The organism is Halalkalibacter wakoensis JCM 9140, from assembly GCF_000513095.1.
Taxonomy (GTDB): domain Bacteria; phylum Bacillota; class Bacilli; order Bacillales; family Bacillaceae_D; genus Halalkalibacter; species Halalkalibacter wakoensis.
The window spans coordinates 1-47,750 of record NZ_BAUT01000027.1; the positions used below are offsets into that span (position 1 = coordinate 1).

At 38.1% G+C, this 47,750-nt stretch carries 47 protein-coding genes and 4 pseudogenes; 37 read left to right on the forward strand and 14 right to left on the reverse strand.

The features are described from left to right. The 3 genes from JCM9140_RS11610 to JCM9140_RS24225 all read left to right on the forward strand — a co-directional run. The coding region (locus JCM9140_RS11610; protein WP_034746379.1) for a hypothetical protein at positions 1-489 on the forward strand (489 nt) is incomplete at its 5' end. Positions 490-755: 266 nt separating this feature from the next. Next, positions 756-1,958, forward strand: coding sequence for an L-lactate MFS transporter (locus tag JCM9140_RS11615; protein ID WP_034746381.1), 1,203 nt, complete (start codon positions 756-758; stop codon positions 1,956-1,958). An 8-nt stretch (positions 1,959-1,966) separates the two neighbouring features. Next, a complete protein-coding gene (locus JCM9140_RS24225) occupies positions 1,967-2,353 on the forward strand; it encodes a hypothetical protein (protein ID WP_052002226.1) in 387 nt (128 codons plus the stop codon). Between the two features lie 136 nt (positions 2,354-2,489). On the opposite strand, the gene JCM9140_RS23180 is transcribed toward JCM9140_RS24225, so the two are convergent. Then, entirely contained in the window at positions 2,490-2,576 is an 87-nt protein-coding gene (locus tag JCM9140_RS23180) for a YjcZ family sporulation protein (protein WP_081727672.1), read from the reverse strand. Positions 2,577-2,751: 175 nt separating this feature from the next. Between JCM9140_RS23180 and JCM9140_RS11625 the strand changes: the two are divergent. Further along, a pseudogene (locus tag JCM9140_RS11625) lies at positions 2,752-3,881 on the forward strand (NAD(P)/FAD-dependent oxidoreductase). 98 nt (positions 3,882-3,979) lie between these two features. On the opposite strand, the gene JCM9140_RS11630 reads toward JCM9140_RS11625, so the two are convergent. Continuing rightward, the gene (locus JCM9140_RS11630; protein WP_034746384.1) at positions 3,980-4,417 is read right to left on the reverse strand and encodes a universal stress protein; all 438 of its coding nucleotides are present in this window, start codon (positions 4,415-4,417) and stop codon (positions 3,980-3,982) included. A 142-nt stretch (positions 4,418-4,559) separates the two neighbouring features. On the opposite strand from JCM9140_RS11630, the gene JCM9140_RS11635 reads away from it, so the two are divergent. The 4 genes and pseudogenes from JCM9140_RS11635 (at position 4,560) to aroD (ending at position 7,714) form a co-directional block, all read left to right on the forward strand. Further along, complete coding sequence (locus JCM9140_RS11635) at positions 4,560-5,075, forward strand: hypothetical protein (protein ID WP_034746387.1); 516 nt, start codon at positions 4,560-4,562, stop codon at positions 5,073-5,075. A gap of 61 nt (positions 5,076-5,136) precedes the next feature. Next, positions 5,137-6,015 (forward strand): alpha/beta fold hydrolase, encoded by an 879-nt coding sequence (locus JCM9140_RS11640; RefSeq protein WP_034746390.1) that lies wholly within the window; start codon positions 5,137-5,139, stop codon positions 6,013-6,015. Between the two features lie 131 nt (positions 6,016-6,146). Then, complete coding sequence (locus tag JCM9140_RS11645; RefSeq protein WP_034746393.1) at positions 6,147-6,938, forward strand: HAD family hydrolase; 792 nt, start codon at positions 6,147-6,149, stop codon at positions 6,936-6,938. A 15-nt stretch (positions 6,939-6,953) separates the two neighbouring features. After that, positions 6,954-7,714 (forward strand): annotated as a pseudogene (gene aroD / locus JCM9140_RS11650) (type I 3-dehydroquinate dehydratase). Between the two features lie 91 nt (positions 7,715-7,805). Here the strand turns inward: aroD and JCM9140_RS23735 are convergent. Beyond that, a pseudogene (locus JCM9140_RS23735) lies at positions 7,806-8,000 on the reverse strand (hypothetical protein); the annotation flags it as partial. A gap of 184 nt (positions 8,001-8,184) precedes the next feature. Between JCM9140_RS23735 and JCM9140_RS11655 the strand changes: the two are divergent. From JCM9140_RS11655 to JCM9140_RS22580, 3 genes are all read left to right on the forward strand, one after another. Continuing rightward, positions 8,185-8,397, forward strand: coding sequence for a transposase (locus tag JCM9140_RS11655; RefSeq protein ID WP_156314862.1), 213 nt, complete (start codon positions 8,185-8,187; stop codon positions 8,395-8,397). Positions 8,398-8,651: 254 nt separating this feature from the next. Further along, positions 8,652-10,418 carry a methyl-accepting chemotaxis protein gene (locus tag JCM9140_RS11660; RefSeq protein WP_034746396.1) on the forward strand — a complete coding sequence of 589 codons (1,767 nt, stop codon included), beginning with the start codon at positions 8,652-8,654 and terminating at the stop codon, positions 10,416-10,418. Positions 10,419-10,557: 139 nt separating this feature from the next. Continuing rightward, positions 10,558-11,307, forward strand: coding sequence for a DNA polymerase beta superfamily protein (locus JCM9140_RS22580; protein ID WP_052002228.1), 750 nt, complete (start codon positions 10,558-10,560; stop codon positions 11,305-11,307). 89 nt (positions 11,308-11,396) lie between these two features. Here JCM9140_RS22580 and JCM9140_RS11670 read toward each other — a convergent pair. After that, positions 11,397-12,658: pseudogene (locus JCM9140_RS11670) on the reverse strand (L-lactate MFS transporter). Between the two features lie 214 nt (positions 12,659-12,872). Here JCM9140_RS11670 and JCM9140_RS11675 point away from each other — a divergent pair. Beyond that, positions 12,873-14,240 carry an MATE family efflux transporter gene (locus tag JCM9140_RS11675; protein WP_034746399.1) on the forward strand — a complete coding sequence of 456 codons (1,368 nt, stop codon included), beginning with the start codon at positions 12,873-12,875 and terminating at the stop codon, positions 14,238-14,240. 193 nt (positions 14,241-14,433) lie between these two features. Further along, positions 14,434-15,225: a hypothetical protein gene (locus tag JCM9140_RS11680; protein WP_034746402.1), complete on the forward strand. Its 792-nt coding sequence runs from the start codon at positions 14,434-14,436 to the stop codon at positions 15,223-15,225. 63 nt (positions 15,226-15,288) lie between these two features. Here the strand turns inward: JCM9140_RS11680 and hxlB are convergent, their stop codons facing one another. The 3 genes from hxlB to hxlR form a co-directional block, all read right to left on the reverse strand. Then, entirely contained in the window at positions 15,289-15,843 is a 555-nt protein-coding gene (gene hxlB, locus JCM9140_RS11685; RefSeq protein ID WP_034746406.1) for a 6-phospho-3-hexuloisomerase, read from the reverse strand. Positions 15,844-15,852: 9 nt separating this feature from the next. After that, positions 15,853-16,482 carry a 3-hexulose-6-phosphate synthase gene (gene hxlA, locus JCM9140_RS11690; RefSeq protein WP_034746409.1) on the reverse strand — a complete coding sequence of 210 codons (630 nt, stop codon included), beginning with the start codon at positions 16,480-16,482 and terminating at the stop codon, positions 15,853-15,855. Between the two features lie 172 nt (positions 16,483-16,654). Beyond that, positions 16,655-17,029, reverse strand: coding sequence for a transcriptional activator HxlR (gene hxlR, locus JCM9140_RS11695; protein WP_034746412.1), 375 nt, complete (start codon positions 17,027-17,029; stop codon positions 16,655-16,657). 259 nt (positions 17,030-17,288) lie between these two features. Between hxlR and JCM9140_RS11700 the strand changes: the two genes are divergently transcribed. The 3 genes from JCM9140_RS11700 to JCM9140_RS11710 all read left to right on the forward strand — a co-directional run bounded on the left by JCM9140_RS11700 (position 17,289) and on the right by JCM9140_RS11710 (position 20,235). Continuing rightward, complete coding sequence (locus JCM9140_RS11700) at positions 17,289-17,690, forward strand: YusW family protein (protein ID WP_034746416.1); 402 nt, start codon at positions 17,289-17,291, stop codon at positions 17,688-17,690. 740 nt (positions 17,691-18,430) lie between these two features. Continuing rightward, positions 18,431-19,411 carry an ATP-binding cassette domain-containing protein gene (locus tag JCM9140_RS11705; protein WP_034746419.1) on the forward strand — a complete coding sequence of 327 codons (981 nt, stop codon included), beginning with the start codon at positions 18,431-18,433 and terminating at the stop codon, positions 19,409-19,411. A gap of 2 nt (positions 19,412-19,413) precedes the next feature. Next, positions 19,414-20,235, forward strand: coding sequence for an ABC transporter permease (locus JCM9140_RS11710; protein ID WP_034746422.1), 822 nt, complete (start codon positions 19,414-19,416; stop codon positions 20,233-20,235). A gap of 3 nt (positions 20,236-20,238) precedes the next feature. Here the strand turns inward: JCM9140_RS11710 and JCM9140_RS11715 are convergent, their stop codons facing one another. Next, positions 20,239-21,438 (reverse strand): DUF2515 family protein, encoded by a 1,200-nt coding sequence (locus tag JCM9140_RS11715; protein WP_235715330.1) that lies wholly within the window; start codon positions 21,436-21,438, stop codon positions 20,239-20,241. 146 nt (positions 21,439-21,584) lie between these two features. Here JCM9140_RS11715 and JCM9140_RS11720 point away from each other — a divergent pair, with 146 nt between their 5' ends. The 13 genes from JCM9140_RS11720 (at position 21,585) to JCM9140_RS11775 (ending at position 34,501) form a co-directional block, all read left to right on the forward strand. Then, positions 21,585-22,148: a hypothetical protein gene (locus JCM9140_RS11720; RefSeq protein WP_034746425.1), complete on the forward strand. Its 564-nt coding sequence runs from the start codon at positions 21,585-21,587 to the stop codon at positions 22,146-22,148. Positions 22,149-22,327: 179 nt separating this feature from the next. Continuing rightward, positions 22,328-23,758: a DHA2 family efflux MFS transporter permease subunit gene (locus JCM9140_RS11725; RefSeq protein WP_034746428.1), complete on the forward strand. Its 1,431-nt coding sequence runs from the start codon at positions 22,328-22,330 to the stop codon at positions 23,756-23,758. A gap of 159 nt (positions 23,759-23,917) precedes the next feature. Continuing rightward, positions 23,918-24,637 (forward strand): HAD family hydrolase, encoded by a 720-nt coding sequence (locus JCM9140_RS11730; protein WP_034746431.1) that lies wholly within the window; start codon positions 23,918-23,920, stop codon positions 24,635-24,637. 243 nt (positions 24,638-24,880) lie between these two features. Next, entirely contained in the window at positions 24,881-26,098 is a 1,218-nt protein-coding gene (gene fdhA / locus JCM9140_RS11735; RefSeq protein WP_034746435.1) for a formaldehyde dehydrogenase, glutathione-independent, read from the forward strand. A gap of 202 nt (positions 26,099-26,300) precedes the next feature. Further along, a complete protein-coding gene (locus tag JCM9140_RS11740; protein ID WP_034746438.1) occupies positions 26,301-26,549 on the forward strand; it encodes a ferredoxin in 249 nt (82 codons plus the stop codon). A 372-nt stretch (positions 26,550-26,921) separates the two neighbouring features. Then, positions 26,922-28,031 carry a TRAP transporter substrate-binding protein gene (locus tag JCM9140_RS11745; protein ID WP_034746441.1) on the forward strand — a complete coding sequence of 370 codons (1,110 nt, stop codon included), beginning with the start codon at positions 26,922-26,924 and terminating at the stop codon, positions 28,029-28,031. A 29-nt stretch (positions 28,032-28,060) separates the two neighbouring features. Beyond that, positions 28,061-28,627 carry a TRAP transporter small permease gene (locus JCM9140_RS11750; protein ID WP_034746444.1) on the forward strand — a complete coding sequence of 189 codons (567 nt, stop codon included), beginning with the start codon at positions 28,061-28,063 and terminating at the stop codon, positions 28,625-28,627. After that, positions 28,617-29,924, forward strand: coding sequence for a TRAP transporter large permease (locus JCM9140_RS11755; RefSeq protein ID WP_034746447.1), 1,308 nt, complete (start codon positions 28,617-28,619; stop codon positions 29,922-29,924). Before JCM9140_RS11750 ends, JCM9140_RS11755 begins: the two co-directional genes overlap by 11 nt. A 131-nt stretch (positions 29,925-30,055) precedes the next feature. After that, entirely contained in the window at positions 30,056-30,832 is a 777-nt protein-coding gene (locus JCM9140_RS11760; RefSeq protein ID WP_034746450.1) for an IclR family transcriptional regulator, read from the forward strand. 216 nt (positions 30,833-31,048) lie between these two features. Next, the gene (locus tag JCM9140_RS25405) at positions 31,049-31,783 is read left to right on the forward strand and encodes an aromatic ring-hydroxylating oxygenase subunit alpha (RefSeq protein ID WP_439644292.1); all 735 of its coding nucleotides are present in this window, start codon (positions 31,049-31,051) and stop codon (positions 31,781-31,783) included. After that, positions 31,690-32,400: an SRPBCC family protein gene (locus tag JCM9140_RS25410; protein ID WP_439644293.1), complete on the forward strand. Its 711-nt coding sequence runs from the start codon at positions 31,690-31,692 to the stop codon at positions 32,398-32,400. The genes JCM9140_RS25405 and JCM9140_RS25410 overlap by 94 nt, the downstream gene beginning before the upstream one ends. Further along, a complete protein-coding gene (locus tag JCM9140_RS11770) occupies positions 32,397-32,921 on the forward strand; it encodes a 3-phenylpropionate/cinnamic acid dioxygenase subunit beta (protein ID WP_034746453.1) in 525 nt (174 codons plus the stop codon). Before JCM9140_RS25410 ends, JCM9140_RS11770 begins: the two co-directional genes overlap by 4 nt. A 119-nt stretch (positions 32,922-33,040) precedes the next feature. Continuing rightward, on the forward strand, positions 33,041-34,501 hold the full coding sequence (locus JCM9140_RS11775) for an aldehyde dehydrogenase family protein (RefSeq protein WP_034746456.1): 1,461 nt from the start codon (positions 33,041-33,043) through the stop codon (positions 34,499-34,501). Between the two features lie 103 nt (positions 34,502-34,604). Here the strand turns inward: JCM9140_RS11775 and JCM9140_RS11780 are convergent, their stop codons facing one another. The 3 genes from JCM9140_RS11780 to JCM9140_RS11790 all read right to left on the reverse strand — a co-directional run bounded on the left by JCM9140_RS11780 (position 34,605) and on the right by JCM9140_RS11790 (position 37,528). Continuing rightward, positions 34,605-35,813, reverse strand: coding sequence for a CynX/NimT family MFS transporter (locus tag JCM9140_RS11780; protein WP_034746460.1), 1,209 nt, complete (start codon positions 35,811-35,813; stop codon positions 34,605-34,607). A gap of 168 nt (positions 35,814-35,981) precedes the next feature. Further along, a complete protein-coding gene (locus tag JCM9140_RS11785; RefSeq protein ID WP_034746463.1) occupies positions 35,982-36,755 on the reverse strand; it encodes an IclR family transcriptional regulator in 774 nt (257 codons plus the stop codon). 14 nt (positions 36,756-36,769) lie between these two features. After that, positions 36,770-37,528, reverse strand: coding sequence for an IclR family transcriptional regulator (locus JCM9140_RS11790; RefSeq protein ID WP_034746465.1), 759 nt, complete (start codon positions 37,526-37,528; stop codon positions 36,770-36,772). 137 nt (positions 37,529-37,665) lie between these two features. Here JCM9140_RS11790 and pobA point away from each other — a divergent pair, with 137 nt between their 5' ends. Then, a complete protein-coding gene (pobA, locus tag JCM9140_RS11795) occupies positions 37,666-38,859 on the forward strand; it encodes a 4-hydroxybenzoate 3-monooxygenase (RefSeq protein ID WP_034746467.1) in 1,194 nt (397 codons plus the stop codon). Between the two features lie 54 nt (positions 38,860-38,913). Here the strand turns inward: pobA and JCM9140_RS11800 are convergent, their stop codons facing one another. Together JCM9140_RS11800 and JCM9140_RS11805 are read right to left on the reverse strand one after the other, a co-directional pair. Next, positions 38,914-39,852, reverse strand: coding sequence for an amidohydrolase family protein (locus JCM9140_RS11800; protein ID WP_034746470.1), 939 nt, complete (start codon positions 39,850-39,852; stop codon positions 38,914-38,916). A gap of 115 nt (positions 39,853-39,967) precedes the next feature. Beyond that, positions 39,968-40,750 (reverse strand): IclR family transcriptional regulator, encoded by a 783-nt coding sequence (locus JCM9140_RS11805; RefSeq protein WP_034746473.1) that lies wholly within the window; start codon positions 40,748-40,750, stop codon positions 39,968-39,970. A 224-nt stretch (positions 40,751-40,974) separates the two neighbouring features. Between JCM9140_RS11805 and JCM9140_RS11810 the strand changes: the two genes are divergently transcribed. The 7 genes from JCM9140_RS11810 to JCM9140_RS11840 all read left to right on the forward strand — a co-directional run bounded on the left by JCM9140_RS11810 (position 40,975) and on the right by JCM9140_RS11840 (position 47,382). Beyond that, positions 40,975-42,438 (forward strand): aldehyde dehydrogenase, encoded by a 1,464-nt coding sequence (locus JCM9140_RS11810; protein WP_034746476.1) that lies wholly within the window; start codon positions 40,975-40,977, stop codon positions 42,436-42,438. A 79-nt stretch (positions 42,439-42,517) separates the two neighbouring features. After that, entirely contained in the window at positions 42,518-43,297 is a 780-nt protein-coding gene (locus JCM9140_RS11815) for a 2-keto-4-pentenoate hydratase (RefSeq protein ID WP_034746484.1), read from the forward strand. A 22-nt stretch (positions 43,298-43,319) separates the two neighbouring features. Next, positions 43,320-44,207: an acetaldehyde dehydrogenase (acetylating) gene (locus JCM9140_RS11820; protein WP_034746487.1), complete on the forward strand. Its 888-nt coding sequence runs from the start codon at positions 43,320-43,322 to the stop codon at positions 44,205-44,207. Between the two features lie 32 nt (positions 44,208-44,239). Continuing rightward, on the forward strand, positions 44,240-45,265 hold the full coding sequence (dmpG, locus tag JCM9140_RS11825) for a 4-hydroxy-2-oxovalerate aldolase (protein WP_034746490.1): 1,026 nt from the start codon (positions 44,240-44,242) through the stop codon (positions 45,263-45,265). A 12-nt stretch (positions 45,266-45,277) separates the two neighbouring features. Next, on the forward strand, positions 45,278-46,066 hold the full coding sequence (locus JCM9140_RS11830) for a 2-keto-4-pentenoate hydratase (protein ID WP_034746494.1): 789 nt from the start codon (positions 45,278-45,280) through the stop codon (positions 46,064-46,066). Positions 46,067-46,286: 220 nt separating this feature from the next. Then, a complete protein-coding gene (locus tag JCM9140_RS11835) occupies positions 46,287-46,502 on the forward strand; it encodes a 4-oxalocrotonate tautomerase (protein WP_439644294.1) in 216 nt (71 codons plus the stop codon). A gap of 55 nt (positions 46,503-46,557) precedes the next feature. Next, positions 46,558-47,382: a DODA-type extradiol aromatic ring-opening family dioxygenase gene (locus JCM9140_RS11840; protein ID WP_034746500.1), complete on the forward strand. Its 825-nt coding sequence runs from the start codon at positions 46,558-46,560 to the stop codon at positions 47,380-47,382. Positions 47,383-47,502: 120 nt separating this feature from the next. On the opposite strand, the gene JCM9140_RS11845 is transcribed toward JCM9140_RS11840, so the two are convergent. Then, positions 47,503-47,709: a heavy-metal-associated domain-containing protein gene (locus JCM9140_RS11845; protein WP_034746503.1), complete on the reverse strand. Its 207-nt coding sequence runs from the start codon at positions 47,707-47,709 to the stop codon at positions 47,503-47,505. Positions 47,710-47,750 lie beyond the last annotated feature (41 nt).

A 47,750-nucleotide genomic window follows, 5' to 3' on the forward strand; every position in this document is an offset into this window, starting at 1 on the left:
ATAATATGTTCAATTTTTGGCGGATTGATTTCTACTTCACAGGAGAAATATCGTTTTTTTCAGATTGTGATCGTTCTCTTTATTACATATGCATGTACGTTAGGGCGTTCAGATTTTGAAAAGGTAGATCAATATATTAAGAAGAAATTTGATCGAAATAAAAATAATTTTGAGCGACGAAGTCAACCTGTTGACCTCCATTCTTATTTACCTTATCGCTTTGGATCATTTTTGCTCCATACAGTCGCGTTTGTTTTCATCCATTGTCTTTGGTTTATCGTAGATCGAGGAGTTTTTAACAAGTTTTCTGACTATATGATGGCCATCGGAAACAGTTGGTTCAGGGCAGTGGATATTGAATTACTAGCGAGCCCGCTGTATTTTTTAATTTCCTATGTTTGGAGCTTGATTTATGTGTTTGAGCTCATCGTTATTTTGGTATATGGCTTTATCATAATAAGACGAAAGAAAACGAGCTTATTAGATTGACGTACTAGATTGTTTCTCCTATAATGAGGTTCGAAAGTCTTTTTATCAACATAGATAGCTTACGATCAAGGTTCATAGATAACCAGGATTGAGAGAAATCAACTAAGTTGGTAATGAAAAGGTAGAAATAAATAATCTATAATTATATTATGGTTGCTAATGTAAACACAATGTGAGTACAAAAGAGACCAACGATGATGAAGTGATCACCGTTGGTCTCTTTTTATGTATATTCAAACAATTCAAACAAAGATGGGAGCTTGATGATGAATAGATGGTTTGTCGTTTTAGGAGCAGTGCTTATTCAACTTAATTTAGGAGCAGTCTATGCATGGAGTTTATTTAATCAACCGTTAATGAGCAAATTTGGCTGGGAGAGGGAAGATGTTGTTGTGACGTTTTCGATCACAATTGCAACGTTTGCACTTGCAACCATTTTTGCCGGTAGGTTACAGGATAAAATTGGACCACGTTGGGTAGCAAGTATTGGCGGGGTGATGCTCGGGCTTGGGCTCATTTTAGCCTCTTTTGCAACATCTCTTTGGCAGTTGTATTTCTTTTATGGAGTGATTGGTGGAATTGGTATAGGGATGACGTATGTGTGTCCATTATCGGCTTGTGTGAAATGGTTTCCAGATAAACGTGGATTAATAAGCGGAGTCGCCGTTGCTGGATTTGGATTAGGTGGACTTATCTTTAAACCAATAATTGAGTTGCTTATTTCAAGTGTTGGAGTTTCTTCAACGTTTATGTATCTTGGATTTATTTATTTAATTTTAGTTGTAGCAGGAGCCCAGTTGCTGAAAAATCCTCCAGTAGAAGAATTGACTAAAGTTACGTCAAAACCGCTTCCTGAATTAAGCAACAATTTCAGTTCAAAACAAATGCTTGGGACATATCAATTCTATTTACTGTGGGTTATGTTTTTATTTGGAACGATGTCTGGTTTAATGGTCATTAGTTTTGCAGTCGATATTGGTGTTGATATTGTTCAATTAGATATGGAAAAGGCAGCTAATGCTGTTATGGTTATCGCTTTATTTAATGCAGCTGGTCGAATTGTATTAGGTCGAGTTTCGGATACTCTTGGTCGGATGAATACGTTGATGTTGATTTATGGAGCTACTGCACTCATCATGTTTTATATGAGTACAGGTGTGATGAATTATGTTACGTTTTTAGGATCTGTTTCATTAATTGGCTTCTGTTTTGGTGGGTTTCTAGCTTTGTTCCCATCCATTACAGCTGATTTTTATGGGACGAGAAACATGGGGGCAAACTATGGCTTCATGTATCAAGCTTATGGAATATCTGCTTTTGTAGGTCCATTCGTTGTGAAGGTGATTCCGTTAACACAAGCATTTTTCTTCTCTGCATTATTTTGCTTAGTTGCACTTGTTATGGCTAAATTAGTTACCGTTCCCGCAAAAAAGGAATTACCTGAGAATTATCTAAAGCAAGGAGCATAAAAAGAGAGATGTCGCAAAAGGTCAATATTGGACCTTCTGAGACATCTTTTTTGTTTTACCGTATGAAGGGTGAGAGCCTCTGCGGACAGGAAGGGGGGAACAAAGAGTCAAGTTGTCCGAAGAGAGAGGATCTTCGGACAGGAAAGGCGGAACAAAGCGAAAAGTTGTCCGAAGAGAGAGCCCCTTCGGACAGGAAAGGGGGAACAAAGAGAGAAGCTGTCCGAAGAGAGAGGATCTTCGGACAGGAAAGAAGGAACAAAGAGAGAAGCTGTCCGAAGAGAGAGAACCTTCGGACAGGAAAGGCGGAACAAAGCGAAAAGCTGTCCGAAGAGAGAGCCTCTTCTGACAGGAAAGGCAAAACAAAGCAAAAAGCTGTCCGAAGAGAAAGGACATAAGACTACCCATTTGAGAAAGCGGTCAACCGCCAACCACCACTCAAAAAAGATATCAAAAAACACGGAGACAAGCGACGGCAGGTCTCCGTGTTTTAAAGTTTATTAGGTGTTTTTAAAAGCCCATTCTTTACTTATATTAAAATGCGTAAGCAGAACCTACAATAACCAATAAGATGAAAAGCACAACGATTAAAGTGAAACTGTTCCCTGTAACGTGACTCATAAGTGAATTCCTCCTTTTGAGTTGGTACACTCATACCCTATGTATCATTGCCCCAGATGGGTGGGCGAATGTCCTGGGTTAGCTTAGATTAGGCTAATGTCTAGTGGAAGGGGTTTGAGCTTATTTCGTGATTTTAGTAAAATAGAGCTATTGTGAATGAGAAAAGGTGTGTGCAATGAAAACATATATTGTAGTAGGAGCTGGAATTGTCGGTGCGTCAGCTGCTTATCATCTTGCGAAATCCGGTGCGCAGGTAACGATTATTGATCGCGATGACAAAGGAAAAGGAACGGATGCAGCTGCAGGGATTGTTTGTCCATGGTTGTCTCAGCGGCGTAACCAAGCATGGTATCAATTAGCTAAAAGCGGGGCGAAGTATTACCCTTCTCTTATCAAGGAATTAGAAGCTGATGGAGAGACAGAGACTGGCTATGCGAAAGTTGGAGCCATTAGTCTGCATACAGATGAGTTGAAATTAGATGAAATGGAAGAGCGAGTCAAAAAACGTCTTGAAGATGCTCCAGAGATAGGAGAAGTCACGAGCTGACGCCAACTGAAACGAAAGCGCTGTTTCCCCCTTTATCAGAGAAGTATGGTTCCGTTCATGTGAGTGGAGCTGCTCGAGTGAATGGAAAAGCCCTGTGTGAGGCACTAGTTCGTGCAGCTAAAAGACATGGTGCTGTATTTAGAAAAGGAAGTGCGGTGCTGCAATCAGTTGGTCAAAAAATAATCGGTGTTGAAATCGAAGGCGAACCACTACACGCAGATGAAGTGGTTGTGACAACGGGGGCATGGGCCAAAGAACTTTGTAAACCTTTAGGAATTGAATTTCAAATCGAACCGCAAAAAGCTCAGATTGTACATCTTGAGTTGCCAGAGATGAATACAGATGCGTGGCCGGTTGTTATGCCACCAACAAATCAATATTTATTAGCGTTTGAAGGAGGGAAAGTTATAGCGGGTGCAACACATGAAGACAATGTTGGCTACGATACACGTGTGACAGTTTCAGGTTTACAAGAAATCTTAGAGAAAGCATTAGCCGTTGCACCAGGCTTAGCTAGTGGCACGGTTGTAGAAACTAAGGTGGGATTCAGACCGGTTGCTCCTGGATTTCTTCCTGTTATTGGTAAATTCCCAGGCTTTGAAGGAATATTTGTGGCAAACGGATTAGGGTCATCAGGTTTAACGGTTGGTCCTTATTTAGGTGCTGAACTTGCAAAGTTAGTACGTGGAGAAACAATTGAAATTGATTTGGAACGGTACGATGTTGCTGGAGCGATTACGTTTGAGCAATCCAACTAACTGTAAGCTTAGAATTGAAGTGCAAAAGATATAAATATGAAAAAGCCGTGAGAGAACAGTTTTACTCACGGTTTTTCTACGTAACAATAATCTAGTTTTTAGTTGCGAACAATCATAACATCACATGTGGCACGTCTAGCGATGCTCTCGGAAACACTTCCTATGAGGAAACGTTCTACGGCATTTACTCCCGTTGCACCTGCAATAATTAAATCGACCTTATGTTTTTCAGCGACTTCTTTAGGTATTCGTACTTTTGGAGAGCCATAGCCAAGGTCTGTTTTAACATCAGTAACTCCTTGTTCTAGGGCTTCAGATTTATATTGTTCTAGGAGTTCGAACCCGTACCTTTCCGTTTGCTCTGCATAGGTACGATCATAATGTTCAATAGTTCCTGTTGTACGATTGTCTATGACATAGGAAATAACAAGTTTGGCTTGATCTTTTAGAGCTAGATTAATGGCTTTTTCAAACGCTTGTTTAGCTTCTTTGGACCCATCAACAGCAGCAAGAATTGTTTTATAATTAGAACCCATCCTTCACACTCTCCCTATCTTTTGATAAGATGTATCTTTCTTAGTTACAGATTAGTTCATTTTTTAGAAAGTTGAAGTGATGTTAGTCACACTTTACAATGTTTTTGAGGATAGGTTAGTAAAAGAATAGGGGGTTACATACATGTTTGATCCAACCATTTTTGACAATTTAAAAGTTGGAATTGAGAATCATGTTTATGATCTTGATACCATTGAGCAATTGGTACAGGTGACCAATCGAAAAGATCAGATAGAGTTATCGGTTATGTCAAGATTTTTCTCCATAGAGTTCCAGCTTCTTAACGAAACGAAAACAAAAGCACAAATTATTCTTCAATCGACGGTGAAGGATTTAGCTGATGAAATATTAAACGTACAAGGAACTAGCCCCGGTACAATGATTTTAGTTAGGTTTTCACGTGAAATCAAAGAGATGAAAACGTGTGAAGAAATAGAGGAAATTCTTACAACAATTTGGAATCCAGAACAACCACTAAAACAAAATCTTTGTTTTCAGTACGGTGATCCGAATCATACATATATTAACACAATAGACATCTTGTTTAACGATAAAATCAACGAGGAGCATATGAGCGACATCCCAACCTTAGTAGAACATATCTTAAAGTCACTAAGGGAATTAAATGTGCTAATCTAACCTCAATTGTCTGTATGATAACAGCAAACATCGTGTAAGCTAAGGACAGGAGGAACTTAAGATGGAACCTGTTACATTTAGCTACATTAAAACAAATGGAATTACGCTGCATACGGCTGTTGCTGGACCAGAAGAGGGACCTCTTGTCATTTTATTACACGGGTTTCCGGAATTTTGGTTTGGATGGAGAAATCAGATTAACGTGCTAGCAAAAGCTGGATACCGCGTTGTTGTACCTGATCAACGTGGTTATAATGTAAGTGATAAACCTGTAGGGCTTCATCATTACATGATTGATGTCTTAAGTGAAGATGTTATTGGGATTATTAAGCACTTTAAAAGAGAAAAAGCAAGCATCATTGGCCATGACTGGGGTGGCGCAGTGGGTTGGCATTTAGCAGCGACGAACGGGCAATATGTTGAGTCGTTAATTCCGATTAATATGCCCCATCCTACAGCAGCAGAAAAGATTCTAGAGAAATGCCCAAGTCAATTAATTAGAAGTTTATATATCCTTTTCTTTCAAATTCCTTATTTTTCAGAGGAAGCATTGATGGCGTACGATTATAACCTTTTAGAAAAGTCGTTTTTTTCCTCCATTCGACCTGATCTGTTTACTGGAACGGTTTTAGATCGTTATAAAAAGTCTTGGGCACAACCAGGGACCATGACAGCAATGTTAAGTTGGTATAGGGCTATAAGGATCGGAAGTTTAAAGCAAGTACCTAGAACAAAACTTTCTGTACCTATTACAATGATTTGGGGTAGACATGATCGATTTATTTCTGTTACTTTAGCAAAAGAGAGCGTAGATCTGTGTGAAAATGGGAAGTTCATTTTAATTGATGAAGCAACTCACTGGGTTCATCATGAGCAATCCGCGCTGGTCAATCAGCATATCTTACATCATTTAAAAGAAATTAAACCTAAAAGAGGATGAAGATACATATACAATAGTCAGTTCTCAATGAGGGAGCTGACTATTTCTCTGTTAAAGAGCGTTAATGGTATAATGAGTTATATTTTCTGAAATGTGAAAATATGTTTTTTGATGCAAAAGGAGAGACGACAATGACCAATCATAAAATAGTTTTTCTTGATATTGATGGAACCATTTTAAGGTCTGATGACTCAATTGAACCAGCAACGAAAGAAGCAATTAAGAAAGTTCAATATAAGGGTGTAGAAGTATTTCTAGCTACTGGTAGGCCTTTACATGAAATACGAGACATAGGTAAGGATTTACAAATTGAATCGTTTATTGGTTACAATGGTGCTTATGCTATCCATAAAGAGAAAGAGTTGTATGTAGCAAAAATGAAAAAAGACATGGTTAAAACATTGTTGCATACTGCCGAAAAACATGGCCATGAAGCAGTTTTATATACAAAAGAAAAAAATGTTCTAACATCTTTTTCTTCCCCCGTTCTCACCGAATTCACAAAACATTTTCATCTAAAAGAAAATGTTTTGTGTTCCGATGAATATTTAGCCGACGTGTTAGGAATGACCCTAGTGAATGTACAAAATGATCCACCATCTTTATACGAGAAGACTGGTGAGTTTCGTCTTGCTTCTGTCAATGTTGAAGGGTTTCGTAATCATGCTTACGATGTGATTCGAAACCAAGTCAATAAAGGAATTGCTGTTGAAACCGTATTGGAAGCACTACGCATTGACAAAAGGGATGCAGTGGCTTTTGGTGATGGAATGAATGATAGAGAAATGCTGTCTACCGTTGGAGACGGAGTAGCAATGGCCAATGCTCAGCCAGAGCTCTTTCCATATGCCAAACATAAAACGACATCAGTTAATGATTCCGGTGTATATAATGGCTTGAAAAACCTAGGTCTTATTACATAAAAAAGGAGAATGAACATGAATCATATAAAAGTTAAAGGTGTGACGTTAGGAGAGGGATTACCAAAAATATGTATCTCCCTTGTTGGAAGAACGATACCCGATTTAATAACTGAGGCATCAAATCTAAAAACGTTAGATTTTGATGTAGTTGAGTGGAGAGTCGATTTTTTGAGGAAGTAGAAAAGATTGATAAAGTGATTGAAGCATTGCACAGCATTCACAAAGTGTTGCAGGAAAAGCCGCTTATCTTTACGTTTAGAAGTTTGGAAGAAGGCGGGGAAAAACAAGTAAGTGAAACGATTTATCTGCAACTAAACGAAGCTGTTATAAATACCGGATTGGTTGATTTTATTGATGTGGAACTATTTAAGGAAGAGTCTTTAATCGAGTCACTTGTTCAAAGAGCACATAAAAACAATGTCTTTGTTATTATTTCCAATCATGACTTTGAAAAGACACCTGCAAAAGACGACATGATTTCAAGATTAATTAAAGCGCAAGAGCTAGGTGCTGACATTCCTAAAATTGCTGTTATGCCCAATACGGTTGCAGATGTTATTAAACTTCTTGATGCGACAAACACGATGAAGGAGAAATTTGAAGATCGTCCAATCATTACGATGTCAATGGGGGGAAAAGGAGTTATCAGTCGAATAGCTGGAGAAGTTTTTGGGTCTGCTCTCACTTTTGGAGCAGCCGAAAAGGCTTCAGCACCGGGACAAATGGCTGTAACAGAATTACGACAAATGATGAAATTGTTACATAAAAACCTATAGGAAAACAGCAAAAAAGAATCCAAAGAACTTTTCAAGTAGCTTGGATTCTTTTTTTGCTTATTCTTAAACAACTGAATCTGGATACGTTGTTTTATTGACCAGCTTGTGGGCGAACATCTTTTTCTTCTTGTCCAATTGCCTCCATCCCGATCTGCTCTTGTACATTTAATTGTACTTTCTTATTCGTTAATTCCTCATCTTTAAAGTTCAGATCTGGTTGAATGTTATTGTTTCTACTTGCTTGTTTATTCCAATCACTCATTATCCTTCCTCCTTTCGAATCACCTTGAGTTAGTTTGTGATAATTTTACCTATTTATGAAGGTTCAGCTATAGAAGCTTTTAAAAAAGTCTATACTGTATAAAAATGTAAAAAGGAAGGTGCTTTTCATTCAAATTCTAATAATACTTGTTATTCTTTTCATTCCTCTTTTAATGGTTATAATTCAGCGTTTTTGGAGAGTAGCTCGTGTGATTATAAATGGGATTGCGCTTGTTGCAGCGATCCTTATAGGCTATATCATAGCGATAAACGTCTATTTCATCATTATGGCAAATGAAGTATTTATGACAACCATTCACGGAATCTTTTTAAATCCATTGTTCTTACTATGTGGCTCTTACCTAGGGTTATTTATACTGTATCGACTTGTTCTACTTACACTAATTGAATGGAGTAATTAAAAGTCAATGGTGTTAAAAAGAAGATGAAAACGCTTGTCTTCACAACAAAAAGTGGAAATGTTTGCAAAGTCTATATGAATGTTATAAAATCGAACATTTGGTGTTTTTTAAAAAACAAGTCTTGAACATTTTTTTAGTATTGATATAATTTGTCTAGAATAAAGAGTCTTTTGAACTAGGTTGTAAGTCTTCTTTCAGTCAATTTTTACAGCAATAATTCAAAAGCAGTCATCATGAATAGAGGAGAGAAAAGAATGAAAGCGTTTAAATTTAAAGGGTTAACAGGTAAAATCTTGGGACTTAATTTTATTATTTTACTAGTCGTAGCAACACTGTTAGGTTCCATTACCTATACGTTTTCTAAACAACAGTTAGTTGAAGCTGGGATCACAGATTTACGCCATTCGATTAATGGGACTATGGCGATTCTTGAATTATTGAATGGACAAGTAGAACGAGGAGAATTGCAACTAAACGAAGCACAGGAAATAGCGGCTAATTATATAGCTGGTACGTACATAGATGAAACGAGTAAAACACGAGATTTTACAAAGGCAGCCTTTTTATATAAAGAGGAAGGCTATATGTTTGCCTATGATAGTAATCATGTTTCTATTGTTCATCCAATGGGGTTTGAAGGACAGGATTTATCAGGATTAGAAGATGCGAATGGAAATTTCTTAATTCAAGATCTCGTCCGTATCTCTAAAAATCCTGAACCTGAAATGCGGACACATACATATGACTGGACAAACGCCGGTGAAACGACTTCAAGAGAAAAATTAGCGTATATGGGCTATTATGAGCCTTGGGATTGGATGGTTGGAATTGGAGCTTATACGGAAGAGTTTTACGAGAACTTAGGTATTTTACAAGTGGTTTCAGTGTTAGTTGGAGCGGGTACTCTTATTTTTGGTACATTGATTTATTATGTTTTTATTAGAAAGTATTTGAGCGAGATTAAGAAGTTAAATGTAAATGCTCGTGAAATTGCAGCGGGGAATTTAGCTGTGGAACTAACGGAGGCCAAGACGAATGATGAAATTGGAGAATTATCCAATTCTTTTAAAGAAATGGTTACAACAATTCGAGGAATTATTCAGCAGGTAAATGATTCAAGTGAACAAGTTGCGGCATCGTCGGAACAACTTTCCGCAAGCAGTGAACAGACAAAGTTAGCTACGAACGAAGTGACTGTAGCCATGCAGTCTATTGCTTCAGCAAATGAAACGCAAGTAAAGCAAATGGAAGAGGGTTCAAGCTCTCTAGCGGTTATGGCTGATAATATGAATCGTGTATCTAATATGGTTACAAATCTTTCGACGTCTTCTCTTCATACAGCTAAAGAAGCAGAGAAGGGCAATCATGTTATCTCAAAAGTTGTAGAACAAATGAGCTCCTTAACGAACAGCGTTCAAGACTCGACTGAAGTTGTTAAAAAATTAGATGATCGCTCAACGGAAATAGGACAAATCATTCAAGTGATTACTGGAATATCAGAACAAACCAATCTTTTAGCTTTGAATGCAGCAATCGAGGCTGCTCGAGCTGGAGAGCATGGAAAAGGGTTTGCTGTTGTTGCGGATGAAGTTCGAAAATTAGCTGAGGAATCAACAAGATCAGCGAATTTGATATCGGACTTAATCAAAGAGATTCAAATGGATTCGTCTGCGGCGATGGAAGCCATGTTAAAGGGGACAACTGATGCACAAAATGGCATGACGGTTGTGAATGAAGCTGGACTTATATTTGGAAAGATTCTTACTGCTGTCAAAAGCATGAATGACGATATCCAAAATGTTTCGAGTTCATCTGTAGAGATAACAGAGAAAACAAATAAGGTAAAAGAAACGATTGAGATACTAGAAGAGATTGTAAGACAAACAGCAGGTAACTCTCAAAATGTTGCTTCAACGGCCGAGGAGCAATTAGCATCAATGGAAGAAATTTCGGCATCTGCTGAATCACTTAGTGAAATGGCACAAGAACTTAGTCAGACTGTTCAAAAGTTCCGTTTTTAAAAAAGCAAAAACACGTTGAGATGTTAAATCTCAGCGTGTTTTTGGCTATTAGCTCCTTTATTTAGTCATAATGAAAAAGAGGCCAGTTAAACAGAGAAATTAAATGGATGTAAGTGAAAAAGAAAGGAGATAAAACAGCTTGGATAGAAAAATTGCTTTTAAGGCGTTAGTAGGGTCAGAAAACTATCATTTAGCGACAGAGGAATCAGATAAGGATTATAAAGTATTCGTAATCCCAACCTATTCTGATTTATATTTTGGGAAAATGTACACGAAAAGTATTAGTGGCAACAAGGTTGACGAAGAGTTTCATGATATTAGGAAAGTAGTCAATCTTTGGTGGAAATCTAATGTGAATTTTGTAGAGGTGTTATTCTCAACAGAAATAGTAATTCATGAAGACAAGAACATAAAAAGAGCATTGGATACATTACTAGCTATGAAGCAAGACATTGCTGTTATGAATTTACCTTACTTATACAAAGCGTGCAAAGGGATGTTTTTAAGTAAATCAAAAAATATTGAACATGGAAACTCAGCTACAACGTATTTAGTTGATCGATACGGTTATGATAGTAAATCTGCTATGCATGCTTTCCGTATTTTAGACTTTATTGAAAGGTTCGCCCAAAATGAATTTAGTGATTTTGAAGGTGCAATGAAATATGATCAGCAAGAACGAGAGTTTATGTTGGCAATTAAGAGAGGCGCTTATACGAAGGAGGAATTTACTCAACTACTCAAAGACAAACTTAAAAGTTTTAATGAATTAGAGAAGATTTATATAAAACAAAACACGAGTGAACATATAAAGAAGATAATGGAGGGAATTATCTATGAAATGACGGCCACAAGCTTACGCAATGAATTATTATTATTCAATAAATAAAAGGGCTGCATAACAAAAACTGTTATACAGCTCCTTTAAAGCGAAAAGAACCGACCGGTCAGTTTGTGTTAAGGTAAAAAATAATCATTTTAAGACACGGCATGTTCCTGTTGTTTAGCTTCTTTTTCACTCTTTTTAATATCTAGTTTCAGTAAAATCGAAATGACAAAAGCAAAAACAATTAAAGCTAAGAATACATAGAACACAGGCACGTAGCTATCCGCCCTTTCACGTATTTGTGTAACGAGAATCGGACCAAAAACTCCACCGAGCGACCAAGTTGTTAGCAAATAACCATGAATAGCACCTAGTTGCTTTGTTCCAAATAAATCACCTACAAATGCAGGGAGATTCGAGAACCCACCACCATAACAACTAACTACAAATAAAATCAAAATGGTAAACAGAATGGCGTTTGTTGTTAATGGCAATGTGAAAAAGGCGACAATTTGAATCGAAAAGAAAATAATAAATACGGTTGGTCTACCAATATAATCTGAAGCGGCTGCCAACCTAGTCTTCCACCACCGTTAAACAGTCCCATAATCCCTACCATTGTCGCAGCTGCTGCTGCAGTTAAACCGACTACTTCTTGAGCCATTGGTGATGCGACGGAAATGATCATGATACCTGCTGTTGTATTGATAAGCATCATAGACCAAAGCATCCAGAACCGTTTCGTCCTAACCGCTTCTTTAGCTGTTAATTGGGCTAAATCCTTTTTCACCACTTTCTTTCCAGAAGCCATTTCCTTTTTCATCGAATCTGGCATCCAACCTTCTGGAGGAGGTGCGATGTAGGAAGCACCTAATAACATAAGTATAAAATAACAAACACCTAATAAATAAAAGGTAGAACTGATGCCTATTGCTTCTATTAGACTAGCCGCAACAGGTGCAGTGATAAGTGATCCTGTACCAAACCCAAGTACAGCCATTCCAGTTGCTAAACCTCTTCGATCTGGGAACCATTTTACAAGAGTGGAAACAGGTGAGATGTAGCCAATACCTAAGCCAAGTCCACTAAATACTCCATATGTTAATAAGAACAAAGGGAGTGATTCAAGAGCAATTGCAACTCCTGAACCTGCTTGACCGATCCCAAATAACACCGCGGCCACCATAGCAGACTTTCTTGGCCCGTTCTTCTCAACAAATTTTCCAAAGAAAGCAGCCGATGTTCCGGCTAACGCCATCATAATCGTAAAAGCAATCGCAACTTGTGATCCAGCCCAACCTAGCGAGGAGCTTATTGGATTTTGATATACACTGTACGCATATGCTGCACCTATTGAAAGGTGGATGGCAATCGCTGATAAAGCTATGAGCCATCTGTTTTTTGTTGTCTTCATATTTGTTCCTCCTCCTATCTCTTTTGTAAACCCTTACATATATATAGTATAATTCATTCTGGAAAAAATCAAACAAATTGGAAAATTATTAAGATTTTGGCATGATTTTTTCCGTTCAATCATGTTATTCTGTTAGCTATCTCGAGCTAGTAATTTGTGAATAAGTCCGCTATGATTGGTAATGAATTGCAAATTTCATAACGGGGGAAGAACTATGTATCATGCACAGACCTGGCGAGAAAAGGTCACTTTGTTTTTGGCCATCTTATGGCCGATAATGGTAACGCAAGTCAGTTTATTCGCAATGAATCTTGTTGATACAATTATGTCAGGACGAGTTGGGACAAATGACTTAGCTGGGGTTGCGATTGGCTCTAGTTTATGGATGCCGATCTTTACAGGGATTAATGGAATTCTATTAGCCGTAACGCCGATTGTTGCTCAGTTAATGGGAAGCAACAAGAGAGAGAAAATAGCAAGCTCGGTCACACAAGCACTCTATTTATCCGTCTTTCTTGCGGGAATAATTGTATTGGCTGGAACATTTTTGCTAGAGCCAGTCCTAACGATTATGAACTTAAATCCTTCCGTTCATTATATTTCCTTTCATTATTTAATTGGTTTATCAATAGGGGTTGTACCACTTTTTGCATCAAGTGTTTTACGTAACTTTTTTGATGCTCAAGGTTTTACACGAATAACGATGGTAATCACCGTTTTAGCTGTTCCTTTTAATGTTGTTTTGAACTATGGCTTTATTTTTGGGAAATTGGGGTTGCCGGCACTAGGAGGTATCGGAGCTGGGTATGCAACAGCTATTACGTACTGGATTATTTTCCTACTAAGTGTTTGGATGACATTTAAAGTGGAAGTTGTTAGACATTATCAATTATTTGTTAAGTGGTTCACCCCTTCTTGGCGAGCGTGGAAAGAACAGCTTGCAATTGGTGTCCCAATCGGTTTGTCCATTTTCTTTGAATCGAGTATTTTTGCTGTGGTGACCTTACTCATAGGGATGATGTTCTCTACCATTACGGTCGCTGCTCATCAAGTTGCATTTAGCTTTACATCGCTAATTTTTATGATTCCACTAAGTATTTCGATGGCCCTTACAATCGTAGTTGGGTATTCTGTTGGCGGAAAAGATTATAAGTCGGCCAAGCAATATAGTCATCTAGGTGTCTGGAGTGGGATTGGGATACTGGCAGTCGGGGCTGTTTTTCTTTACATTTTCAGAGAATCAATTGCTTATTTGTATACAGATGATCCTGTTGTTGTCCAGCTTGCAGCTCAGTTTTTCATCATTGCCATCGTTTATCAAATTTCAGATGCTGCTCAATCTGGCTTACAGGGAGTATTAAGAGGGTACAAAGATGTGCAAGTCCCTTTTATTACGGCATTTATCTCATATTGGCTAATAGGAATCCCCTCAGGTTATTCTCTTGCAGCATTCACCGAGCTTGGCCCATTTGGATTTTGGATTGGGATCACATTAGGATTGACTTGTGCAGCCATTGGCTTCCTCGTGCGCTTGCGAATCATATTAAAAAGGCTTGAACGGAAGGAAGTCGTAATGGACTAAAAGGGAATACTTTAAGAAAAAACTCGTATCGTAGCCATATCGATACGAGTTTTCTTAAATTCAATCTTACTTGGATCTTCTTTTAGGCTTGAAAGCAAAACACGCTTCTTATTGCTACTTTTCAAAAAAGTAGGCACCTAACTGGTTTAGAGATCATAGACTAACCATAACAGGGAAAAAAGGGGTGTGAAGGTTGAAGAAATCAGATAAAAGAGCGGTGCCGAAAATTTTTTCACAAAATTCAACAAATCAGATAAACCAGCCATTTTTTTATTCAAATAAGGCAATGGAACAACTGAAATGGAATATTAGAAACATCAATCATACATTAGGTTCTCATGATCAAGTTCATGAAGACTTATTCAAGCAATTAGATGTACAGGATGAAACGAATAAGCATTTTGAAACAGTGAATGAATCGATAAAAAAAATGATAGAGGAAAAAAATAAAATACAACAAACGTTATTTGACAAGATCGAAGTGGAAAGAACAGGTTTAGAGCAGAAACTTGAAGAGCTTAGTCAGGCAAAAATGAGCATTGTAGATCAATTACAACAAATGGAACAAGTAAATAGGGAAATGTCTACAAAAGTGACAGAGCATGAGAATCAACTTAATCAGCACGAACAGGACTTTGATTTTATTCGAAAAGAACAAACGGAGCAACTAGAGACCCTAACGGAATCTGTTCAACAAATAGAATTACAAAAATTAGACCATGAAGAGTTAAGACAAAAAGTGAAGGTTAATGAAGAGGAACAAAAGGAGATTCAAGAACGAATCAGAGAGCTCTTTGAACAAACGAAATTACTGTCGACTCAGCATGACGAGCAAGAAAATATGCATTTGGATTTATATACGCAACTTATCCAATTGAAAACTCTTCATACAGAAGCTTCTAATTATATGAAACAATCAATAGCGAAATTGAAAGAAGAAGGCTATAAAAAGGAAGAGGAAGAAAGGTCGATGACTGAAAGGTGAGAAAGGGGATGTCCTAAAACGTACGTTTTGGGACATCCCTGACATTTTTACGACTTGCTTATCTTATTCTAAGTTTGCATGTCGACCATACATGGTCGTTGAATCCAGCCCTTTTTTATCCATAAATCGTAATATGACAGAATCATATAGGAGAAGTAGACTTTGTTCAAACAAAGATCCCATTGGCTGGATGGTTTCAACAGTAGTCTCTCCAGATTTAACTTGGGCAGGAATTTGAATCGTGATATCGGCTAAGTTTCCAATTGTTGAGTCAGGAGAAATCGTAACAGCAGCCACCGTTGCCCCAATCGCCTTCGCTTTCTCCGTCATTGATACAAGGCTTTTTGTTTCACCAGAACCAGAACCAACAATGAAAATATCATCCTTTTCTAACTGAGGAGTTATCGTTTCGCCAATTACATAGGGGTCAAGACCTACATGCATCATTCGCATGGCAAAAGATTTAGCCATTAATCCAGACCGACCAGCCCCAGCGACAAAAACTTTTTTCGCATCAAGAATACCGTCGACTAGCTTTTCTATGTCAGCGTCGTTCATTAAGTCAGCCGTTCTCTGAAGTTCCTTAATGATTTCTTGGGTATAGTTTGTCGTTTGCATTGACGGCCCCTATGCTTTGATGAGATTTTGCATCTCGGCTGCTGCAGCTTTCTTATCATCTTTGCCTGTAATCCCACCACCGACAATAATTAAGTCTGGTTGTGCCTTAATCACCTCAGGTAACGTTTCAAGTTTAATACCACCCGCAATGGCTGTTTTTGCTTGTTTTACAACACTTTTGATCGTAAGTAAATCCTCGAACGAATTTTGTCCAACAGCTTGGAGGTCATAACCTGTGTGTACACAAATATAATCTACACCTAATTCATCTAACTCTATTGCACGTGCTTTTTTATCTTTTACCGCAATCATATCAACAAGGATTTCTTTTCCTTGTTTTTTAGCCTCTTCGACTGCTCCCTTGATTGACTCATCTTCAGCAGCACCAAGAATGGTAATAATATCTGCACCTGCTTCAGAAGCTTTCATCACTTCATACCCAGCCGCATCCATAATTTTCAAATCTGCTAATACAGTTAATTGAGGGAAAGCTTCTTTTACTTCTTTTACGGCTCTTAACCCTTCATTGATGACAACAGGTGTTCCAATTTCTACTACATCTACAAACTCCTGAACTTCGCTAACAAGCTCAATGGCTTCTGGAATATTTACTAAATCTAAGGCTAATTGTAATTTCATTTCAATCGCTCCTCATTCATTTTTTGTACAGGGTAATTCTAATTGCTTTCCAACAAAAAAAGAAGTACGCACTTTAAACGCATATAGTTACAAAAAGGATACTGTGAGGAACCAGAATTACCTATTACGAACTAAAAATAGCTAAGTACGAGAGACCTCTCGTACTTAGCTTCTATTCAGATGAACCAATTTGCTCATCAAGATCATCAACTTGTTTTTGTAAGAACTGTTTGTAGTCTTTGCCCCATGCATACATGGTTTCAAGGATAGGCATTAACGTCTTTCCTTGTTCTGTAAGGGAGTACTCAACTTTGGGAGGTACGACTGCATAGACTTCACGATGGATAATAAAATCGGATTCTAATTCTCTTAACTGATTCACAAGTATTCGTTGTGTAATACCAGGTATTAGAGCTCTTAATTCATTAAATCGTTTTGTTCCCTCTTTGCCAAGATGCCATAAGATGAGCATTTTCCATTTCCCGCCTATGACGGCTAAGGTAAGTTCTTTTTCACAATTAAATTCCCTGTTACAAACATGCCCCATTTTTTGCCTCCTATGTAAAGGTAATATACTTTTAAGCGCTTATTAACTGATATTATAGTCACCATAGAATAAGGAATACAAATGATTTAACTTATGTTTATCAAGCTCTAATTTTAAGAAATAACGTGAAATTGGAAAGTTCTTAGCTTTTCGAATCGCTAAAAGGTCGCATAAGTAAAATGGATAAATAGTGATTCGATTGTATGAAATGCAAGGAAAGGGAGAAAGTAACAGTGAATAAAATGGATGGAGGAAGAATATGAAACAAACCATACTAAGTGGATTATTTTTATTAATGTTTATGTTGGTAGGCCTATTAAATTTTGGGACAGTAGAGGCTTCTCCTACGATTGTTGACTTTGAAATTGAAATTGAACTGAAAGATGGCACAGAGTATGAAATTGAATACGCAATGAAAAGCAGCAAGATTCAAGCGAAATATGTTGTCCCGAGAGAGGTAGCTCTTTTTGGAGAAGAGGCTCTTCCAAAAGTGGAAGCATTTTTTCAGAAAGTGAATGTCATTCCTGATGCAAACAAAGAAAAGCTCATTGCTGAAGCATTACGTGCATTTGGGATCGATGTTAAAGATGTCGATGAATTTGAACTTGACGTTATATTTGATGGAGACAAGAAACTTACCATTCAAAAGAAATTCTCATAATTGATTATCATAACCCACGTTCTTGAAAGAGTGTGGGTTTACTTCAGAGGTTCAAACAAGACATTCACAAGAGAAAACACATGTGTTTTTTTGTTGTTATATCAATGTTCATTACTGTGTAGAGGTGAAATCACACAGTAGTTCGCAGACCTATGTGAACTCTAATGTAAAAATTGATTTTGTAGTATACGAAGTTTTCTCCAAAGATACTCACAATAAGGGGAATTTTTCCCTTTAAATACAAAATATAGCTTAATTAGGGATAAATAAGGGGAAATTCTCCCTTTAAGCATACACCGAAATCAAATTATCATGTTTATAAAGGAATTAGCGGGAATTTTTCCGCCTAATTCAACTATTTTCGAAGCCATTTCTTAATTAAGGGAAGTTTCTCCCTTTATTATATCAACCCATGTTGCAGATTCCCTCATTGGTCCACTCTTATATGGAGGGATGGGGCTTTATTCATGAATAAGGAGTGGTTCATTGAACAAACGCATGCGTTTGATAAGAAAATATGAAAACAAAGGCAAGAAGAATCAGTCTTCGTGCCTTTTTAATATGCAAATTATATTGTGAATTAGGTTGTGAAATTTGTTTTGCTGTTTTTCGCTTCACAAGTAAACCCGTTATCTTGTAAGAGTGTGGGTTTTTTAGATTCATTCTTGAGACTGATGATTCAAAATTAATTATCATATACCCTTAAATCATGCATATAACAAAACGGTATGGAAAGGGTGATGGAATTGAAAGAACAAGCGCTAGCTATTGAGGCTACTGGACTAGTAAAGTGTTATGGTGATAAACGAGCAGTAGACGGTGTAGACCTAGCTATTCCAGCTGGGACAGTATATGGATTTTTAGGGCCAAATGGGGCTGGAAAGACGACAACCATTCGAATGTTAGCTACCTTATTTACTCCTGATGAGGGGACAGCAACAATCCTAGGTCATGATCTTGTAACGGAGGCAGATGCAGTACGATCTCGTGTTAGCCTAACTGGACAATTTGCTTCACTTGATGAGGATTTATCAGGTTTCGAAAATTTAGTATTTATAGCCAGATTACTAGGTTTCTCAAGAAAGCGGGCAAAAGAACGAGCAGAAGAGCTTCTCGAAGCGTTCGGGCTTTCGGAAGCTGGAAAACGCCAAGTTAAAAAGTATTCAGGAGGAATGAGAAGAAGAATTGATATTGCGGCAAGCATTGTTGTCACGCCTGATTTATTATTCCTAGATGAGCCAACAACTGGTTTAGATCCGAGAAGTCGGAATCAGGTGTGGGAAATTGTTCGGGGACTTGTGAATGCAGGTACAACCGTTCTTCTTACAACACAGTATCTGGAAGAGGCTGATCAGTTGGCTGATCGAATTGCGGTTATAGATCAAGGAAAAATCATTGCTGAAGGAACAAGTGGAGAGTTAAAAGCATCAGTTGGAACAGGAGCCTTGCATATTCGTCTCCTTAAAGAGGATCAAAGGGAAAAAGCGGTACAGATTCTTTCTGATATTCTTGAGACAACCGTTCAATTAAATTCAGATCCACTCGTTTTAACTGCTTCAGTAAAGGAGACGAACCGTGTGATTCACGCTTTAAAAGAATTAGAGCAGGAACAAATTTCTGTAACTGATTTTTCGTTAGGGCAACCAAGTTTAGATGAGGTTTTTCTTACACTGACTGGGAAACCAACAGAAGAAAACGGCGATTCGAGTAAGGTGGTGTAAGCATGAGTCAGATAGAACCAAATGAAAAGTTAATCCAGGCTCTTTCTACTCGAGAAAGACCGAAAAAACCTAGTCGATTAACGAATACAGGTACATTTTTTTGGAGGGCTCTATTGAAATTGAAGTATGTGCCAGAGCAACTTCTAGATGTTACCGTATTCCCAATCATGTTCTTATTAATGTTTACGTACTTATTCGGGGGAGCGATTGCTGGTTCAACCGGCGATTATTTGCAATTTCTTTTACCTGGTATCTTAGCGATGACTGTTGTAACCATTACAATGTATACAGGAATGGAACTAAATAATGACATCTCAAAAGGAATTTTTGATCGGTTTCGTTCATTACCTATTTGGCGTCCATCTGTATTAGTTGGAGCATTACTTATGGATGCAGTTCGTTATACGATTGCATCGACCATTATGATCATTCTTGGATTGATTATGGGCTTTCGTCCAGAAGGTGGCTTTATTGGTGTTGTGTTAGCTGTGTCCTTGCTTGTCTTATTTTCCTTTAGCCTTTCATGGATCTGGACTACACTTGGATTAATTGTAAGGACTGAAAAATCGTTAATGGGAATTAGCATGATGGTTCTGTTCCCATTAACATTTGTCAGTAACGTATTTGTCGATCCGAGAACACTGCCTAGTTGGCTTGAATCGTTTGTAGAAATAAACCCAATATCCTTGTTAGTAACCGCTGTAAGAGGATTGATGCATGGGTCGGTTACAGCGGCCCAAATTGGATGGGTTTTGTTGGCGTCTTTCTTACTGATTGTCATTTTTGCGCCATTAACGATGTACCTTTATCGAAACAAGAGATAAATCTTAAAAGAATTTTTTGACTTTTTTATACGCATGGGCTCCAACAGTGAGTTTTTGCAAATGCCTGCAATAGTCATTTGTAAGGTCAAAAGCAGTTGGAACATCAATGGCAGAGAAATGACTAAAAACATTAGAGTCCTGATACCAATCACTTTGATCTGAAAAAGTGTGCGAGACATCATTCCAAGCATTCGCTAATTTTGGACTATAAATAATCTCATTACTTGCACAAGGAGACGCTTTTTGCGTCTTCTTTTTTTCTTTTGAAGTGAAAACAGTTGGCCAATAATCAGACCGTGAACCTGTATGTGGAACGTTTGTTGCAAAAGTAGTGATATCTTGATGAAGAGGATTGAGCCCAAAGACCATTGCATAAAGTCGTTTTCCCACGTTAATCCGTTCCGTAACACTTTCGAAATTGGTCACATTAACACCCGCCACTTTTCTCTTCTTTTTCGTTTGTTCATAAGGAAAAAGTACTTTCGTAAATTGAAATAAGTCTTGTGCTTGAAAGAGAGGTGTTTGGATGACATGTTTTTTGAAATATGAATGTTGAATAACGCGATTTTCAATATAATGTTGTTCATTAATGATTAATGCAATGGTTAACAACTTGCTATTTTTGTTTAAGAAAAAATGATTCCATATCGGAGACATAAATTGTGATACATGAAAAAAGGGCAGCAAGTAAAACAGATTTTTATTCTGTTGTTTACTTTCTTCATATAAGAGTAGTTGTGGGTACGCATCATGAAAGATAAGTGCATTAGCCCTCTCTAAAAAATGAAAAAAATCCTTTTTCCTCTTCGCACTTAACGCTTTCGTTAAATCTCCTTTTAAATCTGTCATATTCCATCCGCCATTCCTAGAGACAAGGTGAGCTAGAAATGCCCAATGAATCTCAGGGTGTTTAAGATAGAAATTTAAATAAGCTTTCGTACGAGTAACATTGTTTTGATTGTGAGTCCTAATCTTTTGTTTCAGCTCGGCAATAAGAATTTTATCTGAAGTTGATAAGGGATTTTTGGACGTTTCTTCTTTTGAAGATATGAGTAATTTCTGTTGAAGCTTTTGTAATTCAGAAGACTCAAGAGAGAGTCTTTCCCATTCACGTTTATTGTTCGATTCATACCTATATTTGTCAAACGCGTTCATTGCATATTGTTTTATAGCACTTGGAATTTGAGTCGCTTTCTTTAACATATTCAATTGGCCGACCTCCTCATTTCTACGGTATGTATGAAGAGATGTAGACGTTAAAGAACAGAATGAACAATTGTCACTTTCAAGGCTGACGCTGCGTTATATCATTGGGTCGTAATCATATTTTTGATGAGGAGTTTTTAAAAATGAAAAAATGGAGAAATAACGGGTTTGTTTTGCTGTTTATCATGGCTGCTACCACCACTATCACAAATGCTTGTGGATATTTTGAAGTTCAATCAAAGACCGTAGAACCAATTGAGAGTTCTAGTACAGCGGAAGAGTTTATGACTACAGTGATATTGGACCGATCTATTTTAGAAGTAGACGACGAATTGCTTACACGGTTTAACGACTTTATGAGAACGTATAATAAGTCTTTTTTTGAAGAAGTTACGCCTTTTGAAGTGTTTCAATTGTATATGTATACATTAGCAGGAGAAGATTACGGTACTTTGTATCATTTTCACCCAGAGGAATCCGTACTTCAGTCAAAAGATGCCTTTATAAAAGACGGACGTAATGATGTAAATCTGGTACAAAACCGTGAGTTAATGAAGAGGGTTAATGAAGTGAGAGAAGTCATGGTTCATGTTGAAGAAGGTCAAGCTCGAATTCAGTTTAGGTTAGAAGAGCCTCAAGAGACGTTAACGTTTCAACTAGTTCTGGAGGGGAAAAGGTGGTTCGTTATGCCAATGCCCATGCAATAAGTAAAAAGGTTGTTGTCTAGGTCAGTATCGTATTCGGGGTAACCCAATTAAAGATACAGGAAAAAAAGACAGGAAATAGTGAATTTGAACATGGATGACAGGAGAGGAATCGTGTAATCTGTATAAGTGGTTGTTGCGACAACTTTTGAATCGAAAAAGATGTGGAGATGAGAAACATCATGGGAAAAGCAAATGAAAAACGATCAACGATTGTTGCCCTTTTGCTAGCAGGGTCTTTTATTGCAATTTTAAATCAAACACTAATGATTACAGCGATTCCTCCAATTATGCAGGAAATGAACATTACCGCAAATAGTGCTCAATGGCTAACAACTGTATTTATGTTGGTGAATGGTATTATGATTCCAGTAAGTGCCTTTTTGTTAGAACGTTTTACAACAAGGCAACTTTTTATTACCGCAATGAGTGTGTTTGCGTTTGGAACATTAATAGGCGGAATTGCTCCTAATTTTGAAGTCTTACTAGTTGGCAGGGTGATACAGTCGGCAGGTGCTGGAGTCATGTTACCATTAATGACAACTGTATTTTTAATGATTTTTCCTATCAACAAACGAGGAGCAGCGATGGGATTAATTGGCTTAGTCATTTCTTTTGCTCCAGCTATTGGTCCGGCTTTATCCGGATGGGTTACAGCTAATTATTCTTGGAGACTATTGTTCTTTATTATTTTGCCGATTGCGTTGATTGACATTGTTATTGCCGTCTTTGTAATGAAGAATGTCACGGAAGTAACAAAACCTAAAATTGATGTCATTTCAATCATTTTATCATCTTTTGGTTTTGGTGGGCTTCTCTATGGTTTTACCGCTGCTGGTAACTATGGATGGTTTGAGGCGATTACCTTTGTGTCACTAGGAGTCGGAGGGATTTCTCTTATTCTCTTTACTGCTAGACAGCTGAAATTAAAGCATCCAATGCTTGAATTTCGTGTATTTACGTATTCGATTTTTCCGTATGCGGTCATTATTGGGATGGTTGCGTTTATGGGGTTAATCGGAGTGGAAACATTAATTCCATTGTACATGCAAAACATGCGAGAATTTACGGCATTTGAAGCAGGTCTTGCTCTATTACCAGGAGCATTAGTTAGTGGAATTATGGCGCCGATTATCGGTCGGGTATTTGATAAAGTAGGGGCACGTTGGTTGGTTATAATTGGGCTAATCATTATGACTTTATCGACATTGGCTTATATTAATTTAGGGCCTGAAACATCTTTTACCTATTTGACCGTTATGTATGCGATCAGAATGTTTGGTTTAGTTATGGTTATGATGCCAATTCAAACCGCTGCGTTAAATCAACTACCAAAACGACTTATCCCGCACGGAGCAGCTATGGATAATACGATGAGAATGATTGCTGCCTCGGTAGGCACAGCTATACTGGTCTCAATTATGACGACATCAGCTATTAGCGCTGAAAATCGACCAGATATTGTGTATCCTGATATATATGGGGCGAATGTTTCCTTCATTGTTCTTACGGCATGTACTTTTATCGCATTAGTCGCTTCATTCTTTGTGAAGTATACGAAGCCGGAGGTTGATTACGAAGAAAAAGAGTTTGAGAAAGCTAGCAATCATTAGAGGCTTATCTTAAAGGGGACTAAAAAGGAATCATTCCTTTTTAGTCCCCTTCTTATTCATCTAGAAGGTATGATTTGGGGTCGGAAAATGAAGTGCATAAAACAATTATGGTATAATTTGGTTGTTATCTTTTATTTTAAATAAGGTGGTATGTTACATATGGCTAAAGTAATTTTATTTGATTTAGATGGTACTTTGTTGCCAATGGATACACAGCGATTTGTAGAGAGTTATCTGAAAGAACTAGCGCCTAGAGTTGCACATATTCTCGATCCAAATGATTTTGTTAAAGCCCTTTTAGCTAGTACAACGGAGATGATTCAAAACAAAGATCCTAATAAAACAAACGAGCAAGTATTTGAGGAATCTTTTTTAGCATTAACCAATCTTAAAAGGGATGAGATTTGGCCGACTTTGGATGAATTTTATGATACGATTTTTCCTACTTTATCTCATCTGACTAGTCCTACACCAGTGGCTAAGGAAGTTATAGAGTCAGCAGTAAAACAAGGATTTCGAGTTGCGATTGCGACAAATCCTGTTTTTCCAAAGGTAGCAATTACGCATCGCATGCGTTGGGCAAGAATTGAGAATCTGCCATTTGAGTTAGTGACTGTTTATGAAGATCAATCGTTTACTAAGCCAAATAAAGAATATTATCTAGATATTTGTGATCGTCTCAATATAAAGCCAGAAGAGTGTATTATGGTCGGGAATGATGTTCAAGAAGATATGGTCACAAGTACACTTGGGATGAAAACTTTTTTAGTTGAAGGATATGTAATTGACAGAGGAGAGCCAATCTATCAGATTGACGACAGAGGCACCATTGATCGGTTATTAACGAAAATAAAAAACAGAGAAGGCATTTTTCATTAAGGAAAAAGAGACAAGCAGATGTAATTCAAATCTGTTTGTCTCTTTTTTGTAATTGTTGCAGTATATGGAATTTTAACGTAGTGATGGTTTGAGAGATGCACTAGAATGAATGTAATGATTTGTTTAAGTTCTTTATAATGGAGGATTTAGAAAGCGGTTACAAAAATCTTCCTGTTAAACAACCAACTTAGAATAATATGCTTCCAGTTGAAAGATAACTATTCAGAAAAGAAGGTGTTTAGGATGGCAGGGAATAGAGGCGTTGTGTATGTGGAACCAGGAAAAGTTGATGTTGTAGACATTGGTTATCCGGATTTAGTGTTACGGGACGGTCCAGGTGTAAATCCGTTAAATGTCGGTAGAAAGTGTAACCACGGGGTTATTGTCAAAGTAGTGACAACGAATATCTGTGGAAGTGACCAGCATATGGTGAGAGGTCGTACGACTGCACCAAGTGGGTTAGTCTTGGGTCATGAAATTACGGGTGAAGTGATTGAAGTTGGAAGTGATGTTGAATTTATAAAAAAAGGAGACCTCGTTTCCGTTCCATTTAACATAGCTTGCGGAAGATGCCGCAGTTGTAAGGAACAAGATACTCATATTTGTGAAAACGTAAATCCTGATCGTCCGGGTTCAGCGTATGGTTATGTCGATATGGGAGGCTGGGTTGGCGGCCAATCGGAATATGTTATGGTTCCTTATGCAGATTTTCAATTGTTGAAATTTCCTAATAAAGACCAAGCGATGGAAAAGATACTCGATTTAACGATGCTATCTGACATATTTCCAACTGGTTATCACGGAGCCGTAAGTGCAGGGGTGAAACCAGGTTCAACTGTATATGTTGCTGGCGCTGGTCCTGTTGGTTTGGCTGCTGCTCATTCTGCCCAACTCTTGGGAGCTTCTGTTGTCATTGTTGGTGATTTGATCGATGAACGATTGGCTCAAGCTCGAAGCTTTGGTTGTGAAACGGTAAATTTAAAAACACATCCTAACTTAGCAGAGCAAATTGAACAGGTGTTAGGGGTTCCCGAAGTAGATTGCGCAATTGACTGTGTTGGTTTTGAAGCACATGGTCACGGTGCAGCAGCTGGTGAAGCTCCTGCTACTGTATTAAACTCTGTTATGGAAGTGACTCGTGCAGGAGGGCGTCTTGGGATTCCAGGTCTTTACGTTACGGGCGACCCAGGTGCGGTGGATGAAGATGCCAAGCATGGTACATTAAAGGTGAGGTTAGGCTTAGGTTGGGCGAAAGCTCATACATTTGTTACAGGCCAAACGCCTGTTATGAAATACCATCGAGATTTAATGATGGCTATTTTAAGTGGTAGAGCGCAAATTGCCAAAGCTGTAAATGCGACTCTCATTACGCTTGATCAAGCCCCTGCTGCATATGCCGAGTTTGATCAAGGAGCTTCTAAAAAATTTGTGATTGATCCTCATAAGACGATGAAAAGTTAATAAAACAGGCAGATAGGTATTCTATCTGCCCTGTTTTATTATCTGGTGATAATAACCGTTTTTCAAATTTTGGAATTATAAAATCATCTATTTGAAGTTTGTTTTATATATAGGAACGATGGTCTTGTATAGTGATTCGGTATGTTTTACGATCATTTTAAATCATCAGGTAACAGTATAATGCTAAAGGGGAGATGATGAAATGGCTAAGTATACAATTGTAGACAAAGAAACATGCATTGCATGTGGAGCATGCGGTGCAGCAGCTCCTGATATTTATGACTATGATGATGAGGGAATAGCTTTTGTTCTATTAGATAATAACCAGGGAATAAAAGAAGTTCCAGAAGATTTAGTTGAGGAGATGGAAGATGCCAATGAAGGGTGTCCAACTGAATCTATTAAAATTGGAGATGAACCTTTTGATGGAGATCCTTTGAAGTTTGAATAGGATATGTGTTTGACGAACCTGTGTAATAGCTTGGAAGAAAAAGGAGGAGCTCTCTGGATAAAAAGAGCTCCTCTTTTTAATAGACAAAATTCGCATTATTAAAGGAGTATAAGAAGAAAACATCGAATCAATTTTAGAGATGAAAAAGCTTTTTTTTGAAATAGTTCCATTATTTCAAAAAAAATAAACATTTGTTGCATATAAAAGAATAGCATTGTTGTTTTGCTATGAAGGGAATATTACAATTTAAACAACACAAGTACTTATAACATAAGTCAACTTTAAAAAAGGGGGGGAATATATTTTTTTGTAAGCGGTTAAATTTTGGGGTACTAATAGAATTTTGAAAAAGAATATTGGGGGTAGATTTTTATGAAAAGGTTTACAAAGAAATTCTCATTCATTAGTTTCCTAGTCCTTTCCTTGTTTTTGATTACAGCTTGTGGTAGTGAAGAAAGTGCCACTGAACCTGAGGAAAACACGGGCAATGGTGCAGAAGAACCTGCAGAAGCCGAAGCTCCAGCTCCAGCGGCTGATGGAATTACTTTTAGTATGGGACATATGAACTCTACCGAACACGTCCAAGACTCAATGGCAATGAGACCATTTGCAGAAGAAGTTGCCGAAGCTACTGAAGGACGAATCAATTTTCAACTTTATCCTGGTGGAGCATTAGGTTCTCCTGCAGAAACATATGATAATATTGTAACCGGTATCATGGATTCGGGTTGGGGACTTCAAGGTTATAATGCAGGTGTTTTTGAAGTTCATTCAGTAATGCTTTTGCCATTTTTAGCTGATGGCAACGGAGAAAAGTTAAGTGTGATTACCCAAAAATTATATGATACATTTCCTGAAATTCAAGCTGAATACGACAATGTAAAATTACTTTGGGCACATGCAGCAGATCCATATGCAATCATTACGGCTGGAAAGCAAGTAACTAGTTTAGAAGATTTACGTGGATTACGATTAAGAACTCCTTCAGTTGAAGGTGGAAAGATGATTGAATCATGGGGAGCAACTCCTGTTTCCATGCCGGCTCCAGAAATTTATGACTCTATGCAACGTGGCGTAATCGATGGAGGAATTCTTCCGGTAGCAGCTTTAGCTGATTTCAATTTATTTGATGTTGTTGATTATGTAACCGTTGGAAATTTTAGTACGGGTTTATTCTATACAATGATGAATAAAAATAGCTGGGACCGTATCTCTGCTGACGACCAAGCAATTATTGAAGAGATGATTGGGGAACCAATGGCTCGTACTGCTGGAGCTGCATTTGATTATCAAGAAGAGCAAGCAAGAAATAAAGCAGAGGAAGAAGGAATAGAGTTTTTCGAGTTGGATGAGGCAGAACTTGCAAGATTCCAAGAAGCTGCTGAAGTTGTTACCGAAGAATGGCTTGCAAACATGGAGTCAAAAGGAATTGACGGTCAAGCTATTCTTGATGAGGCATTACGTTTAATGGAAGAAAATTAAAGAGTAAGTTATTCTGCAGAGGTGATTTTATGAGCTCGAACGCAAACGAAGTTCAAAAGGAAAGGTTGGGATCTGAGGATCCCAACCAATCCTCTATAGAACAGATTAGTAAGTTTGAGAAATTTGTTGATTCTCTTAATAACGCTACACATCGGGTTTCGATGCTCGTCCTCTTTTTAATGATGTTTTTAACTACGGGCGACGTTATTGGAAGATACTTTTTTTACAAACCAATAACAGGCACGTATGAATTAACAGGGTTAGCAATGGTCATTGTTATTTTCTTAAGCTTGGGGAGAACGCAATTAAAGAAAGAACATATTTCGATTGATTTTGTTACAAGCAAATTACCAACGAAAATTCGTGAATCCATTAATGTATTGACATCATGTATTATGCTTGCTCTACTAGGCACGACCTCCTGGCAACTTTTTGCCTATGCCCAGCGATTCGGAGCACAAACAAGTGGTGATTTAGGAATTCCAATGAAATATTTCGCCATATTAGCGGCTATTGGAGTTTTGTTTTATGCATTAACAATTCTGCTAAGTATCATTCAATCTATTAGTAAGGTGGTGAAAAAGAATGAGTCCTGAAATGATTGGTATGTTAGGGATAGCTTTATTATTGGTTCTTATTCTTTTGAACGTATCCGTAGGGCTTTCACTATTTTTAGTAGGGTTCCTAGGGGTTTCATTGCTAACAGATTGGAGTGTTGGGTTAGCACAGTTAGGAACAGCTGCATTTGGTACAGCAAATGCTTATAGTTTATCAGTGATTCCATTGTTTATTTTAATGGGAATGTTTATGTCTAATACAGGGTTAGGCCAAGACTTGTTTAAGGCTGTAGATAAATGGCTTGGCCACACTAGAGGCGGTCTTGCCATCGCAACCATTGGAGCGAGTTCGATCTTTGCTGCCATTTCTGGATCGACGAATGCAACTACTGCGACGATGGCGAGAATTGCTATTCCTGAAATGAATAAATATAAATATCAATCATCGATGTCAACAGCGGCTGTTGCGGCTGGGGGAACACTCGGTATCTTAATTCCACCTAGTGTCATTTTGATCCTTTATGGAGCTCTTACACAAGTTCCAATTGGCCCGCTGTTAATTGCTGGTATTGTTCCTGGTCTTTTATTAGCTTTAATCTATATGATTACCATTAACATTCAAGTTAGACTGAAACCTGAACTTGCACCTAGGTCCTTAGAGACCTCAACTTTTAAAGAAAAAATGAGATCGTTAACGACGGTTTGGCCATTCTTAATCATCTTTCTAGTCAGTATAGGTGGAATCTATTTTGGTGTGTTTACGCCTACAGAAGCTGGTGGAATTGGTGCAATAGGAGCTTTCTTGGTGACATTATTTACGAAGAAGTTAACATGGGAAAAGTTAAAGTCTTCTTTAGATGATACGATCCGACTTTCTGTTATGATATTCTTAATATTAATTGGTGCAAGTATTTTTGGAAGGTTTTTAGCTTTAAGTCAAATTCCAATGAAGCTTACGCAATTGGTAGGTTCGGCGGATGTTTCTCCATACGTCATATTGTTGTTAATTCTTTTAGTCTATTTAGTATTAGGGATGTTTATGGAAGGGATTGCCATCATGGTATTGACATTACCAATTGTGTACCCGATGATTACTCAACTAGGCTTTGATGGGTTATGGTTTGGTATTATTATGGTAATGGTTTTAAATATTGGTGTATTAACACCTCCACTTGGATTAAGTGTATATATTATTAGTGGTGTTGTAAAAGATGTACCAATCACAAAGATATTTAGAGGGGTAACCCCGATGGTCCTTGTTATGGTATTCTTTACCATTTTGCTTATTATCTTCCCTGAAATTGTCACTTTCTTGCCAGAAATATCACGAACCTGACGAACCGATGAAATCAGCTTTCTACCGACCTAACTGAAATTAGGGAAATGGGTAGGAAGTTTTTTTCATTGAAATGCAACTTGTAAGGTGTTTAAATAAAAGCAACAATGTAAAAGAAACTGGGGTAAAACATGAGAGAACTTAATTTAGAGCCGATTCAATCTGTAGAACGTGCGATTCATATATTAAATTGTTTTCGTTACGAAAAACCAGAGTTATCTATAGAAGAAATTATGAATAAAACAAAGCTAGCAAAAACAACGACGTACAGGTTGCTCTGGACATTGGAACGTAATTATCTAATTCAATATAACCAAGTGACTAATCGGTACCGACTTGGAACAGGGTTCCTTGAATATAGTGGAATCGTCTATGAACACTTGGATATAAAAAGAGAGTCTGAACCTTATTTGCAAAAATTATATGAAGAAACAGGGCATTCAGTTATTTTAGCACAACCTCAATCCGAAACGATTCAATATTTAGTTCGGTATGATAGTGAAGATGGCTTGCAGCCAAATAACTATGTAGGAAGAAAACGAATTCTCCATAATGGAGCATTTGGAATTGTACTATTGGCACAGATGGATCTTACATTTGTAGAAGCTCTTCTTGAGGACTATCCACTAGAAGAAAGGACGCCGAAAACCATAACCGATCAGACTTTATTTATTGAACGCCTTGCTGAAATAAAGGAAAATGGATATTTTGTTGATGTTGACGAAACATTTGTGGGATACACAGCTATCTCAGCTCCTATCTTTAATGATCGAAATCAAGTGATTGCTTCTGTCGGGATTTCTGGACCAAGTTTTAAAATAGAAGGGGAAAGAAGGAAACAATTAATAGATCAAGTGAAAAATACAGGGATAGAGATTTCATTACAAATGGGGCAAAAGGTAATGTGAAAAAAAATAGAACGGAAAGGATTGTCTGCAGTGGCCAATTTGGCTAAATGAGGCAATCCTTTTTTAATTGAAAAGAAAAATGTATAGAAAATTCAATAAATATTGACAGCGAAGTAAGTAATCGGTATATTTGAACTATAGTTCATTATAAAAATCATTAATTCACTATGTGAATTTGAAAGCGCTTCATTTGATCTTTCTAAGGAGGATGTTTCGATGATTAAAAGAGAATTAGATGAGAAACTTATTCAGCAGTTAAAAGAAAAAATGGATGAAGGTTTGTTACCACAATGGGTTATAACAGATCCTGATATTTATGAACTTGAAAAAGAAAAGATTTTTGCGAAATCTTGGCAATTCCTTGCGCATGAAACAGAGTTGAAGGAAGCCGGAAGCTACGTAACTAGATGGATGGTTAATGACCCGATTTTATTAGTGAAAAATAGAAAAGAAGAAATCAAAGCATATCTAAATTCCTGTACGCATCGAGGAACTCAATTATGCACGGCCGATCGCGGAAATAAGAAAACGTTTACATGTCCGTACCATGGATGGAGTTACAATTTAGATGGTGATTTAGTTGGAATTGTTGCTGGCAATAAAGTGTATGGCGAGGAAATGTGCAAGAAAGAATGGGGATTGCGAGAGGTTCCAAGAGTTGAAAGTTACCGAGGAATGATTTTTGGGTGTTTGGATCCTGAAGCAGAATCGTTAGAAGATTATTTAGGTGAAATGAAATGGTATTTTGATATGATGCTTGGCCGTGGAGATGGCGGGATGGAAGTCATTGGGTTGCCTCAACGTTGGGTAGCAAAAGCAAATTGGAAATCAACAGCTGAAAATTTTGCTGCTGACCCATATCATGTTCAAACAACACACCGCTCTACTGTCGAAATGGGTATAAGCCTGAAGATCCGCTTTATGCTGGGTATGGACACCAAGTTGTTATGAAAAATGCGCATGGGATTAATGTTATTACATCTAAAACAGGTCGCTCGCGTGCTGAGTACCAAGGAATGCCTAAAGAAATGTGGCCAATGTTCGAACGAAATTTAACACCTGAACAAGCAGACATCTTAGAAAGAGTTACAGTGTTTGTTGGTGGTGTTTACCCGAACTTATCATTCGTAAGCCCCATTCACGGTACTGAGGGACATTTACACAATTATCTTAACTTCAGAGTTTGGAGACCACTAGGGCCTGATAAAGTAGAAGTTTGGTGCTGGTTCATGATTGATAAAGCTGCACCTGAAGAGTACAAGGCAGATGCATATAGAGGCTATCTTGGTTCGTTTGGCCCTACTGGAACACTAGAGCAGGATGATACGGAAACTTGGGCACGAATTGTGGAAGTAAGTGGTGCGACTATGATGAGAGATAAAGAATTAAACTATAACAATCTAAGTAACTATTTAATGGGATTCAGTCATGTAAAACAGGATGAATCTTTTCCTGGTCCAGGGACTGCTTACCCGACAACGTACTGTGATGCATTGGCAAGAAGAATGCATGAGCACTGGTTAGATCTACTTACTGCAGAGGCTTCTGTAAAGGAGGAAACAAAATGAGTAATGAAGTAAAAGCTCAAGTTTCACTGGAAGTAAAAGATCAAATTACGAATTTACTTTATCAAGAAGCATATTATTTAGACAACCGGATGTATAAAGAATGGCTAGATTTGTTAACGGATGACTTAGATTACAAAATGCCATTACGCGAAACAGTAGAGGGAGTAAACATCGATAATATCTCTAAGGATTCTGCCTTCTATGAAGAAACGAAAGCCTCTTTAAGAACACGTGTAAATCGCTTATATACAAAGTCAGCATGGGTTGAGAACCCGGCCACAAGACAACGTCACTTCATTTCAAATGTCGTTGTAGAACCAGGAGATAACCAGGATGAATGCAAAGTAAGAAGTTACTTTCTTTACAAACGTAGTAGAGGATCAACAACCGATTTAGAAGAGATGTTTGGTCAACGAAATGATGTGGTCAAGAAGGTAGATGGTGAATGGAAAGTATGTTCACGAACTATTATTCCAGACCAGGCTGTTATTACAACGATGAATATGAGTATGTTTTTATAAGTATACAAAAAGAAATTTATTTAGTGTTGCATCTATCAGAACATCGCTCTATCCTAAAAAATGGCATCAGGTTAAACTGTATGTAAGCGTTTGCTACATTTATAAGAGGAGTGGCTTAGATGCAAAATTACGAACTACTAAATAAGAGTTTTATTAATGGTCAATGGGTTGAAGGAAATAGTGAACGTTCATATGATATTACAAATCCATATGACCATTCACTCATTACGTCTATTAAATTAGCAACATCAGAACAACTTACTGAAACATTCGAAGTCGCAAAAGCTGCTCAAAAAGTCTGGGCAAAAAGTACCGCTGAACAGCGTAGAAATGTGTTGCATAAAGCTGCAGAATATTTAAAAGAAAATAGAGAAGAAATTGTAAGCGTTATCGGACGTGAAACAGGTGGAAGTGTTTTAAAAGCAAATGTGGAATTGCACTTAACACTTGAGTTTCTAGAAGAGGCGATTAAATACGCTGACGAGGTGAATCAAGTACGTGAAGTACCGGGTCATGTAGAAGGCAAACTAAATCACATTCACCGTGTGCCATTAGGGGTTATCGCTTCCATTTCGCCATTTAACTTCCCTATGAATCTATCGATGAGAACGATCGCTCCGGCTATTGCGCTAGGAAACAGTGTCGTTCATAAGCCGGATATTCAAGTAGGACTAAGTGGAGGAGCGATTATCGCCAAAGCATTCGAGGAAGCCGGTCTACCAAGTGGAGTCCTAAATGTTATCCAAACAGATGTTGACGAAATCGGCGATGAGATGTTAGAAAATCCAAACTATCAACTTGTTAGTTTCACGGGTTCTACGGCTGTTGGGCGTAAAATTGGTGAAATCGCTGGTCGAAATTTAAAACGTGTTGCGCTAGAACTCGGTGGAAACAGCCCACTGATTGTTTTATCGGATGCGGATGTGGATCGTGCGGTCGATGCAGCCATATTCGGGAAGTTCATTCATCAGGGACAAATTTGTATGATCATCAACCGAATCATTGTGCACCAAGATAAGCATGATGAGTTTGTTGAAAAGTTTGCTGCAAAAGCAGCAACTCTTCCATACGGAGATACGAGTGATCCAAAAACGATTATTGGGCCACTAGTAAATGAAAGGCAGATGGAAAAAGCGTTACACTTTATTGAGCAAGCAAAACAAGAAGGTGCAACGGTTGCATTAGAAGGTCAGCGTATTGGCAATGTGTTAACGCCGTTTGTGTTTACTAATGTAGATAATTCTAGTCAACTTGCCCAAAGTGAGCTATTCGCTCCTATTGCAACCATTATTAAAGCGGAATCAGATGAACAAGCGATTGACTTTGCAAATGATACCGAGCACGGTTTAAGTTCGGCGATCTTCACAAGCGATTTAGAGCGTGGAGAAGAACTCGCATTACAGGTTGATGCAGGGATGACCCACATTAACGATCAAACGGTGAATGACGCACCACATATTCCATTTGGTGGAAACAAAGCAAGTGGGTTAGGGAGATTTGGGAATCCATGGGTTGTTGAAGAGTTTACCAATACGAAATGGGTTTCGGTTCAGACTAAATATCGTCAGTTTGCATTTTAACAGCTGAGTAGAAAGAGTGCTTGAGAATTTCAAGCACTCTTTTTTTCGTTGAGTTAAAGGGGTTGTTTCAAAGGTTAAAAGCGAAACCCTTGAAACAACCCTATTATGCCCGAAGCTTTTCCTGCTCTAATTGAAACACATAGCGATCACGTGAAGCATAAACACCAAATATCCCCATTGCCATTATCATCGTCAAAATGAAAAGAAACCCTATTGACCATGATTGAGATAAATCATAAAACAGACCGAGAAGGAGAGGGCCTGTTGCGGCAAGTAAATAACCACCCGATTGAGCCATTCCAGACAAATTAGCAGCATCATGTGCATTTTCAGAACGTAGCCCAAATAAACTAAGAGAAAGGCTAATTCCTGCACCTTGAGCAAGTCCTAAGAACACCATACAGACGATTATAAACATAATCGAACCACCGAGATAGATTCCGAGAAATCCTAAAAAATAAAGAAAGGTAATGGCGAGAACAATTATTTTTTGGTTGGACATTCGTGTTGCCAAGATAGGTACAAGTAAGGTGGCTGGTAAACCTACAAGCTGTGTTAGTGTCAATAACCATCCAGCAGTCGGTACATCAATCCCCCTACTCACTAATATCTCAGGAATCCAAGCGATGATACAATAAAATATACAAGACTGTAGCCCCATAAAAAGCGTTACTTGCCAAGCTAATTTGGATGACCAAATGTTGCTGTTTTTAGGAATAATGGCTTTGCTATTTATCTTCTGACTGAACAGCTGTGGGATCCATACAACTACAGCTAAACCTGCCAGAATGGCCCATAGGGCAAGGGAACTTTCCCATCCAAGGTTTAACCGATGAGCTAATGGAATGCTTAGTCCTGAAGCGAGAGCAGCCATTAATGCCATTGAAGTAGAATAGATCCCAGTTAGAAGACCCATTTTCTTTGGATATCTACCTTTTACAATACTTGGAAGTAGTACGTTGCAAATGGCTATTCCAAGACCAAGCATGGCCGTTCCTAAGAATAAGGTAAAGACCATTCCAGTTGAACGCAAGAGAATGCCGATTGTGAGGATAATTAGAGCAATAAAAACAGTCGTTTCATTGCCCCATCTTCTACTGATTTTTGGAGCCACTGTAGAAAAGACTCCAAAAGCAAGTAAAGGTAAAGTCGTTAGCATGCCGATAACACTATTTGAGAGATTCGTCTCTAACCGAATGGTACTGATGAGTGGACCAACCGCCGTGATAGAAGATCGTAAGTTAAAAGCGACAAGTACTAGCCCGAAAAGAAATAACAAGCTAGGGATGGTTATAATTGGACGATTTTTCATATTAACCTCTTTCTTGCTTATTCATTGGTGTTTCTAAATTGTTCTAGGGTTTGCACATACTCTTTATAAATAGAGTAATTTCTTTCCAGTCTAAAAAAGCTAGTAAACTTTCTAATAGAATATGTTAACAGTAGCATGTGCATGACTTTGATTAATAGGTGAAAATAATTACTTTTCGATCATCATTTTTTTGGAAATAGTAGTACTAGCTAATTTCACAGATTTAATTAGAGTTTCCAATTTGGGACCCTTCATTCTTACTGTGGGGCCGGCAATGCTCACAGAAGCAATCACTTGACCTTTATAAAAAATTGGAGCTGCAATGGAGGTAACACCTAGATGTAATTCTTCTTGACTAACGGCATAACCTTGTTTTTGAATGATGGATAATCTCTCACGAAATTTTACTTCTGAAACAATTGTTTCAGAAGTATATGATGGTAAACCAGCATCAATCACTTGCTGAATTATTTCATCTCGTTGATAAGCTAAAATCACTTGACCTGTACTTGTGCAATGAATGGGGTTTTGTTTTCCGGCGTGTGAAAGCAAGTGAACAGGATGTTGACTGTCAACTTTGTATAAATAAATTACCTTGCTCTCTCTAATTATTGATACATGAGCGGTTTCTCCTGTTTTTTGAGTTAACTCTTCTAAAATGGGAATCGAAATTTGGCATAAGTTATATTTTGATAAAAATGTATTTCCCATTGATAAGATGCTTGAGGATGGTCGATACATTTTGGTGAGTGGTTCTTTAACGAGCATTCCTGAATAGAGCAAAGTATGAATTAAACGATGGGCTGTACTCGGAGCAACTTGTAATTTTTCTGCGATGTCACTTAGCGTTAATTCAGGTTCTTCGATTGTAAATAAGTTCAGTAGTCTTAAGGCATTTCTCATTGACGAGAAGGATTCTTTACTAATAGCAGGGTATCTCATATGTACTCCTTTCTTTACTCAACGTAACCTAATCTTTCAGAAATTTCTTTACCTGATTTTAGAATCTCATCAATATATAAAGACATACGACTCTCCGTCATTCGATTTAGTGGTCCTACAATGCTAATTGAGGCAATCACATCACCAGTAAAATCTCTGACTGGTGCGGCGATGCTGATGATCCCTTCATGTAGTTCATTGACACAAATGGAATAGCCGACGTTTCGAATCGTCTCTAAGTCTTGTAATAGTTTTTGTGGATCGACAATGCTATTAGGGCCACATTTTGTCAAGCCTTTATTCATAACGCTTTGTACGATTTCTTCGGGCATAAAGGCAAGTAATAGTTTTCCTGAACTCGTACAAGAAGCAGGGTTATTTTTTCCTATATAGGAGAGGAGTTCAATAGGATGACTACATTCAACTTTGTGAAGGTAAGTAATATTTGTATCTTCTAAAATAGCAATGTGGGCAGTTTCCTCAACCTTTTTAACTAGCGACTGTAGGGTAGGTTTCGCTTCACGATAGATTTCTAAATGAGTCGTGATCACACCACTTAAGCAAAGAACAGAGATGCCTAACTGATATTTTGAACCGCTTTTTTCTAAAAATCCCTCAAGTACTAATTCTTTCACAAGTCGGCTAACCGTGCTTTTATTTAGATTAAGGGTCTTTGAGATTTCGGTCACCCCCCAAGTCGGCTTTTCGTTTGTAAATAAGTGCAAAATAGAAAGACCATTCGTAACAGATTTTAAAACTCCTTGCATTTCCATAGTAAATTCCTCCTGAAAATCTACATACGTTTCATATGAAAGAAAAGCGATCTTTTATTCTGAACATTCTCATATTATCATTTTAAATGAGATAGGTAAGCGTTTTCAATAATTTGTTTAATGAGAGGGGATTTTTTATGAAAACACAAGTAGGTATTATCGGCGCGGGTCCAGCTGGGTTAATGCTATCACATTTATTGCATCTTGAGGGAATTGAATCCGTCGTTCTTGAAAACAGATCAAGAGACGAAATTGAAGGAACAATTCGTGCTGGTGTACTCGAGCAGATGACAGTAGACCTTTTAAATGAAACCGGTGTCGGCGAAAGAATGATGAGAGAAGGTCATATCCATCATGGAATTGAGCTTCAATACAACGGAATTCGACAACGTGTAAATATGCATGAGCTTACAGAAGGTAAAAGTGTAATGGTATACCCACAACATGAAGTGATCAAAGATTTAGTTGCTGCTCGCCTTGAGGCAAGCGGGAAAATCTACTTTAGTGTGAGTGATGTCAGTTTACACGATATTGAGACAACTTCTCCGAAAATACGATTCAAGCATGACGGAGGAGAAGAAGAGCTTGTTTGTGACTTTATAGCTGGCTGTGATGGATTCCATGGACCTAGCAGAAAAATGATTCCAGATCGCGTTGAGAATCAAAAGATTTATCCATATGGCTGGCTTGGGATTTTGGCTGAGACGCCAATTGCCAATCCAGAGTTGATTTATGCTAACCATGATCGAGGCTTTGCGTTAATTAGTCAACGTACGCCAGAAATTCAACGTCACTATATTCAAGTGGACCCTAACGACGATATTGCTAATTGGTCAGATGATCGAATCTGGACAGAATTAAAGGCAAGAGTAGAAACAGATGATTGGAAGCTACCTGATGGACCCATTATTCAAAAAAATATTGTTGCTATGCGAAGCTTTGTGTGCGAGCCGATGCAGCATGGTCGTCTATTCATAGCAGGAGATGCAGCGCATATCGTCCCGCCAACTGGAGCTAAAGGGTTAAATTTAGCGATGGGTGATGTTCAAGTATTAAGCAGAGGAATTCAAGAGCATTACCAAACAGGTCGTAATGACATGCTTGACCGTTACTCTGAAATTGCTCTTCGTCGCATTTGGAAAGCACAAAGATTCTCTTGGTGGATGACGACAATGCTTCATCGCGACTACAGCCATAGTTCATTCGAAAGAGGCATTCAAATTAGTGAGCTTGATTATGTCTGCACATCAAGAGCGGCACTTACCAGCTTATCTGAAAACTACGTTGGTTTGCCTCTGGAATGGGAGAGTGCTAGCAAGATAAAAGTTTAATTTAAAAGAGGGTTGTGCCAAACTTTTGTTTTTGGCACAACCTCTATTCATATTTTAATCTTTAAGCAAAGAGTTGGAACCGTTTGCAAAGTTCGTTGCAGGTGGCCATGCACATAGATCAAACGGGAAGTCCGATCCTGGAACAATTCGCTCTTCACCAACCGATTTCACTAGATACTCTAACGTATTTTCATTCCATAAGACCGTATCGTACCAAAAGTCTTTTAAGTACTCAGTAGGTTCTTTTTGTAAAGCATTTGAAACGAGTGGCCACATTTCATATCCTTTGTTCATACGACCAATTTGATATGGAAGGAAGCCTCCTCCATGTGCTAATAGAATTTTCACTTCTGGATATGTATCTAACATACCACTTAATAATAAATCTGTAGCTGAAATCGTTGTTTCCCAAGGGACCCCGATTAAATTCGGCATCATTCTTTGCTTTAAACGAGGGTCTTCGCATAACAAGGGATGAATAAAAATAATCGCTTTTTGTTTATTTGCTTCTTCCCAGAATGGTGTGAAGCTAGTGTCAGACAATAATGTTCCATTAAGCCCAGGTCCAATAATGGCACCCTTTAAACCTAATGCCATCGCATCACGTAAATCTCTGGCAGCAAGTTCAGGGTTGTTAAGAGATACAGTAGCTAAAGCAGAAAGATCTTCACTGTTTGATTTACTCCATTTAGCTAATGCATGATTGTAAACGCTTGCTAAATTGCTCGTAATCTCTGAAGGGAAATCATAGAGAAAGAGTTGTGGAATTGGGGAGACGATTGCATGTGTAACACCAACTTGTTTTTTTTGATCTAAATAAAGATTGGCATCAACAAATTCTTTTTTTAATTCAAAAGCCCATTTGTTATTTATTGAAAGAAATTCTTCTTTTTCTTGGCTGTTTTTGATCCAACTAGCGTTTACGGTTTGTTTGTGATCCTTTATCCAAGTTAGCACATCTTCAGGGATAAAATGAGTGTGAAAATCATGCATACGTAATCAGCTCCTTTAATTATTTACTGGTTTCGTGTTTTATTTCACTCTTAGTAGAAACAATGATGCTTGGATGTTGTTCAAACAAGAGTTAGCTTATTTTTAACAACATCATCTAGAAAGATCTATAACCTAAACGCTCCGAAATGTATTTACCTGCTTCTATCACTTTCTTTGTATGAATAGGAATCGTTCGGTCGTTTAAACGTTGCATTGGACCAACAATATTTACAGATGCGATGACTTGGCCAGTGTAATCTCTTACAGGGGCAGCTATGGAAACAACTCCTTCGAAGATTTCTTCGATACTTAAGGCGTATCCTTTGGAACGAATTTCTGCAAGAGCAGAAGTGAGCTGTTCTCGATTCGTAATGGTGTTATCTGTAAATCTCTCAAACCCTCTTGCTACAGTTCTATCGACAAAATGTTCCTCATTAAAGGCAAGAAGTATTTTACCAGAGCTCGTAGCATACGCTGGATTTCTTTTACCAATGTGTGTAAATGCACGAACGTGATGTTTGCTTTCTACTTTGTGGAGATAAATAACATCTAGTCCATCTAGAATAGCTAAATGCGAAGTTTCGCCTGTTTTTTCAACGAGTTGATGCAAGACAGGCATAGCCTCCTTATGAATTTCAAAATTCGATGTACACACGCTTGCAAGTGATAAAATGGAGAGTCCTAGGCGGTATCGCTGATTATCTGGATTTTTTTCGACAAAGCCTTCACTAGCTAATGTTGACATTAGCCGACTTACCGTACTTTTACCTAAGTCGAGATCTTTCGCTAAATCAGTAATTTTTAATTCTGATTCTTCCATAGAGAACCTACGCAAAATGCGTAACGCATTTTTTACAGAAGATAACGTGTAATCTTTCTTCTCTTTTTCCTTTTGCATGTAAAAACCTCCTTTTGTTGTTTATAGAGGAACACAGTTCTTTCATGGGAGTTGAGCTTACTATATCATAATAAGTGACAAAAATGAATAATCAAAAAATTATTTAAAAAAGTTTCTTTTTGTTGCGCATAAAAGAACTACGGTCTTTTATAAGGTACATTATTTGATTATTCTAAAGGTAAGCAAGCAATACAATTTGAACTAATTGAATGGAGGAACTTTATATGAAAACGGTTACGACAGCGACAGGGATTGATTGTAGACATTTTATTAACGGACAATATAGGGACTCTGCAAACAATAAAACGTTTATTAATACGAACCCAGCAAATGAAGAAGTACTTGGGTCTGTAGCGGAAGGTGGAAAAGAGGAAATTGATCTAGCGGTAGGTGCTGCAAAAAGAGCTTTGAACGGACGTTGGAAGACGATGCCACTAGTAGAACGGTCAAAAATTCTTCGTAAAATTGGTGATTTAATTTTAGAAAGAAAAGATGAGTTAGCACGCTTAGAGTCACTTGATACCGGTAAACCAATTTGGTTATCAAGCACAATTGATATCCCACGGGCAGCATACAATTTCCACTTCTTTGCAGATTACATGACAACAATGGGAACAGAAGCATATCAACATGATGATGTAGCAATTAACTATGCAGTGCGAAAGCCAGTTGGCGTTGTAGGCTTGATAAATCCTTGGAATCTACCAATGCTTCTTTTAACTTGGAAGCTAGCACCTTGTCTAGCGGCGGGGAATACTGCAGTCATGAAGCCGGCTGAGTGGACACCGATGACAGCAACCGTTCTTGCGGAAATTTGTAAGGAAGCTGGAGTGCCAGATGGAGTGGTAAACGTTGTTCATGGGTTTGGCCCAGATTCAGCAGGGGCTGCACTTACTGAGCATCCAGATGTAGATGCCATTACGTTTACTGGAGAAACATCAACTGGTACGGCCATTATGAAGGCTGCAGCGAATTCACTTAAAAAACTTTCATACGAATTAGGTGGGAAAAACCCGAACATTATATTTGCAGATTCTGATCTAGATGAAGTGTTAGAAACAACGATTAAATCAAGCTTTATTAATCAAGGAGAAGTTTGCTTATGCGGTTCCAGAATTTACGTTGAGCGAGCTGCTTACGATGAATTTGTTGAAAAATTTGTTGCGAAGACAAAAGAGCTTGTCGTTGGAGATCCATTTGATGAAAAAACAAAAATTGGTGCGATGATTGGAAAAGAGCATTATGAGCGAGTTCTTGGATATCTTGATTTAGCTCGTGAAGAAGGCGGAACAATTCGTACTGGTGGTGGCCGTCCAAAAGGCTTTGAGAAAGGCTATTACATTGAACCAACGATTATTACTGATTTAGATCGTAATGCGCGCTGCGTGCGTGAAGAAATTTTTGGTCCAGTTGTTACGGTTATTCCGTTTGATTTAGAAGATGAAGTGATTGCTCAAGTAAATGATTCGCATTACGGTTTAAGTGCTTCAATTTGGACGAACGACCTTCGTCGTGCTCATCGTGTTGCAAACGAAGTGGAGGCGGGTATTATCTGGGTAAATACTTGGTTCTTACGTGATTTACGCACACCTTTTGGCGGAATGAAGCAAAGTGGTATCGGTCGTGAAGGTGGAATGCATAGTTTTGAATTTTATAGTGAACTTAAAAATATTTGTATCAAGCTTTAATGAATAGAATGGTGGAGCGAAGGATGCTTGTCATTTCTAAGCTCCAACCTCTTTTTCATCTATATAAGGAGGGTCATATATGAGTACAACAGAGTCATTTGCTAGTCAGTTGTTACAAGCAGAAAAAGAACGGGTAGGTACGGTTGCTTTAACAGAACAAAACCCTGCGTTTACCGTTCAAGATGCGTATGCAGTTCAACTAGAAATTATTAAGCGAAAGCTGGAGCAAGGTCAGACAATCGTAGGGAAGAAAATTGGTCTAACTTCTATTGCTATGCAAAAGTTATTAGGCGTCGATGAGCCTGATTATGGACATCTTCTTGATGGGATGGTTGTTGAGAACGGGACAGAGCTTGCTTTTAATCAAGTGATGCAACCGAAAGTAGAAGGAGAAGTTGCGTTTGTCTTAAAAAGGGATTTAAAAGGACCCAATGTTACGGCTTTAGATGTCATTCAAGCAACTGATTATCTTTTGCCATCATTAGAAATTGTCGATAGTCGTGTGAAAGACTGGAAAATCAAGTTGCCAGATACGATTGCGGATAATGCTTCAAGCAGCCATTATGTTTTAGGTGGAAAGCCAGTAAACGTAGACCAAGTAGACCTTGCTCAGATTGGTATGGTCCTATTAAAAAATGGAGAAATCGTAAACACAGGTGTCGGAGCAGCAGTTATGGGACATCCAGCAAACTGCGTTGCGTGGCTTGCTAATAAATTAAGTGAATTTGATATTACGTTAAAAGCTGGAGAAGTGATTTTATCTGGAGCACTGTCAGCAGCTGTTGATGCTGAGCCTGGTGATGTTTTCACAGCGAAAATTGCACACTTAGGAGAAGTTTCGGTTCGCTTTTCTTCATAATAATGTTCGAAAGGAGATTCACATGGATAAAATTAAAGTTGCAATCATCGGGACAGGAAATATTGGTACAGATTTAATGTTAAAGATTGAAAGATCTTCATCTTTGAAATTAACATCTCTTATTGGAATTGATCCATATTCAGATGGAGTAAAGCGGGCAAAAGAGAGAGGGTACCAAACGTTTACAAATGGATTAGAAGAATTTTTGGAAACAAGTAGTGAGTTAGCTGATATTTTCTTTGATGCGACATCTGCTAAAGCTCATGTCCGTCATGCGAAACTGTTAAAAGAAGCAGGAAAGCAGGTTCTTGATCTTACGCCAGCAGCAAGAGGACCTTTTGTTGTACCTCCCGTTAACTTAGATTCAAATCTTGATGTACCTAATATTAACTTAATTACATGCGGCGGCCAGGCAACCATTCCAATGGTGCATGCGGTGAATCGTGTTGCTCCAGTCGAATACGCTGAAATTGTAGCAACCATTTCGAGTGAAAGTGCAGGACCTGGGACGAGAGCGAATATCGATGAATTTACGCAAACAACAAAGCGTGGAATTGAGGAAATTGGTGGAGCGAAACAAGGGAAAGCGATTATCATCTTAAATCCGGCTGAACCTCCAATTTTAATGAGAGATACGGTTTATGCTGTTGTGGAACCTGGGAAAATGGATGAGGCTGCTATTACGAAATCAATTAAGGAAATGGCTGATAGTGTTCAATCTTATGTACCTGGGTACCGTTTAAGAACAAAACCAATCTTTGACGGAAACCGTGTTACGATTTTCTTAGAAGTAGAAGGAGCAGGGGATTATCTACCTTCTTATTCTGGAAACTTAGACATTATGACCGCTGCTGCCGTTAAAGTTGCTGAAGAACTTGCGAAAAACAAATTGAATTCAGCAATTATTTAATAGGAATCTCTCAATAGAAAGGAATGGATACAGTGAGCGCAAATCGAGATATCATACTTACGGAAGTAGCTTTGCGAGATGGAAGTCATGCAATTGGTCACCAATATACAGTGGAACAAGTAACGGAAGTGGCTCGTGTTTTAAACGATGCTGGTGTACCTTACATTGAAGTAGCTCACGGTGATGGTTTAGCCGGATCGTCTGAACAATATGGTCGTTCGTTAACAGATGAAATGAAATTAATTGAAGCAGCGGTATCAGTTTGTGATCAGACGAAAGTGGCTGTTCTTTTAATCCCGGGAATTGGGACGATGAATGAACTAAAGCAAGCTGCAAGCCTTGGGGCGAAAATGGCACGTGTGGCAACACATGTAACAGAGGCTGATGTTTCACCACAACATATTAATCTAGCAAAAGAATTAGGGATGGAAACGGTTGGATTTTTGATGATGTCGCATATGGCACCCGTTAACAAACTGGTTGAGCAAGCAAAGTTGATGGAGAGCTACGGAGCGGATACTGTTTATGTTGTTGATTCTGCTGGAGCATTACTTCCACATGAAGTTCGTGAGCGTATTAAAGCCCTTCGTCAAAGCTTAACGATCAACATTGGTTTCCATGCTCATAACAATTTATCTCTTGCAATGGCCAATACACTTGTAGCGATTGAAGAAGGGGCAACAAGAATTGATGGAAGCATCCGTTGCCTTGGAGCTGGTGCAGGGAATACCCAAACAGAAGTGTTGGTTGCTGTATTAGATCGCATGGGTCTAAACAGTGGAGTGGATTTATATAAAATGATGGATTTAGCTGAAAACATCGTGGCGCCAATTTTAAAACAACCACAAGAGATTACTAGAGACAGTCTTGTTATGGGATATGCGGGAGTGTATTCAAGCTTCTTACTTCACTCTCAAAGAGCAGCAAAACAATTCAATGTTGATTCTCGTGATATTTTAATTGAATTAGGGAAGCGAAAAGTAGTCGGTGGTCAAGAAGATATGATTATCGATGTAGCATCCGAAATTGCAAATAAACAAAATAGTTTAAAAGTGTAGTGGAGGGATATGATGAGCAACATGTCGAATAAAGAGATAGCGAAATTTCTACTAGATGCTGAATTACAAAGGAAAGAAGTTATCCGGATTACATCAGATAAAGTTCCTAGCTTAACAGTAGAAGAGGCGTATGATATTCAAGAAGAGCTAGTAAAATTAAAAATTGAACAAGGACTTAATATAGTTGGCCCGAAAATGGGGTTAACAAGTCGAGCTAAAATGAAACAAATGAACGTCGAAGAGCCTATATATGGATATGTTTTTGATAACATGATAGTTCAAGATGGTGGCAAAATTTCATTATCTGACTTTATTCATCCAAAGGTAGAAGCAGAAGTAGCGTTTATCTTAGGCAAAGATATTGAAGGACCAGGTGTGTCTGGTGCACAAGTATTAGCGGCAACAGAATATGTATGTTCAGCACTTGAAATCATTGATAGCCGCTATGAAAACTTTAACTTTACTCTTCCGGATGTAGTTGCTGATAATGCGTCTACGTCTCAAGTTGTATTTGGAAACAAAGTACGCAAACCTGAAGAACTAGATCTTGAATTAATCGGTACGGTTTTATCGATCAATGGTGAAATCAAAGACCTCGGAGCTGGCGCAGCTGTATTAGGTCACCCAGCTAATTCAGTTGCCATGCTGGCAAACATGCTTCACCGCAGAGGAGAAAAGCTAAAAGCTGGTCAAATCATTTTAACAGGCGGAATTACTGGAGCTCATCACTTATCATACGGCGACTTTGTCACAGGCAAACTAGACGGCCTAGGCGAAGTAAGCTTCACGGTAGGAGAATAATAGAAAAAGGGCGAACTTCCCTTTTCTATTATTCGAAGCGTTGAGCGGAGCCGCCGTAATGTTTTAAGCCTTTTGGGTGGGTTTCCCCAAAAGGCGCACGGCGAGAGGAGCCAACGCAACCGGGATCGCGCTGTTTAAGGGAAAAAGGACGAACTTCCCTTTTCTATTATTCTAGGATAGGTAGGGACAGAGACAAAAATGAAAGCCTTAACATATTCCTATAAGGAGGGAAATCGCTATGCCGATTGTAAACGTCAACATGATGGAAGGACGACCAAAAGAAAAGATTGAGAAGGTTATTGCTGAAATAACAGAGACGATTACTTCAACTTTGGAGGTACCAAAAGAAAGTGTTCGTGTCATTGTTACAGAAATTCCAAAATCACACTGGGGAATTGCTGGGGAATCAGTAGAGAAACGCAACTCGTCTAATTAGGCTTTGGTTTCAAGTTCTGGGGAGAAATTTATTTATTATATAGGGGGAATGCAAAATGACAATTGAATTAGGTATTTTAGCGGCTCATGTTCCAAGTATTTGCCATCGTGAAAATGTTCCTGATTTTCAAAAGGACATCGTTGCAAAAATGGATGACATTTCAAAACAAATTGCAGATTTAAAACCAGATGCCGTTATTTTGATTTCTTGTCACTGGCAATCTACATTTCATCATTATGTAGATGTTTCACCTAGACACAAAGGCATATTAACAGCCTTTGAATGTCCAGATATCATTTCAGATGTTGCTTATGATTATCCTGGTGATCAAGAGCTTGGGGAGGCACTTGTAACAGCTGGAAAACGTGCTCGTTTACCAGTAATTCCTGTAAATGATCCAACCTATGTTTGGGATTATGGAACAGTTGTCCCGTTAAGGTACTTAGTTTCTAATGCAGATGTTCCTGTTGTCAATCTTTCTATTACAATGGCAGCTGGCCTAGACGAAACATATAAATGGGGGCAAACAATAAGGGAAGTTCTAAATAATAGTGATAAAAAATATGTGTTTGTTTATAGCGGAGCTTTAGCTCATAATTTAGTCCGTGGTCGTCACCATATGCCAACTATTTCGGAACAAGCACTAGATAACCAATTTATTGATTATATATTAGATCGTAAATGGGATTTAGCAAAGGAAATGCTTCCACAATACGCAAATGTTGCCGGTGTAGAAGGAGGAGGTCGCCACTTAGCGATGCTTCTTGGAACGTTGGAGAATGAGTATAAGCCTTCCTTCTTAACGTATGCTCAGTCTTCAGGAAGTGGAAACGCGATTATGACGTTTGAGCCAGAAAAATCATTACAGGGTAGTAAGTAATTTGGATAGAAAACTTTTGTGAGAAGGCATTCAGTAGAATGTCTTCTCATGTTCTTTCAAGATGTCAAATAAGAGTGTTGTTGGAGTTATAGATCAATAAAACACTTTGTCTTAACTTTCCTAAATGATCACATACCCAGCATCTTCAACTGCGTTCACAAAATCAGCTACATTAGCTTTTGTCTCGTCAAATGTTACCTGAACTGTTTTATCTTCTAGAGATGCTTTTGCATCTACTACACCAACTACTCGTTCGATAGCTGTTTCCACTTCATTTAAACAATTTCCACAACTCATTTTCTCTACTTGAAGAGAGGTCGTTTTCATATTAAGGCCCCTTTTTAAATTAGTTATGTGTGATCACTAGT

Excerpts from the sequence above, each read along its gene's own strand:
- JCM9140_RS11615 (WP_034746381.1), top strand. The coding sequence starts at position 756 with ATGAATAGATGGTTTGTCGTTTTAGGAGCAGTGCTTATTCAACTTAAT.
- JCM9140_RS24225 (WP_052002226.1), top strand. The coding sequence starts at position 1,967 with ATGTCGCAAAAGGTCAATATTGGACCTTCTGAGACATCTTTTTTGTTT.
- JCM9140_RS23180 (WP_081727672.1), bottom strand. The coding sequence starts at position 2,576 with ATGAGTCACGTTACAGGGAACAGTTTCACTTTAATCGTTGTGCTTTTC.
- JCM9140_RS11630 (WP_034746384.1), bottom strand. The coding sequence starts at position 4,417 with ATGGGTTCTAATTATAAAACAATTCTTGCTGCTGTTGATGGGTCCAAA.
- JCM9140_RS11635 (WP_034746387.1), top strand. The coding sequence starts at position 4,560 with ATGTTTGATCCAACCATTTTTGACAATTTAAAAGTTGGAATTGAGAAT.
- JCM9140_RS11640 (WP_034746390.1), top strand. The coding sequence starts at position 5,137 with ATGGAACCTGTTACATTTAGCTACATTAAAACAAATGGAATTACGCTG.
- JCM9140_RS11645 (WP_034746393.1), top strand. The coding sequence starts at position 6,147 with ATGACCAATCATAAAATAGTTTTTCTTGATATTGATGGAACCATTTTA.
- JCM9140_RS11660 (WP_034746396.1), top strand. The coding sequence starts at position 8,652 with ATGAAAGCGTTTAAATTTAAAGGGTTAACAGGTAAAATCTTGGGACTT.
- JCM9140_RS11675 (WP_034746399.1), top strand. The coding sequence starts at position 12,873 with ATGTATCATGCACAGACCTGGCGAGAAAAGGTCACTTTGTTTTTGGCC.
- hxlB (WP_034746406.1), bottom strand. The coding sequence starts at position 15,843 with ATGCAAACGACAAACTATACCCAAGAAATCATTAAGGAACTTCAGAGA.
- hxlA (WP_034746409.1), bottom strand. The coding sequence starts at position 16,482 with ATGAAATTACAATTAGCCTTAGATTTAGTAAATATTCCAGAAGCCATT.
- hxlR (WP_034746412.1), bottom strand. The coding sequence starts at position 17,029 with ATGGGGCATGTTTGTAACAGGGAATTTAATTGTGAAAAAGAACTTACC.
- JCM9140_RS11700 (WP_034746416.1), top strand. The coding sequence starts at position 17,289 with ATGAAACAAACCATACTAAGTGGATTATTTTTATTAATGTTTATGTTG.
- JCM9140_RS11705 (WP_034746419.1), top strand. The coding sequence starts at position 18,431 with ATGGAATTGAAAGAACAAGCGCTAGCTATTGAGGCTACTGGACTAGTA.
- JCM9140_RS11710 (WP_034746422.1), top strand. The coding sequence starts at position 19,414 with ATGAGTCAGATAGAACCAAATGAAAAGTTAATCCAGGCTCTTTCTACT.
- JCM9140_RS11715 (WP_235715330.1), bottom strand. The coding sequence starts at position 21,438 with ATGTTAAAGAAAGCGACTCAAATTCCAAGTGCTATAAAACAATATGCA.
- JCM9140_RS11720 (WP_034746425.1), top strand. The coding sequence starts at position 21,585 with ATGAAAAAATGGAGAAATAACGGGTTTGTTTTGCTGTTTATCATGGCT.
- JCM9140_RS11725 (WP_034746428.1), top strand. The coding sequence starts at position 22,328 with ATGGGAAAAGCAAATGAAAAACGATCAACGATTGTTGCCCTTTTGCTA.
- JCM9140_RS11730 (WP_034746431.1), top strand. The coding sequence starts at position 23,918 with ATGGCTAAAGTAATTTTATTTGATTTAGATGGTACTTTGTTGCCAATG.
- fdhA (WP_034746435.1), top strand. The coding sequence starts at position 24,881 with ATGGCAGGGAATAGAGGCGTTGTGTATGTGGAACCAGGAAAAGTTGAT.
- JCM9140_RS11740 (WP_034746438.1), top strand. The coding sequence starts at position 26,301 with ATGGCTAAGTATACAATTGTAGACAAAGAAACATGCATTGCATGTGGA.
- JCM9140_RS11745 (WP_034746441.1), top strand. The coding sequence starts at position 26,922 with ATGAAAAGGTTTACAAAGAAATTCTCATTCATTAGTTTCCTAGTCCTT.
- JCM9140_RS11750 (WP_034746444.1), top strand. The coding sequence starts at position 28,061 with ATGAGCTCGAACGCAAACGAAGTTCAAAAGGAAAGGTTGGGATCTGAG.
- JCM9140_RS11755 (WP_034746447.1), top strand. The coding sequence starts at position 28,617 with ATGAGTCCTGAAATGATTGGTATGTTAGGGATAGCTTTATTATTGGTT.
- JCM9140_RS11760 (WP_034746450.1), top strand. The coding sequence starts at position 30,056 with ATGAGAGAACTTAATTTAGAGCCGATTCAATCTGTAGAACGTGCGATT.
- JCM9140_RS25405 (WP_439644292.1), top strand. The coding sequence starts at position 31,049 with ATGATTAAAAGAGAATTAGATGAGAAACTTATTCAGCAGTTAAAAGAA.
- JCM9140_RS11770 (WP_034746453.1), top strand. The coding sequence starts at position 32,397 with ATGAGTAATGAAGTAAAAGCTCAAGTTTCACTGGAAGTAAAAGATCAA.
- JCM9140_RS11775 (WP_034746456.1), top strand. The coding sequence starts at position 33,041 with ATGCAAAATTACGAACTACTAAATAAGAGTTTTATTAATGGTCAATGG.
- JCM9140_RS11780 (WP_034746460.1), bottom strand. The coding sequence starts at position 35,813 with ATGAAAAATCGTCCAATTATAACCATCCCTAGCTTGTTATTTCTTTTC.
- JCM9140_RS11785 (WP_034746463.1), bottom strand. The coding sequence starts at position 36,755 with ATGAGATACCCTGCTATTAGTAAAGAATCCTTCTCGTCAATGAGAAAT.
- JCM9140_RS11790 (WP_034746465.1), bottom strand. The coding sequence starts at position 37,528 with ATGGAAATGCAAGGAGTTTTAAAATCTGTTACGAATGGTCTTTCTATT.
- pobA (WP_034746467.1), top strand. The coding sequence starts at position 37,666 with ATGAAAACACAAGTAGGTATTATCGGCGCGGGTCCAGCTGGGTTAATG.
- JCM9140_RS11800 (WP_034746470.1), bottom strand. The coding sequence starts at position 39,852 with ATGCATGATTTTCACACTCATTTTATCCCTGAAGATGTGCTAACTTGG.
- JCM9140_RS11805 (WP_034746473.1), bottom strand. The coding sequence starts at position 40,750 with ATGCAAAAGGAAAAAGAGAAGAAAGATTACACGTTATCTTCTGTAAAA.
- JCM9140_RS11810 (WP_034746476.1), top strand. The coding sequence starts at position 40,975 with ATGAAAACGGTTACGACAGCGACAGGGATTGATTGTAGACATTTTATT.
- JCM9140_RS11815 (WP_034746484.1), top strand. The coding sequence starts at position 42,518 with ATGAGTACAACAGAGTCATTTGCTAGTCAGTTGTTACAAGCAGAAAAA.
- JCM9140_RS11820 (WP_034746487.1), top strand. The coding sequence starts at position 43,320 with ATGGATAAAATTAAAGTTGCAATCATCGGGACAGGAAATATTGGTACA.
- JCM9140_RS11830 (WP_034746494.1), top strand. The coding sequence starts at position 45,278 with ATGAGCAACATGTCGAATAAAGAGATAGCGAAATTTCTACTAGATGCT.
- JCM9140_RS11840 (WP_034746500.1), top strand. The coding sequence starts at position 46,558 with ATGACAATTGAATTAGGTATTTTAGCGGCTCATGTTCCAAGTATTTGC.
- JCM9140_RS11845 (WP_034746503.1), bottom strand. The coding sequence starts at position 47,709 with ATGAAAACGACCTCTCTTCAAGTAGAGAAAATGAGTTGTGGAAATTGT.